At 37.3% G+C, this 57,671-nt stretch carries 59 protein-coding genes, 1 tRNA gene, 1 pseudogene and 1 other annotated feature (1 of these 62 running past the window's edge); of the genes and pseudogenes, 17 read left to right on the top strand and 44 right to left on the bottom strand.

Translation table 11 applies throughout. The features are described from left to right. Window positions 1-658, top strand: partial view of an alpha/beta fold hydrolase gene (locus BTR25_RS00310; protein WP_083652208.1) — the 3' portion only. It extends 146 nt beyond the left edge of the window; only the last 658 of its 804 coding nucleotides appear in the window; its start codon lies off the left edge, out of view; its stop codon occupies window positions 656-658. 57 nt (window positions 659-715) lie between these two features. Here the strand turns inward: BTR25_RS00310 and BTR25_RS00305 are convergent, their stop codons facing one another. From BTR25_RS00305 to trpB, 3 genes and pseudogenes are all read right to left on the bottom strand, one after another. Beyond that, window positions 716-1,639, bottom strand: a complete 924-nt coding sequence (locus BTR25_RS00305) for an oxidoreductase (protein ID WP_254842604.1) — start codon at window positions 1,637-1,639, stop codon at window positions 716-718. Between the two features lie 39 nt (window positions 1,640-1,678). Beyond that, a pseudogene (locus BTR25_RS00300) lies at window positions 1,679-3,351 on the bottom strand (ABC1 kinase family protein). 133 nt (window positions 3,352-3,484) lie between these two features. After that, complete coding sequence (gene trpB, locus BTR25_RS00295; RefSeq protein ID WP_075684985.1) at window positions 3,485-4,651, bottom strand: tryptophan synthase subunit beta; 1,167 nt, start codon at window positions 4,649-4,651, stop codon at window positions 3,485-3,487. 371 nt (window positions 4,652-5,022) lie between these two features. Between trpB and BTR25_RS00290 the strand changes: the two genes are divergently transcribed. Continuing rightward, window positions 5,023-5,325, top strand: coding sequence for an EthD family reductase (locus BTR25_RS00290; protein WP_075684983.1), 303 nt, complete (start codon window positions 5,023-5,025; stop codon window positions 5,323-5,325). A 39-nt stretch (window positions 5,326-5,364) separates the two neighbouring features. Here BTR25_RS00290 and BTR25_RS00285 read toward each other — a convergent pair whose 3' ends face one another. The 3 genes from BTR25_RS00285 to BTR25_RS00275 all read right to left on the bottom strand — a co-directional run bounded on the left by BTR25_RS00285 (window position 5,365) and on the right by BTR25_RS00275 (window position 6,960). Next, a complete protein-coding gene (locus BTR25_RS00285) occupies window positions 5,365-6,291 on the bottom strand; it encodes an aldo/keto reductase (protein ID WP_075684981.1) in 927 nt (308 codons plus the stop codon). A gap of 96 nt (window positions 6,292-6,387) precedes the next feature. After that, a complete protein-coding gene (locus BTR25_RS00280; protein WP_075684979.1) occupies window positions 6,388-6,732 on the bottom strand; it encodes a lmo0954 family membrane protein in 345 nt (114 codons plus the stop codon). A 155-nt stretch (window positions 6,733-6,887) separates the two neighbouring features. Continuing rightward, window positions 6,888-6,960 (bottom strand) — tRNA-Val (locus tag BTR25_RS00275). A gap of 493 nt (window positions 6,961-7,453) precedes the next feature. Between BTR25_RS00275 and BTR25_RS00265 the strand changes: the two genes are divergently transcribed. The 4 genes from BTR25_RS00265 (at window position 7,454) to BTR25_RS00250 (ending at window position 11,647) form a co-directional block, all read left to right on the top strand. Further along, window positions 7,454-8,176 carry an alpha/beta hydrolase gene (locus tag BTR25_RS00265; protein WP_075684977.1) on the top strand — a complete coding sequence of 241 codons (723 nt, stop codon included), beginning with the start codon at window positions 7,454-7,456 and terminating at the stop codon, window positions 8,174-8,176. A 116-nt stretch (window positions 8,177-8,292) separates the two neighbouring features. Continuing rightward, window positions 8,293-8,805, top strand: coding sequence for a YjcG family protein (locus tag BTR25_RS00260; protein ID WP_075684975.1), 513 nt, complete (start codon window positions 8,293-8,295; stop codon window positions 8,803-8,805). Between the two features lie 6 nt (window positions 8,806-8,811). Continuing rightward, window positions 8,812-9,234, top strand: coding sequence for a GNAT family N-acetyltransferase (locus tag BTR25_RS00255; RefSeq protein WP_075684973.1), 423 nt, complete (start codon window positions 8,812-8,814; stop codon window positions 9,232-9,234). Window positions 9,235-9,352: 118 nt separating this feature from the next. Continuing rightward, window positions 9,353-11,647 carry an ATP-dependent helicase gene (locus tag BTR25_RS00250; RefSeq protein ID WP_075684971.1) on the top strand — a complete coding sequence of 765 codons (2,295 nt, stop codon included), beginning with the start codon at window positions 9,353-9,355 and terminating at the stop codon, window positions 11,645-11,647. Window positions 11,648-11,665: 18 nt separating this feature from the next. Here the strand turns inward: BTR25_RS00250 and spoVIF are convergent, their stop codons facing one another. From spoVIF to BTR25_RS00215, 7 genes are all read right to left on the bottom strand, one after another. Beyond that, window positions 11,666-11,920, bottom strand: coding sequence for a sporulation-specific transcription regulator SpoVIF (spoVIF, locus tag BTR25_RS00245; protein WP_075685694.1), 255 nt, complete (start codon window positions 11,918-11,920; stop codon window positions 11,666-11,668). Window positions 11,921-12,070: 150 nt separating this feature from the next. Beyond that, window positions 12,071-12,214 carry a YjcZ family sporulation protein gene (locus BTR25_RS00240; RefSeq protein WP_075684969.1) on the bottom strand — a complete coding sequence of 48 codons (144 nt, stop codon included), beginning with the start codon at window positions 12,212-12,214 and terminating at the stop codon, window positions 12,071-12,073. A 149-nt stretch (window positions 12,215-12,363) separates the two neighbouring features. Further along, the gene (gene spoVAE / locus BTR25_RS00235; RefSeq protein ID WP_075684968.1) at window positions 12,364-12,720 is read right to left on the bottom strand and encodes a stage V sporulation protein AE; all 357 of its coding nucleotides are present in this window, start codon (window positions 12,718-12,720) and stop codon (window positions 12,364-12,366) included. 13 nt (window positions 12,721-12,733) lie between these two features. Then, complete coding sequence (spoVAD, locus tag BTR25_RS00230) at window positions 12,734-13,750, bottom strand: stage V sporulation protein AD (RefSeq protein WP_075684966.1); 1,017 nt, start codon at window positions 13,748-13,750, stop codon at window positions 12,734-12,736. After that, window positions 13,751-14,227: a stage V sporulation protein AC gene (gene spoVAC / locus BTR25_RS00225; RefSeq protein ID WP_075684964.1), complete on the bottom strand. Its 477-nt coding sequence runs from the start codon at window positions 14,225-14,227 to the stop codon at window positions 13,751-13,753. Between the two features lie 15 nt (window positions 14,228-14,242). Then, a complete protein-coding gene (locus BTR25_RS00220; RefSeq protein WP_075684962.1) occupies window positions 14,243-14,710 on the bottom strand; it encodes a sporulation protein in 468 nt (155 codons plus the stop codon). Window positions 14,711-15,049: 339 nt separating this feature from the next. Next, window positions 15,050-15,406 (bottom strand): DUF1360 domain-containing protein, encoded by a 357-nt coding sequence (locus BTR25_RS00215; RefSeq protein ID WP_075684961.1) that lies wholly within the window; start codon window positions 15,404-15,406, stop codon window positions 15,050-15,052. 133 nt (window positions 15,407-15,539) lie between these two features. Between BTR25_RS00215 and BTR25_RS00210 the strand changes: the two genes are divergently transcribed. Beyond that, a complete protein-coding gene (locus BTR25_RS00210; RefSeq protein WP_075684959.1) occupies window positions 15,540-16,049 on the top strand; it encodes a CotY/CotZ family spore coat protein in 510 nt (169 codons plus the stop codon). 43 nt (window positions 16,050-16,092) lie between these two features. On the opposite strand, the gene BTR25_RS00205 is transcribed toward BTR25_RS00210, so the two are convergent. The 3 genes from BTR25_RS00205 to BTR25_RS00195 all read right to left on the bottom strand — a co-directional run bounded on the left by BTR25_RS00205 (window position 16,093) and on the right by BTR25_RS00195 (window position 19,431). Then, on the bottom strand, window positions 16,093-16,593 hold the full coding sequence (locus BTR25_RS00205; RefSeq protein ID WP_075684957.1) for a CotO family spore coat protein: 501 nt from the start codon (window positions 16,591-16,593) through the stop codon (window positions 16,093-16,095). A gap of 106 nt (window positions 16,594-16,699) precedes the next feature. After that, the gene (gene fabI / locus BTR25_RS00200; protein ID WP_075684955.1) at window positions 16,700-17,470 is read right to left on the bottom strand and encodes an enoyl-ACP reductase FabI; all 771 of its coding nucleotides are present in this window, start codon (window positions 17,468-17,470) and stop codon (window positions 16,700-16,702) included. A 101-nt stretch (window positions 17,471-17,571) separates the two neighbouring features. Then, window positions 17,572-19,431, bottom strand: a complete 1,860-nt coding sequence (locus BTR25_RS00195; protein ID WP_075684953.1) for a monovalent cation:proton antiporter family protein — start codon at window positions 19,429-19,431, stop codon at window positions 17,572-17,574. Window positions 19,432-19,513: 82 nt separating this feature from the next. Here BTR25_RS00195 and prpE point away from each other — a divergent pair, with 82 nt between their 5' ends. Then, complete coding sequence (prpE, locus tag BTR25_RS00190; RefSeq protein WP_075684951.1) at window positions 19,514-20,254, top strand: bis(5'-nucleosyl)-tetraphosphatase PrpE; 741 nt, start codon at window positions 19,514-19,516, stop codon at window positions 20,252-20,254. A 75-nt stretch (window positions 20,255-20,329) separates the two neighbouring features. On the opposite strand, the gene BTR25_RS00185 is transcribed toward prpE, so the two are convergent. Genes BTR25_RS00185 through BTR25_RS00170 form a run of 4 tightly spaced genes read right to left on the bottom strand, consistent with a single transcriptional unit; the run spans window position 20,330 to window position 23,110 of the window. Then, window positions 20,330-21,235: an RluA family pseudouridine synthase gene (locus BTR25_RS00185; RefSeq protein WP_075684949.1), complete on the bottom strand. Its 906-nt coding sequence runs from the start codon at window positions 21,233-21,235 to the stop codon at window positions 20,330-20,332. Between the two features lie 24 nt (window positions 21,236-21,259). Next, window positions 21,260-22,060: an NAD kinase gene (locus BTR25_RS00180; RefSeq protein ID WP_075684947.1), complete on the bottom strand. Its 801-nt coding sequence runs from the start codon at window positions 22,058-22,060 to the stop codon at window positions 21,260-21,262. 25 nt (window positions 22,061-22,085) lie between these two features. Next, a complete protein-coding gene (gene yjbM / locus BTR25_RS00175) occupies window positions 22,086-22,724 on the bottom strand; it encodes a GTP diphosphokinase (protein WP_075684945.1) in 639 nt (212 codons plus the stop codon). A 26-nt stretch (window positions 22,725-22,750) separates the two neighbouring features. Then, a complete protein-coding gene (locus tag BTR25_RS00170; protein WP_075684943.1) occupies window positions 22,751-23,110 on the bottom strand; it encodes a UPF0738 family protein in 360 nt (119 codons plus the stop codon). Between the two features lie 115 nt (window positions 23,111-23,225). Here BTR25_RS00170 and BTR25_RS00165 point away from each other — a divergent pair, with 115 nt between their 5' ends. The 3 genes from BTR25_RS00165 to BTR25_RS00155 all read left to right on the top strand — a co-directional run bounded on the left by BTR25_RS00165 (window position 23,226) and on the right by BTR25_RS00155 (window position 25,200). Next, complete coding sequence (locus BTR25_RS00165; protein ID WP_075684941.1) at window positions 23,226-23,810, top strand: CYTH domain-containing protein; 585 nt, start codon at window positions 23,226-23,228, stop codon at window positions 23,808-23,810. 113 nt (window positions 23,811-23,923) lie between these two features. Then, window positions 23,924-24,331, top strand: coding sequence for a globin domain-containing protein (locus BTR25_RS00160; protein WP_075684939.1), 408 nt, complete (start codon window positions 23,924-23,926; stop codon window positions 24,329-24,331). After that, window positions 24,328-25,200, top strand: a complete 873-nt coding sequence (locus BTR25_RS00155; RefSeq protein WP_075684937.1) for a ClpXP adapter SpxH family protein — start codon at window positions 24,328-24,330, stop codon at window positions 25,198-25,200. Before BTR25_RS00160 ends, BTR25_RS00155 begins: the two co-directional genes overlap by 4 nt. A 469-nt stretch (window positions 25,201-25,669) precedes the next feature. Here the strand turns inward: BTR25_RS00155 and pepF are convergent, their stop codons facing one another. The 5 genes from pepF to spxA all read right to left on the bottom strand — a co-directional run bounded on the left by pepF (window position 25,670) and on the right by spxA (window position 31,866). Then, window positions 25,670-27,487: an oligoendopeptidase F gene (gene pepF / locus BTR25_RS00150; RefSeq protein WP_075684935.1), complete on the bottom strand. Its 1,818-nt coding sequence runs from the start codon at window positions 27,485-27,487 to the stop codon at window positions 25,670-25,672. Between the two features lie 137 nt (window positions 27,488-27,624). After that, window positions 27,625-28,818: a competence protein CoiA gene (locus tag BTR25_RS00145; RefSeq protein ID WP_075684933.1), complete on the bottom strand. Its 1,194-nt coding sequence runs from the start codon at window positions 28,816-28,818 to the stop codon at window positions 27,625-27,627. A 101-nt stretch (window positions 28,819-28,919) separates the two neighbouring features. After that, complete coding sequence (cls, locus tag BTR25_RS00140; protein ID WP_075685692.1) at window positions 28,920-30,431, bottom strand: cardiolipin synthase; 1,512 nt, start codon at window positions 30,429-30,431, stop codon at window positions 28,920-28,922. A 76-nt stretch (window positions 30,432-30,507) separates the two neighbouring features. Further along, window positions 30,508-31,182, bottom strand: a complete 675-nt coding sequence (gene mecA / locus BTR25_RS00135; protein ID WP_075684931.1) for an adaptor protein MecA — start codon at window positions 31,180-31,182, stop codon at window positions 30,508-30,510. A 288-nt stretch (window positions 31,183-31,470) separates the two neighbouring features. Beyond that, a complete protein-coding gene (spxA, locus tag BTR25_RS00130) occupies window positions 31,471-31,866 on the bottom strand; it encodes a transcriptional regulator SpxA (RefSeq protein WP_045519743.1) in 396 nt (131 codons plus the stop codon). Window positions 31,867-32,428: 562 nt separating this feature from the next. On the opposite strand from spxA, the gene BTR25_RS00125 reads away from it, so the two are divergent. Next, window positions 32,429-32,617 (top strand): hypothetical protein, encoded by a 189-nt coding sequence (locus tag BTR25_RS00125; protein ID WP_075684929.1) that lies wholly within the window; start codon window positions 32,429-32,431, stop codon window positions 32,615-32,617. A 28-nt stretch (window positions 32,618-32,645) separates the two neighbouring features. On the opposite strand, the gene BTR25_RS00120 is transcribed toward BTR25_RS00125, so the two are convergent. The 5 genes from BTR25_RS00120 to BTR25_RS00100 form a co-directional block, all read right to left on the bottom strand. Next, window positions 32,646-33,587 carry an ABC transporter ATP-binding protein gene (locus BTR25_RS00120; protein WP_075684927.1) on the bottom strand — a complete coding sequence of 314 codons (942 nt, stop codon included), beginning with the start codon at window positions 33,585-33,587 and terminating at the stop codon, window positions 32,646-32,648. Continuing rightward, window positions 33,588-34,631 (bottom strand): ABC transporter ATP-binding protein, encoded by a 1,044-nt coding sequence (locus BTR25_RS00115; RefSeq protein ID WP_075684925.1) that lies wholly within the window; start codon window positions 34,629-34,631, stop codon window positions 33,588-33,590. It abuts the gene before it with no gap. A gap of 17 nt (window positions 34,632-34,648) precedes the next feature. After that, on the bottom strand, window positions 34,649-35,677 hold the full coding sequence (gene opp3C, locus BTR25_RS00110) for an oligopeptide ABC transporter permease (RefSeq protein ID WP_075684923.1): 1,029 nt from the start codon (window positions 35,675-35,677) through the stop codon (window positions 34,649-34,651). Then, a complete protein-coding gene (gene opp3b / locus BTR25_RS00105; RefSeq protein ID WP_075684921.1) occupies window positions 35,678-36,607 on the bottom strand; it encodes an oligopeptide ABC transporter permease in 930 nt (309 codons plus the stop codon). Window positions 36,608-36,716: 109 nt separating this feature from the next. After that, on the bottom strand, window positions 36,717-38,393 hold the full coding sequence (locus tag BTR25_RS00100; RefSeq protein WP_075684919.1) for a peptide ABC transporter substrate-binding protein: 1,677 nt from the start codon (window positions 38,391-38,393) through the stop codon (window positions 36,717-36,719). Window positions 38,394-38,612: 219 nt separating this feature from the next. Between BTR25_RS00100 and BTR25_RS00095 the strand changes: the two genes are divergently transcribed. Both BTR25_RS00095 and trpS read left to right on the top strand, forming a co-directional pair. Next, window positions 38,613-38,978 (top strand): DUF3899 domain-containing protein, encoded by a 366-nt coding sequence (locus BTR25_RS00095; protein WP_075684917.1) that lies wholly within the window; start codon window positions 38,613-38,615, stop codon window positions 38,976-38,978. Window positions 38,979-39,022: 44 nt separating this feature from the next. Then, window positions 39,023-39,264: a binding site (T-box leader), on the top strand. Window positions 39,265-39,318: 54 nt separating this feature from the next. Then, on the top strand, window positions 39,319-40,308 hold the full coding sequence (gene trpS, locus BTR25_RS00090) for a tryptophan--tRNA ligase (RefSeq protein ID WP_075684915.1): 990 nt from the start codon (window positions 39,319-39,321) through the stop codon (window positions 40,306-40,308). Between the two features lie 80 nt (window positions 40,309-40,388). Here the strand turns inward: trpS and BTR25_RS00085 are convergent, their stop codons facing one another. From BTR25_RS00085 to BTR25_RS00045, 9 genes are all read right to left on the bottom strand, one after another. Beyond that, window positions 40,389-41,135: a YjbA family protein gene (locus BTR25_RS00085; RefSeq protein WP_075684913.1), complete on the bottom strand. Its 747-nt coding sequence runs from the start codon at window positions 41,133-41,135 to the stop codon at window positions 40,389-40,391. A gap of 165 nt (window positions 41,136-41,300) precedes the next feature. Continuing rightward, window positions 41,301-42,212 carry an oligopeptide ABC transporter permease gene (gene opp4C / locus BTR25_RS00080; protein ID WP_075684911.1) on the bottom strand — a complete coding sequence of 304 codons (912 nt, stop codon included), beginning with the start codon at window positions 42,210-42,212 and terminating at the stop codon, window positions 41,301-41,303. 13 nt (window positions 42,213-42,225) lie between these two features. After that, the gene (gene opp4B, locus BTR25_RS00075; protein ID WP_075684909.1) at window positions 42,226-43,191 is read right to left on the bottom strand and encodes an oligopeptide ABC transporter permease; all 966 of its coding nucleotides are present in this window, start codon (window positions 43,189-43,191) and stop codon (window positions 42,226-42,228) included. Window positions 43,192-43,370: 179 nt separating this feature from the next. Continuing rightward, on the bottom strand, window positions 43,371-45,089 hold the full coding sequence (gene opp4A / locus BTR25_RS00070; RefSeq protein WP_075684907.1) for an oligopeptide ABC transporter substrate-binding protein: 1,719 nt from the start codon (window positions 45,087-45,089) through the stop codon (window positions 43,371-43,373). A gap of 31 nt (window positions 45,090-45,120) precedes the next feature. Next, complete coding sequence (locus BTR25_RS00065; protein ID WP_075684905.1) at window positions 45,121-46,128, bottom strand: ABC transporter ATP-binding protein; 1,008 nt, start codon at window positions 46,126-46,128, stop codon at window positions 45,121-45,123. Further along, window positions 46,125-47,150, bottom strand: a complete 1,026-nt coding sequence (locus tag BTR25_RS00060; RefSeq protein ID WP_075684903.1) for an ABC transporter ATP-binding protein — start codon at window positions 47,148-47,150, stop codon at window positions 46,125-46,127. Before BTR25_RS00060 ends, BTR25_RS00065 begins: the two co-directional genes overlap by 4 nt. 138 nt (window positions 47,151-47,288) lie before the next feature. Continuing rightward, window positions 47,289-48,092: a DUF2268 domain-containing putative Zn-dependent protease gene (locus BTR25_RS00055; RefSeq protein ID WP_075684901.1), complete on the bottom strand. Its 804-nt coding sequence runs from the start codon at window positions 48,090-48,092 to the stop codon at window positions 47,289-47,291. Between the two features lie 102 nt (window positions 48,093-48,194). Beyond that, window positions 48,195-49,436, bottom strand: a complete 1,242-nt coding sequence (fabF, locus tag BTR25_RS00050) for a beta-ketoacyl-ACP synthase II (RefSeq protein ID WP_075684899.1) — start codon at window positions 49,434-49,436, stop codon at window positions 48,195-48,197. Window positions 49,437-49,501: 65 nt separating this feature from the next. Further along, window positions 49,502-50,434: a beta-ketoacyl-ACP synthase III gene (locus BTR25_RS00045; protein ID WP_075684897.1), complete on the bottom strand. Its 933-nt coding sequence runs from the start codon at window positions 50,432-50,434 to the stop codon at window positions 49,502-49,504. A 171-nt stretch (window positions 50,435-50,605) separates the two neighbouring features. Here BTR25_RS00045 and BTR25_RS00040 point away from each other — a divergent pair, with 171 nt between their 5' ends. Continuing rightward, complete coding sequence (locus BTR25_RS00040) at window positions 50,606-50,926, top strand: hypothetical protein (RefSeq protein WP_075684895.1); 321 nt, start codon at window positions 50,606-50,608, stop codon at window positions 50,924-50,926. A gap of 43 nt (window positions 50,927-50,969) precedes the next feature. Here the strand turns inward: BTR25_RS00040 and BTR25_RS00035 are convergent, their stop codons facing one another. From BTR25_RS00035 to BTR25_RS00025, 3 genes are all read right to left on the bottom strand, one after another. Next, a complete protein-coding gene (locus tag BTR25_RS00035; protein WP_075684893.1) occupies window positions 50,970-51,167 on the bottom strand; it encodes a ComZ family protein in 198 nt (65 codons plus the stop codon). Between the two features lie 64 nt (window positions 51,168-51,231). Further along, the gene (locus BTR25_RS00030) at window positions 51,232-52,068 is read right to left on the bottom strand and encodes a hypothetical protein (RefSeq protein ID WP_075684891.1); all 837 of its coding nucleotides are present in this window, start codon (window positions 52,066-52,068) and stop codon (window positions 51,232-51,234) included. Window positions 52,069-52,152: 84 nt separating this feature from the next. Continuing rightward, window positions 52,153-52,875: a hydrolase gene (locus BTR25_RS00025; protein WP_075684889.1), complete on the bottom strand. Its 723-nt coding sequence runs from the start codon at window positions 52,873-52,875 to the stop codon at window positions 52,153-52,155. Window positions 52,876-53,082: 207 nt separating this feature from the next. On the opposite strand from BTR25_RS00025, the gene BTR25_RS00020 reads away from it, so the two are divergent. After that, the gene (locus BTR25_RS00020; RefSeq protein ID WP_075684887.1) at window positions 53,083-53,268 is read left to right on the top strand and encodes a YjzD family protein; all 186 of its coding nucleotides are present in this window, start codon (window positions 53,083-53,085) and stop codon (window positions 53,266-53,268) included. Window positions 53,269-53,320: 52 nt separating this feature from the next. Here the strand turns inward: BTR25_RS00020 and clpB are convergent, their stop codons facing one another. Beyond that, the gene (gene clpB, locus BTR25_RS00015; protein ID WP_075684885.1) at window positions 53,321-55,918 is read right to left on the bottom strand and encodes an ATP-dependent chaperone ClpB; all 2,598 of its coding nucleotides are present in this window, start codon (window positions 55,916-55,918) and stop codon (window positions 53,321-53,323) included. A 199-nt stretch (window positions 55,919-56,117) separates the two neighbouring features. After that, window positions 56,118-56,303, bottom strand: a complete 186-nt coding sequence (locus BTR25_RS00010) for a YjzC family protein (RefSeq protein WP_075684883.1) — start codon at window positions 56,301-56,303, stop codon at window positions 56,118-56,120. Window positions 56,304-56,583: 280 nt separating this feature from the next. Between BTR25_RS00010 and BTR25_RS00005 the strand changes: the two genes are divergently transcribed. Beyond that, window positions 56,584-57,276, top strand: a complete 693-nt coding sequence (locus BTR25_RS00005) for a Crp/Fnr family transcriptional regulator (RefSeq protein ID WP_075684881.1) — start codon at window positions 56,584-56,586, stop codon at window positions 57,274-57,276. Window positions 57,277-57,671: the final 395 nt, after the last annotated feature.

The following is a 57,671-nucleotide window of genomic DNA, read 5'->3' as shown; positions in this document are numbered from 1 at the left end:
TGTTTTTGATAATCGCGGTGTTGGTCAGAGCGGGAAACCAAATACTCCCTATTCCATTGGTCTTATGGCAGAGGATGCTCGTGCGGTCTTAGATGCGGCAGGGGTTGAGTCTGCCCATGTGTATGGTATTTCAATGGGAGGTATGATTGCCCAAAGATTAACTTTAAAGTATCCAGAACGTGTTAAGTCTCTTATTTTAGGCTGTACAACTTCAGGCGGACAGAATCATGTTCAACCAGATGCTGAAGTTTCGATGCTAATGCTTTCACGTGCCTCTTCAACTGCTACTCCAGAAGAAATGGCATGGGCAACGGCACCAATATTGTACAGCCATGCATTTCTAGAAAATAACAGAGCGATTGTTGCCGAGGACATTCAGGCGAGAATCGAGACGCCTATTTTGCCATATGCATATATGCTGCAGCTTCAAGCATGTTTAGCACATGATACGTATAATGAGATCAATCAAATTAAAGTATCAACTCTAGTCATACACGGTGATGAAGACAGGCTAGTTCCTTATGATAATGGGGTAACTTTGGCTGAAAGAATTCCTGGAGCAGAATTTGTTAGTATATCAGGTGCTGGACACATCTACGTAACCGAGGCCAATGATTTTGTTAATACTAAAGTTCTAGAGTTTTTAAAAAAACAATAAAACATAAAAAAAATGCCTGTCAGCACGTACAGGCATTTTATACTTATACTATATGAATTATAGTTTAGAAAACTCATGAAAATCGTACTTCACCTTGGTTAAAGCTTCTGAGACTTCCCAAAGTTTTTTCATAGTCTCCCTATCATAGACACCTGCAGCCGGAGTCTCAATGGCAGGATATCCCTTCCTATTACCACTTCCATCAGGTCCAATATATTCCCCGCCTGTTAAACTCTCATTCGTTGCCGCATAGACAGTGGGCAAGGCACCCCTCTCAGCTGTCTGAAAAAATAGAGTCGATAACTTCTTAAGGAAATTAGGTGCATCCTTTCCTCCTAGTTTAAATAAGTTTGTCGCTGATATACCAGGGTGGCAGGCTAAACTTATAACATTTAATCCATGTTCCTTTAACCTGTTATCCAGTTCCTTGGCAAATAATAATGTTGCCAGCTTACTTTGCCGATAAAACGCCATTGGCTTATAGCCATTAGAACCATCGAGGTTATCGAAAAGGATGGATGCTCCCCTATGTGCAATACTGCTAAGGGAAACTACCCGAGAGGTAGGGGTTCTTTTAAGTAAGGGCAGTAGCAATCCTGTTAAGGCAAAATGCCCTAAATGGTTACTTCCGAACTGTAACTCAAAACCATCCTTTGTATATTGATGAGGCGGTACCATTACACCGGCATTATTGATTAATATATCCAAAGTGTCATAACGATGACTAAATTGAGTAGAAAAATCCCTAACGCTTTCTAAATCTGAAAGATCAAGAAGCATCACCTCCATACTAGCTGATTCATGATCCTTAAGGATGGTTTGTTTGGCCCCTCTTCCTTTTTCTACATTTCGCACTGCCAAAATTATTTCTGCTCCTCGCCCTGCTAGCAGCTTTGCGGCTTCTAATCCTATGCCGCTATTTGCCCCTGTTATAATAATTCTTTTTCCACTAAGATCATGACTTAACAATATACATTTCACTTCCAATCTTCTTTTTAAAAATATGGTCATTAACCTGCTTTAGAATCTCCCTGATTTAAAGATTGAAAAGATCAGCCAGACAAACATAATAGTAGCAATCCCGAAGCTAATCTCTACAGCAGGAATACTAGAAAGTAAAATAGATGGCTGACCTGATAGTGAAGCACCTACAATGATACCTACCATGATAATACTAAACGATAGTAAAACAATACTAAAGGATAACCTATTGCTGATTTGATTTAGCTTTCTTGTAAACGAATCAAGTTCCGGTGCAGAAATTTCAATTTGCATCTTCCCTTTTTTCATAACAGAAGTGAACTCTTTCATCGTTCTTGGAAATTCATTCAGAATATTTCCATATTCAGTAAAGTTGTTCAACGCCTTCCCCATCATATTCTTGGGATTGAAGCGTTCTAATAATAATTGTCTTCCGAATGGTTCCGCAACTGCTATAATACTAATCTCTTGATTAAGCTTTTCTACTGTGCCCTCAAGCGTCAATAACGTCTTCCCCAATATCGTTAAGTCTGTTGGCATTTGGATATTGTGCCGATAAGCAACTGAAAAAAGCTCATTAACTGCTGTCCCAACGCTCATTTGACTAAAAGGAATATTTAAATACTTCTCCCTAAGCAGATCAACATCTGCTCTTAGCTTTGAAAGATCAACATCCTCAGGCACCAAACCCATGTTAGAAATCGATTTAACCACCTCAATTGTATTTTGACGCATTAACGCAATCACAAAGGAAGCAATGTGATTTCTCATTTCTGGAGTTAAACGCCCAACCATTCCAAAGTCCATAAATACGATGGTTTCTTCTGGTAAAGCTAATATATTACCCGGGTGAGGGTCACCATGGAAAAACCCAGCTAGCAGGATTTGTTGAAAAATAGAATTGACAACCCTCTCAGCAATGATTTTACTATCGTATCCTTGTTCCGTCAGCTTATCTATTTCATTCAATTTAATTCCCTCAAAATACTCTGTCGTTAACACTTTAGGTGTAGTAAATTCCCAGTAAACCTTTGGAATGAGAATTTTGGGATCATTTTTAAACTGATTAGCGATCTTTTCCGAGTTACGAGCTTCCGTTTCATAGTCGAGTTCCTCTCGGAGAGACCTCGCTAATTCTTCGACAACATCACGGATATGATATCTCTCCCCCAATCAAGCCGAGATTCAGCTAATCTAGCTAAATCTTGAAGAATTTCTAAGTCAGTTTCAATTAATTTTCTGATATTAGGACGTTGGATTTTAACGGCTACTCGTTCACCCGATCTAAGAACGGCATAATGGACTTGTCCAATCGATGCGGCAGCAAGTGGCACTTCTGAGAATTCAGCAAAGGAGTGCTCCATCGATTCTGCAAATTCTTCTTCTATGATGTTTTTTACCTCTTTGAAAGAAAAAAGTGGTACACGATCTTGAAGTTTTTCTAATTCTTGTATAACTTCTGCAGGAATTACATCTGGACGAGTACTGGCAATTTGTCCTATTTTAATAAACGTAGGCCCTAGATCTTCTAAAAACATTCGAATCCGTTCACCAGTTGATCTACTATGAAGTGAGTGATTACCGTCGGCGAGATCCTTTTTAGGAAGGTCTAGTAATCCCAATTCTTTCATTAAAAATCCAAACCCATAGCGGCTAAAAGCATAGACAATATCTCGATAGCGCTGGATATGACGAATTCTTCTTTTTATCATTTCCTGATTTCTCCTATATGAAGGATTTTTATATTTTCTCCACCTTCTCATTTTTTTCCGATATTTTCAAGCATGTTCAAATAAAAGTCAGAATAAAAAAAGACGGGTCGTTTTCGACTCGTCCATCACACATTTATTGTTTTAGCATTTTAAATACTTGTTCAACATCTTTATCTCCACGTCCGGATAGATTGACAATAATGATTTCATCTTGAGGTAATTCTTTCGCCAGTTTGACTGCATACGCTACAGCGTGTGAACTTTCCAAGGCAGGGATTATTCCCTCCGTTTTACTTAATAGCTGAAATGCATTTAATGCTTCTTCACCTGTAACAGTCACATAATCCGCTCTTCCGATTGTCTTTAAATGGCTGTGTTCCGGTCCAACTCCTGGATAATCCAATCCTGCTGCAATCGAGTACGTTGGCTTTGGTTCACCGTTCTCGTCTAATAAAGTTAAACATTTGAAACCATGAATGACAGCCGGTATTCCCTCTGTAAGAGTAGGTGCTTCTTTTGGTTCCACTCCAATTAATTGTACACTCGGTTCATCAATATAATGGGCAAACGCCCCAATAGCATTACTTCCGCCACCTGCACATGCAATAACAGCTGAAGGGAGTCTGCCCTCTTTTTCAAGCACTTGGCGTTTGGACTCCTCACTGATAATCGCCTGAAAGTGCTTGACCATTGTTGGATATGGGTGCGGCCCAACGGCTGAACCTAATAAATAAAAGGTATTTTGATAGTTTTGAACTAAGTCTCCTAATGCTTCATCCACTGCATCCTTTAAACGGCCCTGCCCCTTCTCAACTGGAACGACTTTTGCACCTAAGAGCTCCATCCTAAATACATTTAATGCTTGGCGTTCTGTATCTAGCTTACCCATATAAATAATACATTCCATCCCAAACATCGCACAGGCAGTAGCTGTAGCCACACCATGCTGTCCAGCACCTGTCTCGGCAATGATTCTTTTAGCTCCCATTCTTTTTGCTAACAGAATCTGGCCGATCGCATTATTAATTTTATGTGCCCCTGTATGATTTAAATCTTCTCGTTTCAAATAAATTTTGGCACCGCCGATTTTCTTTGTTAAATTCTCAGCTAATGTTAAAGGATTTTCACGTCCTACGTATTCCTTAAGGTAATATTTGAATTCTTCAATAAACTCAGGGTCATCTTTGTAACGTATGAATTGGGCTTCTAATTCATTCATTACTAGTTGTAGTTCTTCCGGTATGTAGCTTCCACCAAACTCACCAAAATAACCCTTGCTCTCTACGCTCACTTTTTCCATGCTCTGCTCGACTCCTTCTATACTATACTGATTCGACTCAGCTTTTTGAGTTGACATTATTATAGAATAGAATAACAGAATATTCAATCAACAAAACCGAAATTATGCTTGGGCAGTAATTTTCGGATGAAAATCCAATAGGCAAACAAGTAGAATAAATCAATATGTTTATACTCTTCTAATTTGTAACAAAGATTTCTTCCAATTGAAACATCTCCTTTTCTATCAAATCGATCGACAACTTCAATTATGAAACTCTTTGATTGACCAGTTTATTGTCGAATACTTCTCATACTATTTTACTAGTAAGGAACTTATACTAATCTTAGGGGTACAAGATTTGTAGAATTATCTTTTAAGGAGGAATACTAGTGGCAAAACTAATCGTTATGTATAATCAACCGAGTAATCAAGCGGGATTTGAAGAGTATTATCACAATGTACATATCCCATTGGTACAAAAATTACCCCATCTAACTGGTGCAGAGGTTCACCGAGTATCACAAGCACTAAACACTAGTGAAAGTTTATTTCTCATAGCAGAACTCCATTTTGAAAGTCCGGAAACATTGAATCTTGCCTTATCTTCACCAGAAGGCATGGAAGTGCAGGGAGATGTTAAAAATCTCATGCCATACCTAACAAAACCGCCAGTCATTGCTATTGTAGATTAAAGAATGGTCGAGGAGGAAAATCTCCTCGACCAGTTTCATTTAAGGTACCATGTTCCCTGCCGCTTTGTAGATTTTGTACCATTCTTCTCTTGTTAGTTTGATATCGCTACCTTTACACGCATCCTTCAGACGCTCACTGTTGGTAGTTCCTAACACTACTTGAATATTGGCTGGATGCCTGGTAATCCAAGCTGTCGCAATGGCCGTGTTTGTTACATTATATTTTAAAGATATCTCATCAATCACCTGATTTAGTTCAGGAAATTTTTTGGTATCACCTAGAAATGTTCCCTCAAAAAAGCCATGCTGATATGGTGACCAAGCCTGTATGGTAATATCATGAAGACGGCAATATTCCAAAGTACTGCTGTCACGGTTAATCGCTTGATCAACCTTCATGTTTAATGTAATACCTGAATCAATTAACGGCGTGTGCGCCACACTTAACTGCATCTGGTTTACTACTAATTTATAGGGTATGTACTTTTGCAGCAGTTCTATTTGCATTGGATTATGATTCGAGACACCAAAATACTTTACTTTCCCGCTGTTATAAAGCTCATCAAATGCCTCTGCCACTTCTGCTGGGTCCATTAACGGATCTGGGCGATGGAGTAAAAGAATATCAAGGTACTCCGTTTTCAGCCGCTTTAAGATTCCCTCCACTGAGCTAAGGATATGCTCTTTTGAAAAATCAAAATAACCTTCAGGTGTGCGAATTCCACATTTGCTTTGCAAAATCATATTGTCGCGGATGGTTGGCGTCATTGAAATGGCTTCTGAGAAAATTTCCTCACTTTTTCCTTTTCCATAAATATCTGCATGGTCAAAAAAGTTAATTCCCTCGTCCATCGCTGTACGGATTAACTTCTCAGCTTCTTGTATTGAAAGCTGCGGCAGGCGCATATTTCCCATAATCAGATTCGAAGCTTTTAACTCAGTGTTTGCTATGCTAATGTACTTCAAAGTTTTTTCCTCCTCAATAAATAAAGTCAGATTTATTATAGCACTGTCATTAACAACAGAAAAAACACCAACTTTAGAAAATTGGTGTTTTTTCTGTTATTTGTTAAGTTCCATCCATTGTTTTTCAAAATTAACAAATGGATCTGATTCTTTTTTTGCGATTCCCTGTTTTTTGCTATTCCAATTTTTATACACAAGATAAAGAACGTATGCTGCAACGACACCAATAATGGCTGGTGCATTTGAAATGGAAGCCATTAAGACAAAAAAACCGAGAATTACTAATGCAATTTTTCCTCCAGTTGTGTTTGTTTTTAAAAACTGCTTATAAATGTAATAAAGAATTAATAAACTTATCGCCAGCCCCACCATCGGAATGATTGAAGACAATAGAATCACGGCAGCAATACCACCTGCTAGAAGTAAACCAATTTTTTTCATATTATTTTCCTCCCTCGTTATCATGATTTCATTTTACCTGTTTTCCTTCATTCTCAAAATTGCGCTTGAGCTTGATTTTTCACTAGGTCCCAAGTCGTAGAAGGTGCATTTAAGCGTAAAAAAAATCCTAACATTATTAATGTTAGGATTTGTTATGACCTGTGAGGGGTTCGAACCCCCGACCTCAACCCTGTCAAGGTTGCGCTCTCCCAGCTGAGCTAACAGATCTCTTATTAAGCTACAAATCTAATTATAGTAAAAAAGCTAAAAATGTCAATACTGTTTTCAATAAAAATTAAACATCCATAATCTAACAAGAACATCCATTCGTGAAATAATTGAATAAAGAACAAATGTTCGAATATAATAATACTATAAACAAAAAGGATGGTGAACCAAAATGGATGGGCTTTTGTTTCGATCAATTGAAGAAAATTTGCCTTTAGAGATGATCTACTTATCAGAAAGTAAGGAGATTTCTCAACGGAAGCTGCTAATTAAGGAAATAAATGACGAATATTCTCGCCTATTGTCTGCTTCGAAAACAAATACGAACGTTCAGACGTGAAAATATTTTGTCCATATTGCCATCTTCACATAAAAAGAACCGATATCTTCATTAACCACATCTTTAAAAAGCCCCTGCCCTCCCCCAAAAGCTTTTCCTCCACAATTATGATAAAATGCATTTGTATCTATGAAACATTGGGGGATTTTTCACATGGACTTTCCAAGAGGAACAATAAAAGAAGTGATGTTCAATAGCTCAGAGTTAGCTGAACAAATAGAATTACTCATCTACTTGCCAGCAAACTTTTCACCATTATATAAATACTCATTGCTAATTGCCCAGGACGGCAGGGATTATTTTCAACTTGGTAAAATTGGACGTCTAGCGGATGAGTACCTTAGTAAACGAAAAATTGAAAATTTAATCATAGTTGGTATTCCCTATAAGGATGTCCAAGACCGCCGTAGGAAATATCATCCTGAAGGAGAGCGGAACGAAAAATATATCCGTTTCCTAGCTCATGAATTAGTACCGTACCTAGATCATGAATTTCCAACCTATCAAATGGGTTCTACCAGAGCACTTATAGGCGACTCACTAGGTGCTACTGTCTCACTTTTAACTGCTTTATATTACCCATACACCTTTGGGAAAGTTCTGCTGCAATCACCTTATGTAGACCATAACGTGTTAGATATGGTGGAAGCCTATACAAATCCATCACTTCTAGAGATTTATCATATTATTGGCACCAGAGAAACAGAAGTCCAAACAACAAATGGATTGGTGAGCGACTTTTTAACACCTAATCGAGAGCTCTCAAAGATGTTTACTGAAAAGCAATTTACCTATTTTTATGAAGAATTTGCTGGGAACCATACATGGACGTACTGGCAGCTTGATTTAAGACGAGCCCTGAAGATAATGTTTTAACTCTCTTTGACTCGTTTCTTATTTTTTGAAAATTTGATATAATAATCAGAAGACTTTCTTAAACTTGAATCACTCAAATTGTATAGAAAAATCTAGGTAAACGGAGGAAAAAAACTATGAAATTTGGGGTTGTCATTTTTCCATCTAAAAAACTGCAAGATTTAGCGAATTCATACCGTAAACGATACGACCCGAATTATGCCCTCATTACACCGCATTTAACATTAAAGACTGCCTTTGAAGCATCTGAAGAAGATGCCGTCCTATATGCTGAAAAACTAAGGCAAATTGCCCGCAGCACAAATGCTTTTACTTTAAGAACTACCAAAATAAGTTCATTCCAGCCCGTTAATAATGTAATCTATTTTAAGGTTGAGCCGACAGATGAGCTAAGTACACTACACAATGAAATTAACCAAGAATTCAAAGAACAAAACTTAGAATACGCTTTCGTCCCGCATATCACCATTGGGCAGAAACTGTCAAATGATGAGCACTCAGATGTATATGGCTCTTTACGTATGACAAGACTAAACCACGAGGAAACAGTCGATCGCTACCACCTTCTATACCAGTTAGATAATGGATCTTGGACTGTTTATGAAACATTTCGCCTTGGAAAGGAATAACCAATAGTGACAGTTAAAGTTGTAGAAAATGAAAAAGAATTAGAGGATGCGTTCTCTGTAAGAAGAACGGTTTTTATCGATGAGCAAAACGTCCCTGCTGAGGAGGAAATTGATCAGTTCGAGGATGAGTCCACTCATTTTGTCTACTACCATGATGGCGCTCCCATTGGCGCTGGCCGTTTTCGTGTTGTTGACGGGTATGGGAAGGTTGAACGGATTTGTGTGCTAAGTACCGTAAGAAATACGGGAGCTGGGAAGGCAATTATGAATGCCATTCAGGACCATGCAAATGATAAGGGTATACACAAACTAAAGCTTAATGCACAAACGCATGCCATTCCTTTTTACGAAGGTCTAGAGTATAGAGTGGTATCTGAAGAATTTCTAGATGCCGGGATACCACATAAGACGATGATAAAGGAAATTTAAATTGTTGTACAACACTTGCCGTTATCCAAGGCAGGTGTTTTTTATTCCCCCCCCTTTTAGAAACAGCTCCGTTTTGTTATCATAGAGTTTGTCTTATTTTTTGAAAGAGGATAACAAAATGAAAATAGCTATGTACCTAGAAAAAACAATTTCTTTAGACATTTTAGCTCGAGATCAATTCCAAAAAATATATTTAGCAGGAAAAGACAATCACTTGTCTTGCCCGGTATGCAAAAGAAGCGTTCGCTTATATTTAGGAATACAGGAAGAACCACGATTTTATCATGTTCATTCACCAGAAACTGAATGTTCTATCGATGTCATAGTTTCCAACGAATCTTCTTATACAGAGCAGAACGGATTTCGCATCCCAAAAGGAAGAACCATTCTTGATACATCGGAAGGTAGGAAATTATTTCGTGTTGCTAAATCACTCCCGTGCAGCGTTCCCTTTAAAAAAACAGATAATAGTAACCATGTTGCCCCAACTAGTTATCTAGAACAACTAGCAAACAACGGTGTGATATTAGATGTTAATCAAGCCAAAGCTGTCATTGAAACAGAAGGTTCCTTTCTTGTCCTGGCTGGTGCCGGCAGTGGCAAAACGAGGGTTTTAACTGCAAGAACAGCCTATATGCTTAATTCAAAGAGCATTGAACCAAACACAATTATGCTTGTTACCTTCACTTCAAAAGCTGCTGGAGAAATGAAGAACCGTCTGCTAACCTATCCACATATGAATAGAGATTTAATCAATAAAGTAGTTACTGGTACCTTTCATAGCATATTCTATCGGATCCTTATGTTTCATGAAGGCAATAACTGGTCTTTAGAACGCTTGCTTAAAAAAGAATGGCAGCGTGATAAGATATTAAAGGACGCAGGTAAAGAAATAGAATTATCTGAGAAGGAATTTGCTTATGATTTAGCACTTCAACAAATTGGCTTTTGGAAAAACTCACTCTTACAGCCAGATCAAGTTAGACCAGAATCTGAGTGGGAAGAAAAGGTTGTTTTTCTTTATAAAAGATACGAGGAGTTCAAGACAAAAGAAAAACTGTTCGACTTCGACGATATGCTAGTTGGGTGTTTTCAGCTATTAAGCACAAATTCCTCCCTTCTAGCACAATATCAAAATCGGTTTAAATATTTCCTAATTGATGAATTTCAGGATGTTAATAAGGTACAGTACGAATTAATTAAACTACTTTCAGCTAAATATAAAAATGTTTGTGCTGTTGGTGATGACGATCAGGCCATCTATTCCTTTAGAGGCAGCGACCCAAGTTATTTGCTCGAATTTGAAAAGGATTTTCCTTCAGCTAAATTGGTAACGCTAGACCAAAACTATCGTTCTTCCCATGAAATTGTTTCTACGGCAAATGAAATGATTGCCATTAATAAGATAAGAAGACAAAAAAAGATGAAGGCACAGTTTACAGGCAGTACACCTCCAATGCTTTTCTTTCCTTATGATGAGGAGGAGGAGGCTACAATGATTGTGACAGACATACAAGAAAAAATAGCAAAGGGCGAAAATCCCTCTGACTTCGCCATCCTATATCGAACAAATGTCGGGTCTCGTGCGATATTTGAACGATTAGCAGGCTCAAACCTTCCATTTAAAATTGATCTAGACACAGAGGCCTTTTACGATAGAAGGATTGTTAAAAGTGTTCTTTCATTTCTTAAATTAGGATTTGATGAAGAGAATCTCCAAGCTATAACCGAAATCTTACCTTACTTATTTTTAAAGCAAACCGTAATGAAGGATATAAAAGCGGAGAGTATCCTTCAAGACTGCACGATTCTCGAAGCACTTTCACATTTAAAAACGAAACATCAGTTTCAAGAAAAGAAATTAAAGAAGGCCGTTCAGGTGATTCGGTCGTTAAAATTCAAGACTCCACTTAATGCAATTGAATCGATTGAGAAAGAAATTGGATTCTTGGAATTTCTTAAGAAAAAAGGCACCGAGTCCAATCAGCTCGAAAAGGGTTCTGATGACCTAAAGGATCTAAAGGTGGCGGCAAAAAACTTTGATACCATTCAAAGTCTGCTTGCACATGCTGACCATATGGCTGCAATGAACAAAGAAATAAAGAATTTAAGCAAACATTTTAAAGAGACAATCACCCTTAGCACCATACATCGTTCCAAAGGATTGGAGTATGAATCAGTTTATATTCTTGGTGCTGTTGATGGAAGCCTTCCACATGACTATGCTCTAGATCGTTACCGCAATGGTGATCCTACTGAATTAGAGGAAGAAAGAAGGCTATTTTATGTTGCTATGACAAGAGCGAAGCAACAATTATTCATCTCTGTTCAACAAACTCGAAGAGGTAAAAAAAGTAACCCTTCACGATTTTTAAAGCCGCTAATAAGAAGCAAAAGACCTCTCTCAAAATAGTTGAAAGAGGTCTTTTGCTTATTTTTTGTTAATCATTTTAGAGATTGTATTGAAGTCCAACTGCTTCCCATCATTAACAATTGATTTGACGATTTTATCTTCAGTCTCTTTATTAACTGGTTTGTTAGCAATTTGCGAAACTCGGCGGATGACATTTCGCACGGTTTTTTCATCTTTAAAGTTGGCATTTTGTAAGGAATTCGCTAAATCTAAAATATCCTTCATATTGACGCCAGTTTTCTTTTCAACGTTTTTAAAAAACCCGTTATCCATATTCAATTTCACGCTCCTTCGTAAACTACTTTATTGTATGAAGAAACGCAGAAAACGTGAAAAGAAAAACAAGCTTCTTCCGATATATGTATAAGAAAGGGCTGGCCAATATTTCGGCCAACCCTACCCTTTTATGCAAGCTAATTTTGATTAATAAAAGCTTGCACCTACAATAATTAACAAGATGAATAATACGACGATTAACACAAATGTTGAACCGCCACCGTAGCCGCCAGCGAAGCCAGCGCCGCCGTAACCGGCACCACCGTAACCACCAAATCCACCACAGAACATAGAGAGTCACCTCACTTTGTTAGTCTTACTAATAACATATGAGATGACTAATTGAAGTGTATAGGCACATTCATAGTATTATTTTACTCAATATTTTCACTTTTTCCCGCATTAACGGGCAGTAAAACCCCCATTGATGGAGTTTCACTTTATCCCTTAGGTTTAAAGATTAACGCACCAATAAAACCAAAAACAATGGCTGCAGAGATACCTGAGCTGGTTACTTGGAACATCCCTGTCAGTACTCCGATGAGCCCATGCTTCTCTGCATCCTGCAAAGCACCATGAACTAAAGAGTTCCCAAAGCTAGTAATCGGGATTGTTGCCCCAGCACCTGCAAAATCTATAAGCGGTTCGTATAGACCAAAACCATCTAAGACGGCTCCTATAACAACTAATAAACTTAAGGTATGTCCTGGTGTTAGCTTGCCAACATCAAGCAATAGTTGACCAAATACACAGAATAAACCACCCACAACAAAAGCCCAGAAAAACATTGGTAACAACAGAATTGCCTCCTCATTGATTCATTTCAATTGCCACAGCATGAGCAATACATGGAATTGTCTCTTTTTGCTGAAAGCTTAGTGGTGATAACAAAGCACCGGTTGCTACGACTAGCACCCTCGTATACATACCTTTTTTCATTTGATTGAGGATATGCCCGTATAAAACAGACGCAGAACAACCTGCTCCACTTGCTCCCGATTGAACTGGCTGGTCTTCGTTATAAATTAATAACCCGCAATCTTGAAATTGGTTCCTTTCCAGTTTGAGTCCACTTTTATTTATTAACTCAAAAGCGGTTTCATGTCCAATTCTGCCAAGGTCCCCCGTGATGATTAAGTCATAGTAGGAAGGGTCTAGCTGTAAATCTCGAAAATGGGCGGTGATTGTGTCAGCTGCTGCAGGTGCCATTGCACCGCCCATATTAAACGGATCAGATAATCCCATATCAATCACTTTTCCGATTGTAGCTGAAATGGTCACCGGTTGCTGCTTTGTTGGGTCATTTGACGTAACTAGAGCGACTCCTGCACCAGTAACTGTCCATTGTGCAGTTGGCGGCTTTTGACCTCCATATTCAGTTGGATAACGGAATTGTTTTTCAACTGCTGAATTATGACTTGATGCACCGGTTAAGACATGGCTAGCTCCTTGATAATTAACTACAAATGAAGCCAGTGCTAGTCCCTCCATTGAGGTAGAGCAAGCACCGAAAAGACCAAAGTAGGGAATTTGTTTCGTCCTAGCCGCAAAACTGGTTGGTGTGATTTGATTGATTAAATCACCAGCAAATAAAAACTGTACCTGATCCTTTTCAATTTCTGCCTTTTGCAATGCTGTATCAACAGCCTCTTCAATCAAAATTCGATGTGCCTGTTCATAACTTTCCTGTCCCATCCATAAATCGTCATGTAAAATATCAAAATCGGCTGCTAACTTTCCATTAGCTTCAAAGGGACCTCCGGAAACACCAGTTGCAGAGATCATTGGTCTGTTAGAAAACACCCAGGATTGCTGCCCTTTTAACAATTACAAAACCCCCCACATTACCAATAAAGTCTTGATTAAAGCGACAACAAATGCTGAAAACACTCCAAAAAGGATGACCGACCCTGCAAGTTTAAACATATTACCTCCTACACCTAATACAAACCCTTCTGTCCGATGTTCAATAGCTGCAGAGATAACTGCGTTTCCAAAACCGGTAACAGGCACTGCACTTCCCGCTCCAGCAAATTGACCAAGATGATCGTAAATACCAAAGCCTGTAAGTAACATTGATAAAAAGACCATTGTCGCAACCGTTGGATTCCCTACATTTTGCTCAGTAAAATTAAAGAAATAAATATAAAAATAACTGATGGCTTGGCCAACTACACAAATTAAACCACCCACCCAGAAGGCCCTGATGCAATTTTTTATCACTGGCCGCTTTAGCTCATGTTTTTGCTGCAGCTGCTGATACTTCTGCTGCTGTTGAGTCATACCTTTTTGCTTACTTGCCATCATGAACCTCCATTCTTATTTCATATCTTTGGTTTTTTTGATAATTTCATTTAACCGCTTTTCAGCCTGCTTATCTGAGATTTCCCTTGCATCAATCTTCTCATCAAGCCGCACCGCTTCTAAAAATATCTTATAGTCACTAGATACTGTAAAGTTTTCCTTTGGATATTTTTCTTCGAGCATTGCGTTAAGTTCTTTTTCAATCTGTTTCATTCTAAAACGCTGCATATGTCTTACTTTATAGACAACCAATGCCTCCTTCTTTCCCTGCAGGACAGCAACGTCATAAAGCTCTTCAATATCACTGACATCCTTTTCTATTTTCTTAACCTGGTCATGACCATTATTCATCTGTGTCACTTCAGGATCAGGATTAGTCGTTCTTATCAGTGCTAATTGACTATCCTTAATTGGTTGACCTTGATTACACGAAGCTAAAAGGAATACACATACTAGTAAAAGAAATCGATTGATGTAATCCATTATCTACCCTTCCCTTGTTAGATTTTAAAAGTATTATCACTACTTGGTAGTTTTTTCGTCTTTCACGGATTTTATGTCAATGATTATTAATAAAGAAATCTCCACAAAAAAAACTGCTGGTTCTCCAGCAGTTCAGACACTCTTATTTTTTGGTTTTCTTACCGCAGCCACAGCCCTTTTTCTTAGACGATTTTTTAGTTTTCACCTCAGGTTGTGTTTTGGTTTGTTTCTTGTTTTTATTCGTATTCATCATGTCTTACCACTCCCACTCTAGATGTTAAACTACTTATAGAGTATGTTCGTGGAATTAATCTTGTCTCAACATAAGACTTATTTTTTTTAATTATTAATCCAGAACTGTATGAAAGTTTCGATTAAGGCAGCAAGGCCGGCCACCGCCAAAAAAAGCAGTATCCATTCAAAATAACTTGGCAGGAAAATAAAGCCTACAATCAGGAATGCTGAAGTCCATATCCCAGTACACCAATAACAGCTCAGCAGTTCACCAAAAAACTTTTTGATTGGAGTTGACTTAGGTACATAATACACTTCGATTGTTCCATCTTCATTTGTCTCTTCCACTTCATCAAAAAAAGGAGTACGTATAAATTCAGTGATTTTATCAAAAACGAAAAGCCTTGTTAAGCGAAAACTCGCTAATGAAAGAATAATCAATTCAAAAAGAGTAATGTCCATCCAACATTTGTCCTTCCGTTAAATCTGCCTAATTTTCTTAAATAAGGCGATTGTCCGTAACCCAAAAGGGCCTTCTGAAATATGTTAGTAATGTAAGATATCTATTACAGATAAAATTAAGGAGGAGTATTTAATGGGTTGTGGTAAAAAGAGTGATGTACTCGGCACTAGTGATAACTGTGTATGCCAAGTAGTTCGTGCAATAGCTGATATCCAAGATAATGCTGTAGATGAAGAGTGTTTAGATTGTCCCAGCTGTTTTATGGAACCACTTGGTTCATTAGTATCACCAACTAGAGATCGCGTTGATACGCGAGTTTTTGTACTAAAGACGAAGGACGGTTCACCGTTTCATGCGTTCTTTAGTGGGGAAGGCAATGCATGCGTTTCAATATACTTCCGTGTAGAAGAGGTATTTGATAACTGCTGCGCAACACTTCGTGTATTAGTTCCAGGACGCAGAGAGGGTAACAACTTTGTTCCAGTGAATCTTGTTTCAGGTGGAAACCCTTGCTGCATTAACCTAGAAAGAGTTTGTCAAGTTGATCGTTTCCGTGCAAGCAATGACTGTATCACAGTAGATCTAAGCTGCTTCTGTGCAATACAATGTATTGCTGATGTAAACCTTGGAATATGTGACTAAAGCAAAGGAAATGAGCCAGTCGATCACCGGCTGGCTTTTTTATTTATCTTTTAATTCCAATCATGGCAACTTCCGTTATAGCGTTCCTTGCAATAATCTCTGTGGATTGATTGGGTAGTTTAATGGTAACTTCTTGTTCGTTATAATCGACTAAATATCCTTGATAGGGTTTTTCATCTGTTCTAAAAACGCATGGCACAGGGGGAAATGCTTTTGGAAAATTTCTTAGATATTCTAATCGTTCCCCAATATCCATTTCCTTAAAGCTTTTCACTCTTTTAAACGAACGGTTTTCTTCTTCTTTAGTCTGTGAAGCCTGCTCTGGGAGTTCCTCAATGATGTCTTTCTCCAGTAAGTCATCAGACTTAGCTAATGAAACTTTAAAAATATTCTTTTTCTTAACGCTCTCCTCCCTTGGTACTTCTAAGGGCATTTCTTGTTGCACGTACCGATTTGTGTATACTTCCTGCATATTATTTTTTGGTACACCCGAAAAAGGCTTGGTAATATAAAGCAGGGGTCCACGCTTTTTTTTCCTCTTCATACAGTAACCTCCAATCATTGCATTACAGTTTATATGTATGCAAATTGCCCATAGTCGTTCATAAAATCCAACAAAAAAGACCTGCTACTTCTAGCAGGTCTTTTCATTATAAGATGTGATAACCAGAGTCTACATGGATATTTTCACCAGTGATTCCACGTGATAATTCACTGAAAAGGAATAATGCAGTGTCGCCAACTTCTTCAGTTGTTGTTGCCCTTCTTAAAGGTGCTCTTTCTTCAACAACCTTTGTAATGGCATTGAAATCGCCAACGCCTTTTGCTGATAAAGTACGGATTGGGCCAGCAGAAATGGAGTTAACTCTGATTCCTTCTTGCCCTAAGTCAGCAGCTAAATAACGAACACTTGCATCGAGTGAAGCTTTGGCAACCCCCATAACATTGTAATTTGGAAGGGCACGCTCTCCCCCAAGGTATGTTAGTGTAACAATGCTTCCGCCTTCAGTCATTAGTCCTCTTGCTTCTTTTGCTACAGCAGTTAATGAATAGGAACTGATATTATGTGCCAATAAAAATCCATCTCTTGTTGTATTCATATATTCGCCTTTTAACTCTTCTTTGTTTGCAAATGCAATACAATGAGCAACCCCGTGGATGATTCCTACTGCCTGTTTAATTTCTGTAAAGCACTGCTCAACCGCTTCGTCTTTTGTGACATCACAAGGTAACACAAGGGTCCCTTCAGACTCAAGAGACTCAGCCAATTCACGCACACTGCTTTCAAGTCTTTCACCAGCATAGGTAAAAATTAAGCGTGCTCCAGCATTGTGTAATGAACGAGCTATCCCCCATGCAATACTGCGTTTATTTGCTACACCCATTACGACAAATGTTTTTCCGTTCAAAGAAAGATTCATATTATGTTAGTCCTCCCATTATTACAACTATTAGTACTTGGTACTAATTTTACACTATTCCTTTATAAAAGAAAAGTATGTAATGTCGGAGGTGTATTTCTTTAACAGGTTTCGCAAAATTCAAGCTCCCTTTTTAGCTCATCAACATACTCCTTTGATCCCGTCACGATTAATCGGTCATTGACTAATAGTTCAGTGTCCCCGTGTGGAACGAGCGAATCCTTACCACGGAAGATCCGTACAAAAATGACATCCCCCGTAAAAGGAAATCTTCTTAAGGTCATTCCATCAAATTGTTCATTTTGCATCTTTATCTCAAACAAGGCGGTTTCTTGATTTGTTAAGATGTTAATCACACTCGGAGACTCAATTAATGCTCGAAGTAATGCTTTTGCTGAATTAAAGGTAGAGAATACTTCGACGTTATGTTCTCGTAAGCTTTCTTCTAGCTCAGGGCTTTCTATACGCGTAATAACTCGATTAACTCCTTTTTCTTTGAAAGCAACTGAGAGGGTAGCATTTAATTCCTGGTCCCCTGTTGAGATCACCACTATATCAGATTGTAGTGCCTCTGTGTTTGACAATGAATCCATTGAGTAATCACGAATCTCGACAATATCAAATAAAGAGTTAGAAATTTGTTTATCCGATTTTTCCATTTTGGTATGATACAGCACTGGTTCATAAAGTCCAGATTTAAGCTCCCTAGAAACTGGGAGTGTGATTTGGTTTGCTCCTAGGAAGGAAACTCTAAGTTTCCGTTCACTTACAGCCTCCTTTGGAAACCATTTCTTAAAGGCAATCGGAGTAAAGATGGAAGTAATGACCGCAACTAAAATCAGGGTTCCGCTCATTTCAGCCGTAATTACACCCAAACGCTCTCCAATGGTTGCAGCGGCAATAACCAATGATAAGGTCGATGTCAGTAAAAAGCCAGATGCTATAACTGTTTTTGTATTGTACCAAAACTTAAGCAAATAAACAGGAATCAACTTTGATAGGAGAAGTCCTATTAACAAAAGCGGTATTAATAGCAACAGCTTTTTGTCTGCAAATAAAGACCAGACATTAAGTTCAACCCCTACCATCACAAAGAATATTGGAATCAAAAATCCATATCCAAAGGAATCCAGCTTATGGACGAGTTCTTGATTAGGTGATAATAAGGAAACAAGAACACCCGCAAGAAACGCACCGAGAATATTTTCAGCTCCTACCGATTCCGACAACCCCACTAATACGATAATTAGCGTAAAAACAGCTCTGGTTCCGATTTGGATCGTTCCCTTGGACATAGTTTCGAGCAAAGGTCGGCTCTTAAACCGTTTTCCGATAAAATAAAGACCAATGCCTGCTGCAAATAAAATTAATAATAACCATGTATTTCCTGAGTCTGATTCATACACAGAAACAAAAACCGCTAACAAGATCATGGTAACCAAGTCAGCAATAACAGCTACAAGCAAAATGATTTGCCCTATATTCGTTTTCATTAAGTGTGCTTCTTTTAATGTTGGAACAACAACACCGAGAGAGATTGTAGATATTATCAGCGTCATTAAAAATGCATTATCAATAAAGCCAGCAAATACAAATAAGTATGATAATCCTAGTGAAAAAATAAAGATTCCGGCAAAAACTAAGGAAGCAGCTAAAAATGTATTCGGCTCTAGTTTCCCATTTGGAAGAGTCCTCTGTTTTTTTCTGCCAGAAAATGCAGTGAAATCAATTTCAAGACCGCTTAAAAACATTAAGAATATAAAACCAAGGGTGGATAGGGTTGAAAGCCACATGTCCTCATGAACAATGTTAAAACCACTCTTCCCAATAACTAGCCCCATAATAATCTCCGCAACCACGACCGGAATATAGTTTAATTTTAACCGATGGAGTATTAATGGTGTTACGAAGGCCACCGTTACTACAATTAATAAAGAGATAACTGACGCATGATTTTCCATATCGTCCTCCTAGAACTAAGACTTTTTGATAATAAAAATTAAATAATATACAGAGACTAAATGCATAAGGGGGTACCGTCCAATGAAAATTGACATCATCGGAGATATACATGGCTGTTTATCCGAATTTGAAGCACTCACAAAAGAATGCGGCTATCACTGGGAAAACGGGATCCCAATTCATCCTGAAAATAGGATTTTGGGCTTTGTTGGTGATTTAACTGACCGTGGCCCTGCCTCACTAAAGGTTGCAGATATTGTTTGGAGGCTTGTCATTGAGCAGAAAAGGGCTGTTTATACACCGGGAAATCATTGCAATAAATTGTATCGCTATTTTCTCGGAAACAACGTACAAGAAACTCATGGCCTTGAGACAACTGTTGCCGAGTATAAATCATTATACAAAAAAGATCAGCAAACCATTCGTAAAAAATTTATCGAACTGTATGAAAAATCTCCATTGCATTTAGTATTAGATAAAAATAAGCTTGTTATTGCACATGCTGGAATTAAGCAGGAGTTTATCGGAAAAAGCAATTCAAAGGTAAAAACCTTTGTCCTTTATGGAGATATTACAGGAGAAAAACACCCTGATGGATCTCCTGTTCGAAGAGATTGGGCCAAGGAATACAAAGGAGATTCACTTATTGTCTATGGTCATACACCTGTAAAAGAGCCTAGAATAATAAATAATACATATAATATTGACACTGGTGCTGTTTTTGGAGGAAAGCTCACAGCACTACGCTATCCTGAGATGGAACTAGTCTCTGTAGACTCTACTATGCCATATGTTGCGGAAAAATTTAAAGATTTTGCTTAAACTATCGTATTTCGTTCTATAAATCGACAAATTTCCCAGGAAATCATTAGAATTTATAATAAGTAAAGGCTGAACCTATGATAATGGTTCAGCCTTTACTAGTTCAATCATATCTTCAGGAAGTGGTACACAAAAACCCATTTCCTGGCCATTGATGGGATGGATAAAGTTAATCTCTTTACAATGCAGCGCCTGCCTCTTAATAAGTGCTGTACTTCCTCCATATAAATCATCACCTAATAACGGATGACCTAAATAGGACATATGGACACGAATTTGATGAGTCCTTCCTGTTTCTAAACGTAATCTTAAATGGGTGAATGCAATATTTCGCTCAATTATAGAATAATAAGTGCAAGCGTATTGTCCATCACTGCGGACTTCCCTCTCAATTATACTATCGGTTTTCCTGCCGATAGGCTCATCAATTATTCCAGTATCCTCCTCAAGGTTCCCACCAGCAAACGCTTCATATGTTCGCCTAACAAAACCATTTTGCTGTTGCTTACTGAGAAGGTGATGAATATGGCGATGTTTAGCTATTAGGACTATTCCAGATGTGTCTCGGTCCAACCTGGTTACAATATGGGTGGTAGCTTTAAGGTTAATTTTGTCGTAATAGCCAACGAGTGCATTGGCCAGACTTCCAGAAGGATGTTCTCGTGAAGGAATGGTGTTAATCCCAGCAGGCTTATTGACAACAAGGACATGTTCATCCTCATAAATAATTTCAATGGAGATATCTTCTCCCCGTAACCCCTCACTAGGATGTTCCATGGGAAAAATTACGGTTAGCTTTTCCCCTTCTATTAAACGATACCTTACTGTTACATCTTGATTATTCACACGGATAGATCCACCGTTAAACTTAATATCTGTTAATGCAGTCTTAGATACCCCCGCTTCCTTAAGAAAGTCCTTAATTAGCATCCCACTATCTATCTCACTGACTATCCATTGAAGGTGAAACTGAGAAGTCATAGCATAGCCTCCGCTCTCAATTAATTAGTCAGAATCAGAAATAAATGAATCATGTACTCGTTTCCAGAATGGAAATGGACGAAAACGCGCGAATCGGATTTTTTCTTCAGGGACTCTAAATTGGATAGACTTTACGTCTTTATGGAGTAACGTAAGGTGATCAATGGTGACTTGAAAATCTACTCTATTCACTGGCTTCAGCATACACGTATGGTGTGAGGGCAGGATGAGTGGTGAGCCCACTGTCCGAAACACTCGATTATTAATGGAAGCCATTTCTGCAACCTGAAGCGCAGAGATGGATGGATGAATAATTGCTCCACCTAAAGCTTTATTATAAGCGGTACTCCCAGAAGGTGTTGACACACAAAGTCCATCACCACGAAATCTTTCGAAATGCTGGCCGCGAATTTCCACATCCATCACGAGAGTTCCTTCTACGCTTTTTACAGTAGATTCGTTTAAAGCCAAATATCTTGATTCCTTACCTGCATGCTGATACCGGATGATTACCTCTAGCAGAGGATATTCAACGACCTGATAGGGAGTTTTGGCAATAGCAATGACAAGTTTCTCAATTTCTTCTGGCGTCCAATCAGCATAAAATCCCAAATGTCCAGTATGGATACCAACAAATGCAGTTTTATTGAGCCGGCTGCTATAGCGATGAAAGGCATAAAGGAGCGTACCATCTCCGCCAATCGAAACAACAATATCTGGTTGGTCTTCATCATATACCAAATCAAAATCGAGTAGGTACGTCCTCATCTTATGCATCAGAATATTTGATTTTTGATCACCTTTAGATGTAATCGCAAATTTCATAACAGTTTCTCCTTCTAATGAACTCCTAGCTATTCTCCTCTTGTTTAAACTCCTTATTCCTCGTGAAAAAAGCTTGGGCTTCTTGTATCTCCCCTCGTATTAAAGACATCTCCTCATCAAGTCTAAAAGCTGCTTCTGCGGCTCGTTTTAATCTCATTTGTATATCGTCAGGAAAATCCCCTTTGTATTTATAATTCAGAGAATGCTCAATTGTAGCCCAGAAATTCATAGCCAAGGTCCTAATTTGTATTTCAGTAAGAATCTTTTTCTCACCATGAATAGTTTGGACTGGATAGCGGACGACAACATGATGTGAACGATAGCCACTGGTCTTTTTATGAGATATATAGTCCCTTTCTTCCACAACTTTTAAGTCATTTCGACTTCTCAGTAAATGAACCACATGTGGAATATCATCTACAAATTGACACATAATTCGGATACCAGCAATATCTTGCAGTTCCTCCTCCAATTTGTCTAATGGTATTCCTTTTTGATTGGCCTTATCAAGGATACTCGCAATGGGTTTGACCCTGCCTGTTACAAATTCAATAGGTGAATGGGTCGAATTAAGTTCAAATTGTCCCCTCATCCCTTTAAGTTTTACTTTTAGCTCTCCAACCGCTTGTTTGTATGGGGCTAAAAACTGGTCCCAATGTTTCATTATTCCCCCCCTGTACACAATTGTATCTAAAATATCTTCTCCACTTTTGCTAACATTTCCTCACCATAGTTACTGTTTCCACGGATATTATTCAAAATATCTTCTAATTCTCCAAGGAAATTTTTTAACTCCTGCCGTTCCTCTTTAAAGAAAAGTATTACAGAAGACTTTACTTCTATTGCCTCTCTTAAAGAGGGCCAGATATTTTCTGGTATTACGATATATGTATAATCAATCTTGTCCTCCATTAAGTAGATAAACGAAAATTGCTCCGAATCAACCAGTATTTGTTCTAAAGGGAGCAGGCCACTAAATGACTCATTTGTTTGTAACAATAGTACACCCTCTGTTAAACTTGCCATAGTAATATTTATTTTTCTTTTCATATCTCTACCTCCAGCTTTCACTCCCTTATTTTAGCATAATCTATCATTTCTCCCAAGATTCAGTTTTAAGAACAGGTTAGTCTGAATTCTGGATTTGAAGAAAGGAAGAAATAAGATGTCAGAACAGATTGAAATTGAATTTAAAAACATACTCACTAAAAGTGAATATGAAATGTTTTTAAAGGAATTTAATATTAGTGGTGATCAAATTTTTACACAGGTTAACTATTACTTTGATACACCTTATTTTGATTTAAAGAATGCATCTGCTGCACTTAGAATCAGAAAAAAGGCAAAGGGCTATGAACTAACACTTAAACAGCCGCAACAGCTCGGAATCTTAGAAACAACTCAGGCACTAAAAGAAGGAGAATTTATCAGTGCAATCGAATCAAATAAACTTCCGATTGGAATTGTTCATAGTAAAATAACGAAATTAGGGATAACTTATTCCCATATTGAACATTTTGGTTCCTTGACTACCAAAAGGGTTGAAATTCCATATAGAAATGGTCTTCTTGTCTTTGACCATAGCTATTACTTAGGTAAGGAAGATTATGAAGTTGAGTATGAAGTTGAAAACTACGAAGATGGATATAATTACTTTTTAGAGTTACTAACGAGAAAGAACATTCCTAACCGTAAGACTGACAATAAAATACACCGTTTTTATCAGCAAAAATATGCAAGTAATAAGTAAAAATACTAACTTAAATAATGGTAACGACTCGTACTCTTAAAGCTATTTATTTGAGATATCAAAAAGGCATTGATAAAATATATAAAACAATACAATTTAAAGGGGTTGTCAACATGATGGAGAAGATGCCTACACCATATGAGGCCATTGGGGAAGACACATTACACCGCCTAGTGGATACCTTTTATGGGCTGGTTGCACAACATCCTGATCTTGCTCCAATTTTCCCAAATGAATTTTCTGAGATTGCACGTAAACAAAAGCAATTTCTAACTCAATACTTAGGAGGTCCGCCCGTTTATACTGAAGAACATGGTCACCCAATGATGCGCGCACGCCATTTACCATTTCCTGTTACACCGACACGTGCAAAGGCATGGCTTTCCTGCATGACTCTGGCAATGGACATAACGGGTTTAGAAGGGCCAGTAAGGGATCATTTTTATTCACGTCTTCACTTAACTGCTCAGCATATGATTAACACACCGGATACCGATGACATCCTAGGAGAAAATTCGTGAGCAATCTCGATCAACAAGGACCAAAAAATAAATGCTACAACAGTGATAAAAAGCCAATTGAAATATACACATTCATCGATCCTTTATGTCCTGAGTGCTGGGCTCTTGAACCAATTTTCAAGAAATTGCAGATAGAATATGGAAAGTACTTCTCTATTAAGCATGTACTTAGCGGTCGAATCACCAATTTAAATATGAGTAAGAAAAAAAATTATGATAATATTGCTGAGCTCTGGGAAAAGACTGCTAGCAGGTCTGGGATGTCCTGTGATGGGACCTTATGGCTGGAAAACCCTATCGATTCTCCATATATAGTCTCTATTGCTATTAAGGCTGCCGAGTTACAGGGGAGAAGAGCGGGGCTTCGTTTTTTAAGGAAGCTTCAAGAGCTTTTATTCTTAGAGAAACAAAACATCTCAAATCTTGTTGTATTACAGGACTGTGCTGAGAATGTGGGATTAGATGTTCAAGAATTTATCTCTGATATCCATTCCGATAGTGCAGCAAAAGCTTTTCAATGTGACTTAAAGATCACATCAGAAATGGATGTAAACGAAATTCCAACTTTAGTATTTTTTAACGAAAACACTGAGGATGAGGGTATAAAAATAACTGGAACCTATCCTTATGAAGTTTACGAGCAAATACTTGAAGAAATGCTAATTGATCCTCCTTCTAAATCTCAGCCGCCTTCAATTGAATCTTTTATGGAATTCTTTAAACTAGTAGCTTCGAAAGAAATAGCGGTTGTATATAATTTATCCATTTCTCAAGTAGAAAAAGAAATGAAAAAACTACTTTTATTACAAAAAGTAGAGCAGCTTCCCGCCAAATACGGAACATTTTGGAGGTATCTTGGCGAAAAGTAGTACAATACGTGAAAAGGCCTTACAGCAAGCTGTAAGGCCTTTCTCTATTTATACGAACAAAGGGGATGGGAGAAATTTTTCACGGTCAAACAAAGGGGTATATGTTTGTAGTGATCAACTTCACGTATAAAATATACCATGTGGATGAACTCATTGACAATGTGATTGTGTATTATTTCACATTATTGTCAAAAAATCATAATATCAGGTTCTGATTAATAAAATAATAATAATAATTAATGGTGGTGATAGACTTGTTGAAAGCTCCTCTTTTACTTCTAGTCGTATTTTTCTTGATATCTTTTATCCTGCATTTGCTTGCACTATTAAAAGTTTTCCCGCTACTTTTGAGTACTCCGCTATTATTTGTATCTATTTTCATGCTAATATTTCATATGAATGATCGAAAAAGATTTAAAGGCTTCTAATAACAAAATGAGGAAGTGTCATGGTGACACTTCCTCTCTTTTTATGACAATAATTGTTCTAATTCATTAAGTTTTTCCTCAAAGACCTTACAAGCATCCCTAATTGGATCAGCACTTGTCATATCAACTCCTGCCTTTTTAAGGACTTCGATAGGATAATCAGAACTTCCGGCGCTTAGGAATTCGATATAGCGTTTTACTGCCGGCTCGCCTTCCTCTAAGATCTGTTTACTTAGCGCGGTTGCTGCACTGAATCCTGTCGCATATTGATATACATAATAATTGTAATAGAAGTGTGGAATCCTTGCCCATTCTAATCCAATTTCTTCATCAATTATGATGTCTTCTTCCCCAAAGTACTTCTTATTCAAGGCATAATATTCGGTGGTTAAGGACTCTGCTGTTAAGGCTTCATTATTTTGAGCCTTCTGGTGGATTAAATGTTCATACTCCGCGAACATGGTCTGGCGGAACACAGTTCCTCTAAAGCCTTCCAGATAGTGATTTAAAAGATAGATTCGTTTTTGTTCATCATCAATTGTTTTTAACAAGTAATCATTTAATAAAGCTTCATTACAGGTAGAAGCTACTTCTGCAACAAATATAGAATAGTTACCGTATGGGTATGGCTGTGATTTACGTGTATAGTAGCTATGCACTGAGTGGCCAAATTCATGAGCTAGTGTAAATAAATTATTTACGTTATCCTGCCAGTTCATCAAGATATATGGGTTCGTTCCATATGAGCCGCTAGAATATGCTCCGCTGCGTTTACCTTTATTTTCGTGGACATCCACCCACCGATTCTCAAAACCTTCTTTTAGGATACCCGCATACTCTTCACCCAATGGAGCCAATCCATCAATAACTAGTTTCTCGGCTTCTTTATAGGGAATTTCCATCTTCACGTCTTTTACCAATGGTGTATACAAATCGTACATATGGAGCTCAGATACTCCTAACACTTTTTTACGAAGCTTTACATAGCGGTGTAGTAAATGTAGATTTTCGTTTACCGTATTTACCAGATTATCATAAACACTTTCAGGAATGTTATTCGCAGCCAGAGCAGCATGTCTTGCTGAATTATATTTTCTGATCCGAGCATTAAAGTTATCTTTTTTTACATTACCACTAATCGTGCTCGCAAAGGTATTGCGGAAATTTCCATACGTCTCATAGACAGCTTTAAAAGCATCGTGACGTACACGCTGATCAGAACTTTCTAAAAAACGGATATAGCGGCCATGGGTGATTTCTACCTCCTCACTGTTTTCGTCCTTAATTGAAGGGAATTTTATGTCTGCATTATTTAACATCCCAAAGGTGTTACTAGATGCATTCATTACCTCTCCGGCTTCCGCAAGCAAAGCTTCCTGTTCAGCCGATAGAACATGTGGACGTTGAAGATTGATCTCTTCTAAGGCATGCTCATAAAGTTTTAGCTCTGCTTTCTCATTTAAAAACCCTAACACTTGGTTTTCATCAATAGCAAGAATCTCTGGTACTATAAATGCTAACTGACTAGCAGCCTGTGAGTAGAGGTTCTTCATCCGGTCATCTAAACCTTGATAGAAAGAATTTGTTGTGTCTTGATCATAGCGCATGTGGGCATATGTATATAACTTACCAATTCTTTCAAGCAGTTTATCTTGAAATTGCAATGCTTGAAATAATATTTCTGCGCTATCGCCAAGTTTTCCTTCATACTCTTTTATTCCTGAAATTTGATTCTTAACTTCCTGAAATTCACTTTCCCATTCCTGATCACTAGTAAATATATCTTCTAAACGCCATGTATCTTCTACAGGAATTTCACTTCTTGCCGGCAGCTTTTTTACCGCAGTATCACTTGCCATTACTTTTCCTCCAATCAATTATTAATTCACTGAAAATATTACTCATCTTTACTATTCGCTCTTAAGCAATCAAATCCTTTTAAAATGAATAGAACATATAACACTTTATATTATGCCCTATTGTCTGTTTTCATTTATCACTTCAGCAGGAATGTACGATTTTTTTGTAGAAAATTACGCTTTAATTCCTCCTTTTCCTGATTTGATCGCGGAATCATTAAATTAGTAGTTAGCTGAATAGCTGTATCGCCATGTCTTGAGATAATTCCCAAACTTTCTAACTGTAGTATATACTCTTTAACAACTATAAATGGATTGATTTGCTCGAACTGGGGTATCTTTCGAATGATAATATCTTTTTTTCGAACTCTCCTGACAAAGCTTTTTTCAAACTCAAAGAGAGGGATGTATTCACCAGGTGTTTTTGTCAAAAGAACATCCAAAAAAAGATATGTTTGCCAAATGGTTGAGGGGGTAGAGAGTAACGATGAGTGACTCACCGGCAAGCCAATCTCAGGTGGAAGCAAAAATAAATTCAAATTATTTCGGTAAATTTCCTGAAGAAATTGTTTTTGTTGTGGAGTTGGGTGAAGAAAACAATTAAAATTTATTTTCTCCATTTCCCTATTCCAGTGCCCTGCACTCATTTTAGTAGTAAGATTGGGCTCAAACAAGGCCTTTATAGGTACTTCATCAATAGAACTAGTAAGATTGTCCGCATACGCATTATTAGGTGAAAGTGTTAGAAGTGGACCTGTAAAGTGCAGCAGCCTGTGTTCGGGGCAATAGGAGGGTATAAAAAACTGATGGTCCATGTTTTTTTGTAAAAAGAAGGATGTGAAACATGAAAGTGTATAGATGTTTTTTCTTTTTGATTTAATTAGTTTATTACCGGCAATCCAAAGCGGGATATAGCCATAGTGATAATAATTTTTTGTTCTGTTAATGAACTGATCTTCAGGGATTGGACTGCACTGATATTCTAAGGCATATTTGTTCCCGTTATACTCGAACATAATATCAGGACGTTGTTGGATATCCGAATCATAATATTCTAAAATTGCCCGGATCCCTTGTCCAATAAGCCACTGATAAAGCTGAAGTTTACCATTCATATGATATTCAGTTTCCCTTTCATAAACCTCCCTGCAGTTTCCCTTTCTCTGATGAGCAAAGTGGTATATACGGTGTTCACCTAATTTTAATGTTACCTCCTCACCACATACTGGACAGATAAATTCCTCTCTCTTTCTAAGAACTAACAGCGTCTCCTTATTGTATTGATATCCTAGTGAAATTCTTTTACCTGTTCTTGTATTCGCTGTCAACAAATTCCTTCACCTCCTACCTGCATTAATTCGAGTCGAATATATATAAATCCTTTTAGAAAAAATAAAAAACTCATCCACGTGAGTTTTTTATGACTAAAAAATTATAGTAACGGTGAAAGCAATCTTGATGTAGACTCTAGGAGTCGTAATCCTATATGCCGCTTACTAAAAGTACTTAATTCTAGCTGCTTTGAATCCTTCAAATCTTTTAAATATTCTGTAACCAACTTCTGTGTACTATTGGTCCTATATAAGAATGCATTAACTTCAAAATTCAAATGAAAACTTCTCATATCCATGTTAGATGTACCTATCGAAGCAAGCTCGTGATCGACAATTACAATTTTGCTATGCATGAACCCTTTTTCATACTCGTACACTTTTACCCCTGCTTCGAGCAGCTCTGGAAAATATGACCTTGAAGCATGGAAAACAATCCTTTTATCCGGTCGGTTTGGAACTAATAATCTTACATCAATACCACTTAATGACGCCACCTTGAGTGCTGAAAAAATATCCTCATCAGGTATGAAGTACGGTGATGCAATCCAGACAGATTCCTTTGCCGAAGTAATCATGGAAAAAAAAATGTTTTTTATTACACTCCATTCATTATCAGGACCGCCAGCAATTAGATGTACCCCTCCATGGGATTGATCATCTATCTGAGGTGACAAGTATTCTGCAGTTAAGAAACTATAATTTGTCATGTAATACCAATCTTGCAAAAAGATTAGCTGCAATGACCTAACGGCTTCCCCTCTAAGCATTAAATGGGTATCTCGCCAAAAGCCAATATTTTTATTTCTTCCTAGATACTCATCTCCAATATTAAGACCACCAACAAAGCCAACAGTTCCATCAATCACAATGATTTTACGATGGTTTCTAAAATTAAATTTATTGTTTAGAAACGGCAATTTAACAGGTCCAAAGGGTACTACCTCTACACCGCCCATTTTCAATTCAATAATAAACTTCTTTGATAATTGCCAAGACCCTACAGCATCATAAAGAAACCGCACCATTACACCTTGACTAGCCTTTTCAATTAATACCTCTTTAATTTCCTGACCAATTTGATCATGACGGACAATATAATACTCCATATGTATATGATGACGTGCTTTTTTCAGCTGTTGGATAATGTTTTCAAAGGTTTCAGTACCGTTTGTTAAAACTTCCGTTGCGGTGTCGAAGGATATTGGACTATTCCCTAACTTTTGTGCCAAAGCAAACAATCTAGCTTGATGTTCCCCCATTAATTTGAGCTTCTCCTCACTTCGCGGGTCATCTTCACCTTCAATCGAGAGGAAGGCCTGCTTGTCGAGGAAATACTTTTTTCGATACATTTTCTCTTTTCGGTAATTGCGTCCAAATAGCAAATAAAAAATAAATCCAACTAGAGGAAAACTGCCTAATACAATTAACCATGTAAGAGTTTGGGTTGGATGCCTATTTTCGAGGAATATGACAAATCCAATAAAAACAACTGACAGCGTAATGATAAGGCTCAAAAACCCAAAAACTCCACCACTAATAAAATCCCTGAAATAAAACAAGATAACCGATAGACCTGAGAAAAAAAAGATAACTCTAACCATATTTTTCAGTTTAATCACCCGCCACTATTTTTACCAATAAATAATGTAAAAAATACCGATTTCAATAATAGAAATCGGCATTTTTTCATTTAAAGTGCTTTCTTATTTCAGTGAAAACATCATTCATTATTATTTCCTTACCATATTCCTGAATCCGATGGATAGTTAACTGTGTTTCATATCCATACTCGAGAAGAATACTTAATATATCATCCACTTCATCCTCTTCAAACTGATCCTCAGGAAACTCTGTAAATAAATAATACTTACCCTCATAGAAATACAGCATTGTATTTAGATTATCAAGTCCTCCACGGTTTGCAAGCATGATGAGATCCTCAAAATCTTTGAATGCAATTAAGAATTCTAATGTTTCTTCTTCTTCGAGTAGTATTTCTTCAACATCTTTATGTCTCGAATGAAAATGTTGGTCTAAAATATCTTCAATATTATCATCCACTGGCAGATCTTTTAGTTTTTCATTTGGAATTGGGAGTTCAAACTTCTGGCCATCCTTTGAAACTTGTGCCTTGGTTACTAGAATTTCAAGGCCTTTTTCTAGCGCCTGGACTTGAATCCAAAGCGGACCTTCGACTACAAACTCTTCTTCCTGATGAACTTCATCCATCATTTCCCAAAAAAGCTCTTCACTTCGTTCTCGGTTGTACCAAATTTCTTCACGGTCGAAGCCTCGTTCTTCAATATCACCATATGAAATATAAAACTTTACAGTATTTTCATTAATACGTTCGATCTCCATCTTCAACTCTCCCTTCCCTATTCATATTGAAGGGACTAAATACCCCCGGCAGATAAAGCCTGTAACGAATTATTATTGTAATCGACCCTCTGGAAGCTAAAAAGGGGAAAAATCCTTGTACTTACATTTTATGAAAAACAAATTAATATGGGAATTAAAATAACAATTATAATAAAAATCATTATTAGCCTATTTAATAGATATTCATTTAATTGTAACAAAATGATGATAAAATCTCAAATATAACAAGATAGAAAAAAGACCCTCAGTAATAAGGGCCTAATACAATTAGTTTACCATCCGTTGTGCTTCACGCAATTGGAATGTCCGAACTCGTCTTGGAAGGAAGCGCCGAATTTCATCCTCATTGTAACCTACTTGTAAGCGCTTTTCATCAATAATAATAGGACGTCGTAACAAACCAGGATTCGCTTTAATTAATTCAAACAAATCTTGAAGAGGCATTGTATCAAGATTAACATCTAACTTTTGAAATGTTTTAGAGCGCGTAGATATAATTTCATCTGTACCATCCTCAGTCATGCGAAGAATTTCTTTTATTTCCTCGATGCTCAGAGGTTCAGAGAAAATATTACGCTCTGTATATGGAATCTCATGTTCTTCTAGCCATGATTTAGCTTTTCTGCATGATGTACAACTTGGTGAAGTGTATAATGTAACCATTGTCTCCACACTCCTCTTTTTTTTTACGTCCATTATAAGTATTTAAGTAATATATCGTGAATCCTCGTGATCGCATTAAATTAATTAAAATAATTACAAATAAGTAATTTATATCATTAATTATACACCACTAACTGAAAAAAAGGTACGATTTTTTAAAAAATTATTAAATGTCAAATGTTTTGTATATATAAAAAATATTTCTTTATATTAGACGAATAAATACCAAAAAAGTTTCAAAATCATAGGATTATTGGACTTAATTTTTAAATATAATTTAGAAATGATAGTATACTATTCGAAAATGATTTCACTTTTTTGGAAGTGATTTTTTAAAATTATATAATCTTTTTTGGAAATACTAATTAATTACGAATATTATATACCCCATTCTCATTTAGTTCAACCTTAATGAAAACGCATACATTATTATTGAGAATGATATTTCTTTATTTTCACATTTATCCCTTTCTTTATGCTCAGACTTCTTTTAGAATAATAGTAGAGGTAGGAAATTTAAATAATTAAATTCATTATGTAATAAAATATCGGGGGTATTTTCATGGTTGGTTACATAGCAGATTTAACCATCGTTGCCTTACTTATTATTGGTATTACTGCGCTGATGGGTGTTTTGACAAATGGATTTGGAGAAAAGGTACTCGGAGGTAAAAACCGCTCAGAATTCGTAGATCAAAGTGCAAAGTTTCAAACAGGCTGGAAAAATGTCGGCGGTAAAAAGGGCAAATAAAAACGATCTCAAAACGAGATCGTTTTTTTTAATACTTATATTGCGCCTGATATTGAACAAATTCTTTCTCAGAACAGAGAACAAAATGCCCTGGTGCAACTTCTCTAAATTCGATAGACTCATTACCTTCGTAATTATGGTTTGCAGGATCATAAGTCTTTCGTTTACGAGTACGCTCACTAATTGGATCAGGGGCAGGAATTGCTGATAATAATGATTGAGTATATGGGTGAAGTGGATTTTTATATAATTCATCCGCTGGAGCTAACTCAACCATTCTCCCAAAATACATAACGCCAATTCGATCACTAATGTATTTTACCATTGAGAGATCATGGGCAATAAATAAATAGGTTAAACCCTTATCCTTTTGAAGTTTCTTCATCAAATTTACCACCTGGGCTTGAATAGAAACATCAAGTGCAGAAATAGGCTCATCTGCAATAATAAATTCAGGCTGCACAGCAAGTGCACGCGCAATTCCAATACGCTGACGCTGCCCGCCGCTAAATTCATGTGGATAGCGGTTTGCGTGTTCTTTATTTAAACCAACGGTCTCTAGAAGCTCATAAACCTGTTCCATGCGATCTTGATTATTTTTCGCAAGTCCATGGATATCAATTCCCTCAGCAATTACATCAGCTATCTTTAATCTTGGATTCAAGGATGCGTATGGATCTTGAAAGATCATTTGCATTTTACGGTTAAAGTCTTTTAATTCTTTTTTTGATTTCTTACCGTGAACATTTACACCATCATAAATGACTTCACCGTCAGTTGCATCGTATAGGCGTATAATTGTTCGTCCAGTTGTCGATTTACCACATCCAGACTCACCAACTAGCCCCATTACTTCACCCTTGTAAATATCAAAAGAAACATTATCTACTGCTTTAACTTCGTTTTTCTTACCAACATTAAAGTATTGCTTTAAGTTTTTAATCTCGAGCAGTTTCTCTCTTTGTGCCATTTATTTCCCCTCCTTATAACCAGGGAATTGGTGTTGTCGTCTCTTCACGGCCTCAGGCGGTTCAACTTTCGGTGCGTCCGGATGCAGGAGCCATGTAGCAGCATAATGGGTATCAGAGACTTTAAAAAATGGAGGCTCTTGCTCCAAATCAATTTTCATCACATATGGATTTCTCGGAGCAAAAGCATCTCCTTTTGGTGGATCTAATAAGTCAGGCGGTGTACCCGGAATAGAGAATAATTCTTCATCCTCAGTCTCCATATCAGGCATAGAGCTAATTAAACCCCATGTATATGGATGCTTTGGGTTATAGAAAATTTCATCAGCAGTTCCGATTTCAACAATCTTTCCACCATACATTACCGCTACACGATCGGCTACATTTGCTACGACACCAAGATCATGTGTAATAAAGATAATCGATGTGTCTATTTTCTTTTGTAAATCCTTCATCAATTCCAGGATTTGAGCTTGGATTGTAACATCAAGAGCAGTTGTCGGCTCATCGGCAATTAATACTTTCGGATTGCAAGCAAGTGCAATCGCAATAACAACCCTTTGTCTCATACCGCCTGAGAATTGATGCGGATATTGTTCAACGCGTATTTCGGGTTTAGGTATGCCTACGAGTTTCAATAACTCAACCGCTCTTTCTTTCGCAGCAGCCTTCGTCATATTCTGATGCTTTAAAAGCGGCTCCATTATTTGCTTTCCAATTTTCATTGTCGGATTTAATGAAGTCATCGGATCTTGAAAAATCATTGAAATGTCTTTTCCACGAATTTTTTGCATTTGTCTGTCATTTAGCTTTGTTAAATCTTTTCCGTCAAAAAGAATTTGTCCATTTTTAATTTCTGAATTATTTTCAGGAAGCAAACGCATGATTGATTTAGTTGTTACAGATTTTCCGGACCCTGATTCTCCTACAATCGCTAACGTTTCTCCCTTTAATAAATCAAAGCTTACACCCCTAATAGCCTTAACTTCACCACCAAAGGTGTGAAATGAAATATTTAAATCTTTCACCTCTAAAATCTTTTCCACTTCAATTCACCTGCCTTCTAATCACGCATTTTAGGATCTAGCGCATCACGCAGACCATCTGCAATTAAGTTAAATGCTACCATTGTCACGGAAATCACAATAGCTGGAATAATCATTTGATAAGGAAAAGCTATCATAGAAGTAAATCCTTCATTGATTAATGTACCAAGAGACGCATGCGGTTCTTGAAGACCTAGACCAATAAAACTTAAGAAGGCTTCAAAGAAGATCGCATTTGGTATTGAAAACATCGTATTAATGATAATTACCCCAAACATATTTGGAATCATATGTTTGAAAATAATAGAAGAGTCTGAAGCACCTAGAGTTTTTGCCGCTAATACAAACTCCTGATTTTTAAACTTCAAAACTTGTGCACGAACAACACGAGCCATACTAGTCCAGCCTGTTATAGTTAGAGCGATAATAATTGGAATAATACCTGGTTTTAATACAAGAATCATTAAAACTACAACAATTAAGTTTGGAATTCCAACAATAATCTCAATGAATCTCTGCATGAAACTATCAACTCTACCGCCTAAATAACCGGAAATGGCACCGTAGGATACCCCAATTACCATATCAATTGCTGCAGCTAGAAAAGCAATAAGCAAGGACACTTGAGCACCCTTCCAAATACGGGCAAAAATATCCCTGCCAAGATTATCAGTTCCAAACCAGTAATAATTATCAATTTTGCGAAGCTCATAAGGATAGTACTCTGTACCGTCCTTCCTTTTCAATGAACCGTCAAAAGGAAGCCAGCTGATATTTTCTAACGCTTCAATTTTAGGCGGCAAGTTATTATGCTTGGTGTTTTGCGTGTCATATTTGTAAGGTGACAGCAAAGGACCGATAATAGACATAATTACAAGGAGAACAATGATGACTAAACTGACAACTGCACCTTTATTCTTCCTTACTCGAAGCCAAGAATCCTGCCAAAAATTAAGACTCGGTTTAGAAATTTTTTCACTTCTAGCTAAATCTACCTGGGCGGGTGAAAACATATCTTTACTTATATTTGTATCTTTGTTAAGCATTTAGTTTTTCCCTCCCGATAAACGAATACGTGGGTCGATAATTCCATATAGAATGTCGACAACTAGTATAATTCCTACAAATAAAAATGCAAATAGAACTGATGTCCCCATAATAACTGGATAATCGCTAACCATAATTGATTTAACAAACTGCTCACCTAATCCTGGAATAGCAAAAATCTTTTCGATTACAAGAGAACCTGTCATTAAACTAACAGCTAATGGCCCCATTACAGTTACTACTGGAATTAATGCATTACGAAGAGCATGCTTTACACTAATCTGCCAGAAACTAGCACCTTTTGCTCTAGCCAAGGTAATATAATCAGATCCAAGTACTTCAATCATTTCAGTCCGCATAAATCGGGCACAAATGGAAATGGAGAACATCGATAATGCTATAGTTGGCAATACTGTATATTCGGGACCTCTAAAGAACATTACTGGAAACCAGCCTAATTTCACAGCTACGTAATATTGAAGTAAACCAGCAAAAACAAACGAAGGAACCGATTTACCTACAACTGCAATAAAGGTTGATCCATAATCAATCCACGTATTTTGCCTAAGTGCAGCGATTACTCCTAAAAATATACCAATTAGAGTACCGACAATCAGAGATTGCGCCCCTAGTATTGCGGAAGCTTCAATCCGGTGTGATATCAATTCTGAAACTGGGGTATTGTTGAATTGGAAGGAGACGCCAAGATCACCTTTAACCATGTTCATCATGTATGTAACATATTGAACAGGAACAGGGTCATTTAAACCATACTTTTCTTGCATGATTACAAGCTGCGCTGCTGAGAGTTTTTCAGCCGATTTAAAGGGACTACCGGGAATTAGTTTCATGAGGAAAAAAGTTGCTGAAACGACAATAAACAACGTAATAACCATGTAGATAACCCGTTGCAGGATATATTTCGCCATGCCTACACCTCCTAATTGATGAAATTATCGACATTTTTCGACAATTCTATTACAGGTAAAAAGAGAGTATATCTTTTAATATACTCTCTTTCTATTTGATTATTTATAGTTACTCAGTAATTTTAATCCACTGGTAGCTATAGTCTGGACCAAATGCATGGTGAACGAAACCGTCAACCTTAGGATTCATTAATAGGTTAACTGAACGTTGATACATTGGAGCAAGTGCAGCATCTTGTTCTAACAGAATTTCTTCTGCATCGATAAGTGCTTGCCAACGCTCTTCTGGCTTAGCAGATAGTTCTTCGTTAGCTGCTTTGATAAGTGCATCAAATTCAGGGTTACCATATTCCATGTTGTTTTGTTCGCCGCCAGTTACCCATAGATCCATAAATGTCATTGGGTCAGCATAGTCTGGTCCCCAACCACCGAATAATAAATCATAGTCAAGTTTATTTTCACGCTCAATCTTGATTCCGAAAGGAACAGCTTGAACTTCAAGTGTTAAACCAGTTAATGTAGTTTCTAACTGATTCTTAATGAAAGCATCAGTAGTCTTTGAAGTTTCAGTGTCTTGACCAACATAAGTGAACTTAACTTCTGTTTGGCCAATTTCTGCTAGACCTTCTTCCCAAAGCTTTTTAGCTTCTTCTTTGTTTGTTGCTAAGTAGGTACCAGCAGTATCACGGAAATCTTTTCCATCTAAGAAAGTAAATCCTTTTGGAACGATGAAGTTAGCAGGAATAGATCCATTCGCTAATACATCTTCAACAAGTGCTTCTTTATCAATTGCAATTGCAATTGCTTTACGGATTTTTGCATTTTTTAATGCAGCGTTAGTTTCGTTCATTTTTATCCAGAAAACAGATGGTTCTTGATAACGTAGTAAATCTTCAGACCCTTCATACTGTGAAAGGATTGCAGCTTGTGCAAGCTTTGGTGTGATATCCGCTTCACCAGCTGAGAATGCATTAGCTGAAGCTTGTGGATCTTTTGATACGTTAAAGTTAATTTTTGCTAGACTAACATCTTTTGCATTCCAATATGTTTCATTCTTCTCTAATACCCATTCAGTAGCTTGTGGACCATCCCACTTTGTCATCTTAAATGGACCATTGTAAAGTAAGTGTTCAGCATTTTTCGCATAATCAGCGCCTTGTGCCTCAACAAACTTTTGGTTTTGCGGATAGAATAATGGGAATGTAATAAATGAATCGATATATGGAAGTGCTCTTACTAGAGTAATTTCCAAAGTATGATCATCTAACGCTTTGATTCCCAAAGTTGAAACTTCTGCTTCACCAGCATAAATTTCAGATGCATTAGCAATCTTGCCCATCATGAAATATGGACCGTATGGTGATGCAGTTTCAGGATCGATTGCACGTTGCCATGCATATACAAAATCATGTGCAGTTACTGGGTCACCATTTGACCACTCCGTATCCTGCTTTAATTTAATCGTTAATACTGTGTTGTCTTCGTTGTATTCAGGCATACCGTCAGCTACACCAGGAATTACATTTTGATCTGGATCTAAACGATATAACCCTTCGTTTACTGCTCCAATCATTGTAAATCCTAGTACGTCTTCAGCCATAACGCTATCCATACCCGGAATTTCAGCAGATTCTAAGACATTAAGTACTTGTTCAACTGCTGGCTTGTCTGTATCTCCGCCATTGTCAGTATCTTTGCCTTTATCATTTCCACCTGAACATGCTGCTAAGAACATGCTTAGAACTAATGATAAAGCTAATAGTAGTGAAAGTTTTGTTTTCTTCACTAGTAGACCTCCCTTTTCTATTATTCTGAAAAATTACTACATTCCCTATTATACATACTTTTGATAAAATGTACATTATTTTTAAAAATTATTTTAGAAGTTGGCAACTATCATTAAGTATCACATACAAATTTTATGATATAATTTAGACTTGTCCTATATTTTCATGTATAATCACCTATTAGAGTCCTATAATATCAACATTTCAGAGGTGTTTAGATGAGTTTGCGCTTAAAGAAAAGACTCCTAATTCTGGCAGTATTTCAGCTTTTAATTTTACTTTTATCATATATGATTTATCAGAAAATTTCTTTAATTAGCTATATCAATATATCTTTTTATTTTGCATCAGCCTTCCTCCTATCTGGTTTACTAATTTACACTGTTTATACTGGATTTTTTGATGTCATTTCAAAATCGTTTAACTTGGCTTTTACCCGCGGGAAAGATGAACGAAAATTCAATGATGTTCCTGGATTGTCTGAGCTTATTAACATCGACCAAAAACCACTTTTCTTTTATGGATTTTGGATGGGGTTCCTTATGCTGATTGCTCTAACTGTTTTTTATATTTTGCAAACTTGATTAAGAATATGCATTTCATTTATAATGAAACTAATTAGATATTAACTTTAGTGATGATAAAGAATAGTAAGTATTTTAAACCGTTATAGAGAGTTTGTGGCTGGTGAAAACAAACACGGAAAAATACCGAATGGACTTTTGAGCTTCTATCTGAACTTCTTTGTAATAGTAGGAATAGACGTATCCCTGCGTTAAAGGGAATCCAAATATATTGGCCGCAGTAATTTGGAACTGAGTGACTCTTTGGAGTAATGTAGGGTGGTACCGCGAACCATTCGTCCCTAGTAATAGGGATGAGTGGTTTTTTTATATTTACATTTATTTTAGGAGGAAACAGAGAATGAAAACAATCTTTTCGGGTATTCAACCTAGTGGAACCATAACACTTGGAAATTATATAGGTGCCCTAAAACAATTTGTAGAATTGCAAAATGAATATAACTGCTATTTTTGCATCGTTGATCAACATGCAATTACGGTTCCACAGGATCGTTTAGAACTGAGAAAAAACATTAGAAGCCTCGCTGCACTATACATAGCCGTTGGGCTCAACCCTGAAAAAGCAACCTTGTTCATCCAATCTGAGGTTCCGGCACATGCTCAAGCTGGATGGATGATGCAGTGTATTGCCTATATTGGAGAACTAGAAAGAATGACTCAATTTAAAGATAAATCAAGTGGAAAGGAAGCGGTCTCCGCCAGTTTACTGACCTATCCGCCACTAATGGCAGCAGATATTTTACTTTATAATACCGACCTTGTTCCAGTTGGCGAGGATCAAAAACAACACATGGAGTTAACACGGGACTTAGCTGAAAGATTCAACAATAAATATGGTGATATTTTAACCATCCCTGGGGTACGCATTCCAGAAGTGGGTGCTCGAATTATGTCACTGCAAGAACCAACAAAAAAAATGAGTAAATCTGATCCAAATAAAAAGTCGTTTATTACTCCACTTGATGACCCTAAACAAATTGAGAAAAAAGTTAAGAGTGCAGTCACAGATTCTGAGGGAATTGTAAAGTTTGATAAGGTAAATAAACCTGGTATTTCAAATCTACTTTCAATCTATTCCATCTTAGGAAATAAAACTATATCCGAACTTGAAGAAATGTATAATGGTAAAGGTTACGGTGCATTTAAAGGTGATCTAGCTGAGGTTGTTGTCAATGTATTCAAACCAATTCAGGAAAGATATTATCATTTAATGGAATCAACCGAGCTTGATCGAATCCTAGATGAAGGTGCTGAAAAGGCAAATCTTGTAGCAAGTAAAACACTTAAAAAGATGGAAAATGCCATGGGTTTAGGTCGTAAACGGAGATAATAAGAAAGCGGAAGGCACCTTGAGCTGGACAAGAAAAAAACCTGAGTAGGAGTTTTTTATACTCCTAAACTCAGGCTTTTTTAGTTCACCTTAGAACCATGTTCTATTTCCCATAGTTTCTCAAAAAACGGCTGTCCCTTTATAAGATTTTCACAAAAGTTTTCATGTCTTTTTGACCATCCATATTTCGTTTCCTCGAATAGCTGCTGCCACGCATTTTCAAAGTTCAACTCTTGTATGTCAGAATACCTTTCAGGACACCATTCTGTAAACCAATAACGAACTTCTGCCTCATTACTTGAGGAATGCAATTGGTCTAGAGCCATGAAGAGCAACTGCTTGAGCTGTCTTTCCTTCCGAGTTAAACCTGACATTAAGATGGGCTCAGGTGATAAAATATGAAAATCCTTTAAATCAGAGTTTTGCTGGAAATGAAATTTCTTTTCGTCATGTCCAGTAATCATTTCGTATACAAGTTGTTCTTGTCTTGGAATAAGTCTGCTTTTTCGGATTGGTATCGAATATCCAATGGTATCAACTGCCAAAATTCCGACTCCGTCAGTAACTACAAAACAATACTCTAGCTGAACACGCTCATGGTTCTTTCTTAAATACGCTTTTTGAAAAATTTCATCTAGAAGTTGTTGAGGTAATTCCGATAAATCATTTTCAATATAATTGAAGAGGACTGTTTCAACCTTTAACAAAGGGACTTGGTCTAATAATTCGACACCGTCATCTTTTCGCCATTCATGAAAGTGACATACATTATATCCGTTTTCTTCACCTTCAAACCAATTTACCCATACATCATGAAGATACAACATTGTACAACCCCTCACTTCAAGAAACTGTTTGTCAATCAGTATGGGCAGACGAAAGTTAATTTATTCCTTAAACTATATTTTGCTCCACATTCTATTATCAATGGCAGTTTTATCATATTTAAACCTAAAAAAAATAAAAAGTCTACCATTTTTTAGGTAGACTTTTTATCTTCTCGATTTTGGGTTGAAGGCATCTTTTAACCCTTCACCGATGAAGTTTATTGATAAGATGGTCATGGTAATGATTAAAGCTGGCGGTACCCAGATCCATAGTTTAAATTGAAGGACATCTGGCTCATTTGCTGAATTCAACATGTTCCCCCAACTAGGTATTTCTTGTGGTACACCGAACCCTAAATAACTTAATGCTGCTTCTACAACTATCATGGAAGCAAATGTTATGGTAGCCTGAACAATAATGGTTGAAAGTACATTTGGTAATAGGTGCTTTACGATTACTTTAGCTGGTGAGCAGCCAATTGATACCGCAGCAATTATATATTCATTTTCCTTCTCTGCGAGAATTTTACTTCGAACAATCCGGGCGATTCCCCCCCAGCTGAGCAAGCTGATTACGCCAATTAGTACCCATACACCTGAAACAATTCCAAAAAGAATCGCATTGATTACGATAACAAATACTAGAAAAGGAAAGTTTAATACAAAGTCAGTAAATCTCATTAATATATTGTCGACTGTTCCCCCAAAATACCCTGCAATTGAACCGACAATTGTTCCAAGTACGATTACAAAGAATGTACAGGACAATCCAACCAAAAGCGATATTCTGCCACCATAAAGGAGTCTTGTGAACACATCCCGACCACTTTTATCAGTTCCCAGCCAATGGTCAGCTGATGGCTTTAATCCCATTTCACTAATGTTAATTCTTGTAATATCTGCGGTAGTTATATATGGAGCTAGTAGTGATATGATCCCTACAATTGTTAAGAAGGTAAGACTTATCATTCCTAGCTTATTTTTCAAGAACTTCTTACGAGCTATTGCCCAAGGCGATAGACTTTTTTTCGGGGGCGTTGCCTTTAAATTTGTATTCTTCTGAGTTACAACTTCCATCGTATTTCCCCCCTTAATCCAACCTAATTCTCGGATCTACAACACCGTATAATAAATCAGCAATTAAATTACCTATCAGTGTTATGAATGAAAACATCATTGTTAACGTCATTAAAACAGGATAATCCCTTGTACTTACGGATTGTAGGAATAGTTGTCCAATTCCTGGATAAGTAAAGATTGTTTCAGTAATAATTGCACCGCTGATGATTGCTACAATATCAAATCCTAAAAAGGTAATAAGCGGAATAATGGAATTTCGTAAAATGTGTACATTGTAGATTTTTTTCTCCCGAGTACCTTTTGCTCTTGCAGTCCGGACAAAGTCTTTTCTACTGTTCTCGATAATATCGTTACGTAAAAACTGTGTATAACTTGCTGTACTTAAAAGACCTAATACAATTGCTGGTAATATAACATGGTGCATTCTACTTAAGTACCATTGAAGTGTTCCATCTTCAATCTGTATATCGACTGAACCATTTGATGGGAACCAGCCTAAGGTAAACGAAAAGAAATATATGGCAAAAACCCCTGCAATGAATGATGGAATAGCCAAACCGATATAGTTAAAACCAGCTATTAAATTATCACCAAGTGTATATGGCTTTCGGCCAGCAAATGTGCCCATTAGAAATGCGAGAATATAAGTAATTGTTATAGAGGTAAAACCTAACAAAAGTGTATTTGGAATTTTTTCCATAATTACATCTGCTACCGGAATTTTAAAGCGAGTTGACTTTCCAAAATCCCCTTCAACGAAGCCAGTGATCCAACGAAAATACTGTTGCGGTAATGGGTCATTATATCCCAATTTTTCACGCATTTCAGCAATATATTCGGGACTTGTATTTCTTGGATCGATTTCTCCACTGATACCATCCCCTGGCATTAACTTTGCTAAGGAAAACACTACAATGGAGATAAGGAATAACATTGGAACCATGGCCAATATTCTTCGAAATGCATACTTCAACATGTGCATTCTCCTTATCTATAAACTATGTTAAACTAGGTGTTTTTCTCATCTTGCGTTCAAATGGGAGAGACCTAGCAGAGATTGCCCTCTCTGAAAAGCCTCATCCCATTTGATTCACAAGATTAAGTTAAAATTAGTTATGCATTTAACATAGCCTAATGCCTGTTAGTCTGCTTTGATTATTTCTTAATCCACCATTCATTTGGACGGTTTGCTCCAGAAACATCATACTTAACACCTTGTACGCGCTTGTTAATTGCCATTGTTTCTTCTAGCTCAGCAATTGGTAGGATCGGAAGCTCATCCATGAAATGCTTCTGCCAATCAATGTAAAGGTTTTTACGCTTATCAGCATCTGTTCCAACTACACTCATATCAATCGCTTGATCAAGTAATTCGTCACTCTTTTCACTTACCCAGCGAGGGTAGTTCCAAAGTGCGTCAGATCTCCAAAGTGGTGATGGATCTGGATCAGAACCAGTTGACCAGCCACCGAAGAATACTTCCATTGACTTATCAGACTTTTCAAGCATATCATAGTAAAGGTTTGCATCAGTCATAGTAAGAGTTGATCTTAATCCAACTTCTTCCCAATATTGAGTCATTGCTTTAGCACGTGCTTCAAATGTTGGGTTTGATGTAGCATAGTGAGCAAAGTTTACAACGAATTCTTTTCCATTTGGATCTTCACGGAAACCATCTCCGTCAGTATCTTTGTAACCAGCTTCATCTAAGATTTCTTTCGCTTTTTCTGGGTTATACTCATAAGCTTCTAGGTCACTATCTGGAGCAGCAATCCAGTGATTTGTTGGAACTGGACGGTTTACTGGCTTACCTACACCATAGAAGAACGCTTTAACCCATTCTTCACGATTAATTGCATAGAACATTGCTTCACGAAGCTTTTTGTCCTGATATTTTGGTTCATCCATTACGTTTTTGCTTCCATCCCAGTTACCTAACTTAAATGCTACATAGTAGTAGCTTACGCCAGGGTATTGAATAGCTTCTACGTTATCAAGTGCAGAAACTTCATTGATAATACTTGGGTGGAAAGAAGTCATATCAAGTGTACCGTTTTTAAGTTCTCCAACTGTTAAAGTAGGATCAATCACTTTTAAGATTACTTTATCAAGATGCGGCTTACCACCAAAGTAATCATCAAAGCGCTCCATTTCTACAGACTCACCTGCAACAACTTTAGATACTTTAAATGGTCCTAAACCAACTGGCTTAGTACGAACTTGCTCAGAAGACATCATATCTTTAACCGCGACACCTTCGAATTCCTTACGTGACATAGCGTATGTCCAAAGGTTTTCTAAGTTGTTTACACGAGCTTTGTCAAAAGTGATTTGGATGTTGTAATCATCTACAACTTTAATACCAGAAATTGTATCATTTGTACCTTCTTTATAAGCTGGTACACCCTCTATGTTTTGTACGTTTGCATATCGCGGACCTTCATAGTCCTTATCAGCAAGTACCTTTAAAGCGAATTCCCAGTCTTGTACTGTTAATTCTTCACCATTGTGCCATTTAACACCTTGCTTGATTGTGAAGTCATAGACTTTGTTGTCTTCTGTCTTCCAAGAAGCGATATACGGTTGCGGCTGTAATTTTTCGTCAAAATCAATTAGGTTTTCGTCAAAGAAATCGATTACTTCAGCATCAGTTGCAGTTCCGTAGAAATTGATGTTGAATTTACCTTCAGGAGCTGAGTCTAGTGAATATATTAGAGTCCCGCCATCCTGTGGTTCATTTGTTGCTTGTTCTTCTCCTTTGTTACCTTCTTCTTCCTTTTCTGTACCTGCTTTTTCTCCACCGCTACATGCAGCTAAAAATGCAGATAGTACTAACATTAGTGCAGCTAGCCAGAGCATACTTCTCTTCTTCATTTGTTTTCCCCCCTATGAGAATTTTTTTTTTTTAATAAAGGTGGCAAGCGACTCTGTGAGAGGGCTTCACCTCCTTTAAAACCGGCTTTGACTTCGAACATTCGTCCATCGCCACTGGGCACCGCGGATGAAACGGGCATCCAATTGGCGGATTCATTGGACTAGGCACATCACCTTTTAAGATGATCCGCTCCTTCTTTTTTCTTGGGTCTGGAGAAGGAATCGCAGAAATTAACGCCTGTGTATATGGGTGGAGAGGTTCGGCATACATACTATCTTTATCCGCAACCTCTACCATGTTTCCTAAATACATTACACCGATTCGGTCACTCATGTGTTTAACAACACTTAAGTCGTGAGCGATGAAAAGGAATGTTAAATCAAATTCGCCTTGTAAATCTTTTAAAAGATTCAACACTTGAGATTGAACCGATACATCTAGTGCAGAAACTGGTTCATCAGCTATGATTAACTTTGGTCTTAACGCAAGGGCTCTTGCAATACCAATCCTCTGACGTTGACCACCTGAGAATTCATGTGCATATTTATAATAGACATCCTCTGGAAGTCCTACTTTTCCTAGCAAATCCATAACTTCTATCTTTAATTCAGCTTTACTCTTTTTCTCAAAGTTATAGATAGGTTCAGCAATGATATCACCTACCATTTGCATTGGATTAAGGGAGGCATAAGGATCCTGGAATACCATTTGCAAGTCTCTCCGAATCTCGCGGAGTGATTTTCCTGTCACTTTCGTGATATCTTTACCATCAAAGATGATTTTTCCTTCAGTAGGTTTTAATAGTCGCAGAATAGTTCTGCCAGCAGTTGATTTACCGCAGCCAGACTCTCCAACAAGTCCAAGAGTTTCCCCTTTTTTTATTTCAAAGGATATATTATCAACCGCTTTCACATTTCCAATCGTCCGTCTAAAGAATCCACCCTTAACGGGATAATAGGTTTTTAAATTCTTTATTTCTAGTAGATTTTCCACCTGTGAGGTTGGCGGCGTATTCTTATGTAATGTTTTCGTGCTCATTTCCTCACTCCTTCTCTCTGTCTACTAGTCTCAAAAAGTAAACAGGCTACCTCATGCCCCTGTTCTACTTCTCTTAGCAAAGGGGTTTCAGTTAGACATTCTGGCATTGAGCTAGGACAGCGGTGAGCAAAACGACAGCCCACCGTTGGCATATTTGTAAGAGATGGTACGATTCCTTGTATGGTGCTTAGTCTTTCCTCTTCTTCATCCATTTTTGGAATGGCACCTAATAGAAGAGTTGTATACGGATGCTTTGGATTATAAAAGAGCGTATCAACATCTGTCCGTTCTACTATTCTACCAGCATACATTACGATTACTTCATCACACATTTCAGCTACAACACCAAGGTCGTGAGTAATGAGAATAACAGACATATCATTTACTTCTTGTATTTCCTTTAACAACTCTAGTATTTGGGCTTGGACCGTAACATCCAGTGCAGTTGTTGGCTCGTCAGCGATTAGCAGCTTCGGCTGATTTGCAATTGCCATAGCGATCATAACCCTTTGCCTCATGCCGCCCGATAATTGGTGTGGATACTCATCGACAATTTTCTCCGGCCTAGAAATACCTACACTTTTTAATAAAGCTACACTCTTTAAGCGGGCTTCACTCTTTGAAATTTTTGTGTGATTAAAAAGAACTTCTTGTAGTTGATAGCCAATAGAAAATACTGGGTTTAATGATGTCATCGGCTCTTGGAAAATCATAGAAATATCTTTACCACGAATACTATTAATCTGATTTTCAGACATTTTTTCGAGATTAATTCCATCGAAAATGATTTCACCTGATTTTATTTTCCCTATTCCTTTAGGTAACAATTGCATAATTGATAGGCTCATAACAGATTTACCACAACCTGATTCACCGACAACACCAACAATTTGGCGTGGTTTAACTTTAAAGGAAACTTTATCAACTGCATTATAATCGTTACCATCTATATCAAACGCGGTTTCTAAGTTTCTCACCTCGAGCAATGGTGCCTCTTTGAGTAATGACTTTTTTGTGCTCATTGTACACCTTCTTACTTTTTAAATTATTCTGTAAATTCCTTATATTTAAATAGAATTTTATTACAGGATTATTACATTTGCAATACTTTTTTAAAAACTTAGAATATTTCGTTTTCAAAATATAAAGAAAAACCCTTACTAATCAGGGTTTTCCCTTGAAAATTCAATAAGTTCTACAATATATTTTTTTGAAGGAGTAGTAAAAGATAGTTTTGTGGAATAACTATTTGTTTGATAGTATCTCTCAACAATCTTATAACCTGCTGAATATCCAAGCATGTTGGGGATACCCCCGCCGCCATACAGAAGTTCATCATGTTCTCTTTCCATTTTCTTCTTTCCTAAATTGTCTTTCAAATATTTCTCCATGAAGTACTGAATGTCAGATTCACTGTACATCGTGCACCAATTTGCGAGATACTGCCTTCCACAGTTTACCAATACAGCATATTCAGCCAGGCCTTCTATTATGATTGAATCGAGCAAAGTATAGTCTTCAAAACTTTTATTCTGCATATTTAATCTGCAAACATGATGATATTCATGAACAAACAGCGACTCAACATCTTGAGGTGCCACCTTGTCTGATAGGAAAAGAAACAACTTATCAGGAAATGATACCCCTCCTTTTAATCTTTCACCTCGTGAAAATAAACCACTTGACTGGTAAGTCGGGAAAATATAAATTGGAATATTAGGACCATCCCATTTTTTTTTATAATTTTGATATATTTTCTCTACACACTCCCATGTATCCTTTTCCTTCAAACCCTCATAAACTCCTCTTGTTCCCTTTGTTGGTTTATACATGCCAAACTTTGTTAAAATTCGATAAATGCCAACAGCATCATGCCCTTTAAAATTTGGCTCAAGTTTCTCACAAATTTTTACTGGATGGTCGATATCCTCCTCTAGCCACCTATCTGTCCGAATTACACTCATACTCTCACTCCATATTCTTTTCCATATTTTATGAAGGAAGGAAGGAGATGTTCATATATATACAGCCATAAAAAAACTGACCAGGAAACCTGGTCAGTTTTTTTAATTCTGATATTTTCTAAATACGATGGTTGCATTATGACCGCCAAATCCTAATGAATTACTCAAGGCCGCTTTGATTTCTTTGGAACGGGCTTTATTCGGTACATAATCTAAATCACATTCAGGGTCTGGTGTTTCATAATTGATGGTTGGAGGAAGAATGCTATCTCTGATTGCCAATACGGTAAAGATTGCTTCTACACCGCCAGCCGCTCCAAGAAGGTGGCCTGTCATCGATTTAGTCGAACTTATCGCCAGTTTGTAAGCATAATCTCCAAAGACTTCTTTTACAGCTAATGTTTCAAATTTATCGTTATACTCAGTACTTGTTCCATGCGCATTAATATAATCAATTTCTTCAGGAGTTAAACTTCCATCTTGTATAGCCATTTTCATTGCTCGGGCTCCGCCTTCACCTGCAGGAGCAGGAGCTGTTATGTGGTAGGCATCGCCCGTAGCACCATAACCAACTATTTCTGCATAAATCTTAGCACCACGTGCTAAAGCATGTTCTAATTCTTCAAGAACCACAATACCTGCACCTTCTCCCATGACAAAGCCATCGCGATTTTTATCGAATGGTCTACTGGCTGTTGCTGGGTCTGGATTAGAGGAAAGAGCAGTATTTGCACAGAAACCTGCAACAGACATTTTTGTTATTGGCGCTTCTGCTCCACCTGTTATCATGGCATCAGCATCTCCGCGCTGGATCACTTTGAACGCATCACCAATTGAATTGGTTCCGGTTGCACAAGCCGTTACTGTACAAGAATTGAAGCCCTTAGCCCCTAGCGTTATAGAAACTTGCCCGGTCGCCATATCTGGAATCAACATTGGAACAAAGAAAGGACTCACTCGTCGGTAGCCTCTTTTTTGAAAAATCTCATACTGTTGTTCAAATGTCTCCATGCCACCAATACCAGAGCCAATCCAAACACCAATGCGCTCTGCGTTCTCTTCGTTTATCGTTAATTCAGCATCCTTTACTGCCATTAATGCACCCGCAACGGCATATTGAGTAAAACGATCCATCTTCCTAGCTTCTTTTTTTTCTATGAACACTTCAGGATCAAAATCGTTTATCTGTGCAGCAACCTTCGCTGGGTACTCATCTGCATTTACTCTTGTTAAAGGTCCAACTCCCGACTTACCCTCAAGAATGGATCTCCAAGTCGTTTCAACATCATTCCCAAGCGGTGTTACTGCCCCGAGGCCAGTCACCACAACCCTGCGCTTTTCCATATGAGACATCTCCTTTATTCTTTACCAGATAACTTATCAATAATCTATGGTGGGTCTCTTATTAATTATTTTCCCCATCTCATCGCGATTGCACCCCAGGTTAAGCCTCCACCAAATCCTACCATTACAATAACATCATCATCCTTAATTTTTCCGGCCTCTAATTCTTCTACAATTGAAATTGGTATCGAGGCAGCAGATGTATTGCCATATTTGTGGACGGTTTTCGACATTTTTTCTTCAGGCAATTCCAGCCTTTGCCTTGATGCTTCCATAATCCGAATATTAGCTTGATGTGGAATGAGGAAATCAACATCTTCTTTCGTTAACCCCGCCTTTTCTAGCACATTGATACAACTTTCACCCATTTGTCTCACTGCAAATTTAAATACCTCGCGGCCGTTCATAATAATAAATTCTTCCTGATAGAGATGTTTTGCTCCAGTACCGTCTGCTCCTAGTTCAAAGGAGAGTATACCTCTATTTTCAGAAACTGGACCTAAGACGACTGCGCCTGCACCATCACCAAATAAAACAGCGGTATTTCTGTCCTCCCAGTTGGTAATTTTCGAGAGTTTTTCCACTCCTACTATTAGTACATGCTTATAAGCATTGGTTTCAATAAATTGCTTACCCGTAATAATCCCATACATAAAGCCCGCACATGCGGCGCTAACATCCATTGCAGCAGCCTTTTTTGCCCCAAGGCGTTCTTGAAGCATACAAGCCACTGATGGAAATGGCTGATCAGGTGTTACTGTGGCTACCAGAATTAAATCAATTTCATCTGCTGAAACACCAGCATCCTCTATTGCCTTTTTAGCTGCAGCAAATCCCATATCGGAAGTACTAGTATTTTCATCCGCTATCCGTCTTTCCTCAATACCTGTTCTGGTTCTTATCCATTCATCTGAAGTATCCATTATTTTCTCTAAATCTGCGTTAGTCACGATTTTTTCTGGTAGGTACCTGCCAATTCCAATAATACCAGCTTGCATGGAGCCATCTCCTTATATATTCCTTTTTTATTATCAATTATTATGACTTGGTACTAATATTATCAAATAACTGCTAATTTTAGCAACTATTAAATACAGCCATATCCCAAACCAAATTGACATGATTTACATACCTTATACAAAGAAAAGGATATTTAGGAGGATAGCTTTATGGATGAAGACAAGCAAGAAGACCTGCAAAATAACGAGGATAGTTTTATAAATGAAGACCTGCAAAATAACGAGGATAGCTTTATGGATGAAGGCCTGCAAAATAACGAGGTTCTTCCTGAAGATCGTTTTGCGCGGTTCATGTTTGGAGAAAAAAGAGAGCACCGCTCCCAACAACAAACACCAACACACAATCAGTCATCTATAGATTATGGGACTTTACTAGAAAATATAGACATACTTATGGAATCTGCCCAAAATTTAAAGCCCGTATTTAAAAAAATATACCCTTTTATAGAACAATTTTGGAAAAAGAAATGAGCTGTAACCTTGGCAGCTCATTTCTTTTGTTTCATTCATTCCTTTAGCTTTGAGTAGTTGCCTTTTTAGCGTCTTCAAATCCAAGTTCATAAGCTTCTTGCATAACCTTCGTAAAAAGATTCATAAATGGCTCTATTGCTTCCATTGATAATTCCATTCCTGATTTTTCAAACTGCTCTTTAGCTTCAGGTAAATATTTCATAGCTATTTGTAAGAATTGCAACGACTTATCTTGATTCATATGTAACTCCTTTAAGAAATAAATTTGCCTAGCTGGTAGTATTGTCTTTTTAGCATATCCAATATTATACACGATATATGCGATTTGTATGATTTACTTGTTCTAAGAGTGCATCAGAATACAGAGTTTCTTGCTTTACTATTATTCTGGTATGTGATTTCGTGAAATCTTGACTTTTTTGGACGTTTAGAAAACGACCTTCGATCTTTAAGAACTCTGCACACAAGGTCCATTGGTTTTCTTTACCGCTTTCAAGTAGGTAGCTCCCCTGCTTTTTACTTTCCAATATCTCCATAATTGAGTCTACTGTATCATTAACAAACAGAGCATCTCTGGTTTCTTCTCTAATTCCACCAAAATCTGTATTCCTATTCAATTTTGATATGATTGAATGTTGAAAAACAAAGGTTGAAGGCTGCCATGGGCCATAAACAGTTGGCAAATATATATATTGTATGTTCGAATTCAGTCCCTTTAAGATATTTAGGAAATTTCGCATCTCAACTTCCACTGGTGAAGAAAGTTCGGTTGAAAGTAATTGGCTTGGAATGAGTAATGCAAGCATTCCAGACATATCTTTACTCTTTTTAAGATGTTTCATAATTGGTTCCATTACTGAATTCTCTTGGATTATTCTTTCGTTGTTAGTCATATAAAGATCGTATAAAGACATTAATGTAATTGCTCCGTACTCTGGGGGATTATTCACCCAAGCTTCTAAGGAACACTCCTTAAAATTCGCATTACGCCCTATCTCCAATTTCATATCTTCTGTATAATCACTTTTATTTTCTCCATTTTCTATTTTAATCCCTCTTACTTCTATACCTTTGTTTAGCATTGTTTTACAGACATGAAAGCTAACAAAACCAAAAACATTTATGATGACAACCTTGTCCATTAATGAATAAACCTCCCCTATCGTCCTATAGTGCATCCTATGCGGTATTAGGAAGAATTATTAGTTTTAAGGGAAGGCTCTTACTTAAAGGTCGTGTTCATTATTCTTAAAAAATTGATTAATCATATATCCCAGTTGAGGCTTTTTTTCCGAGACAATAAAGGTTGGGCTTAGATTTGTGGTGCCCAATAATTGCTGTAGCTGTTTAGATTGTTTGTATGATTTACCCCCGGATAAAACATGGATAATTTTTATTGGAATCTCAGAATCAAGCTTAATATTATTGTCAGCCTGAACAAGCTGGTTTTCAAGCTTTTCCTGATCCATTTTATATGCTGACGTAAGTTCTCTAATCAGCTTCTTATAAAAGAATTTATGTTCCTTTTCTTGTTCGATATGCTTCTTTAAGGATAGCACCGGGTTTACTAAGACGACTGACCTTAGCTGGCCATTCATTTTTTCAAGAAGTTTTACCGCTACAAGCGCCCCCATCCCTTCAGCTAATATATGGATTTTATTATTTAAGATTTCACTTCTGATTACTCTCTGATATAACCTTTGTGCCAATTCTACAGCATTTTCACTACCCCAATTTCTCCCATATAAGTTCGAGGAAAAAGTTATATACCCTGCATCTTTAAATTGGTTGATAATGGCCAGCTTCCCTTCATTTTGTGACCAAAAGCACTTATTTTCATCCACAAAATGTCGTTCATCTCCAATAATTAAGATTCCAAACCCGGTTGGTTTTTCTGGGTAATGAATGATATTCCATTGGGAATCCATCTGAAAATTACGGTTTTCCATCGCTAAATCTCCTTTTACATATTTCCTCAAACTATTGTATGTGAGTTCACATAAGTTGAAAGGGATTTAGCCTAGTTCATGGTTCACTATTTTTGCTTTAAGAAGTTTTCTATACAAAGAGCAATAAATGTCTAATTTTCTGTTTTTAAATTTGATAGCGTATGGTAATATGATAAGAGATGTAAAATAGGGTTAGAGGTGAATACGATGAGATATTTTTGGACTTTTTTCTGGACGTTCCTTTTAGTGCAGATGCTTTCATATGTTGTGAGTTCAATGACAGAAGGTGGAGTATTTAATTTTATGTCAGGTGCGATTGTTTCGATTGGTGTAACCGTTTTAATTATTATCGCTTCTGCTGTAATTCCTAATGAACCGGCTGAAAAACATTAAATTTATTTAAAAAGGTCATCCTTTTCCAAGGATGACCTTTTTTTGTTATAGCTTAATTAGATATTGTTAATGTTAATTCATCATTTTCAGTTGTTACATGAACTGTTGAATGCTCATGTACTTTACCTGCAATAATTTCCCTTGCAAGTTTTGTTTCGAGATTTCTTTGAATAAACCTTTTTAATGGTCTTGCTCCATAAATGGGATCAAAACCGTTAACTGCGATAAACTCTTTTGCTGTATTACTAATTTCTAAATTTATATGTTGTTCTTCAATTCTTTTCTGTAAATCACTCATCATTTTAACTACAATATTTTTAATTTCTGCCAGCGATAACGGTTTAAAAAGGATGGTTTCATCCACTCTGTTTAAGAATTCCGGACGAAAATGGGATTTTAGTTGACTTAAAACTCTTTCTCTAGTCGATTCCGAAATTTCATTTGCATTGTCACTTCGTTCGAGTAAATACTGAGAGCCAATGTTAGAAGTCATAATAATTACTGTGTTTTTGAAATCAACCACTCTACCCTGAGAATCAGTAATCCTTCCATCATCTAATGCTTGCAATAAAATATTGAATACTTCCGGATGGGCTTTTTCAATTTCATCCATTAGAATGACTGAATACGGTCTCCTTCGAACAGCCTCTGTTAGTTGTCCTCCTTCCTCATAGCCAACATAACCCGGCGGTGCGCCAATCAACCTTGAAACAGCATGCTTTTCCATATATTCAGACATATCGATACGGATAATATGCTCCTCGCTATCGAATAACGATTCTGCTAAGGCCTTGGCTAGTTCTGTTTTTCCTACACCAGTAGGTCCTAAAAAGAGGAATGAACCTATAGGTCTATTTGGGTCTTTAATACCCGCCCTTGCTCGCAAAACAGCATCTGCAACCAGTTGAACCGCCTCGTTTTGACCAATAACCCGTTCATGCAGCAACAATTCTAATCTTAACAGCTTTTCTCGCTCACCCTCTACAAGTTTTGACAGCGGAATCCCTGTCCACCTTGAGATAATATTAGAAATTTCATCTCCCGTAACCTCTTCTCGTAAAAGGCGTACGCTGTTTGCTGCTGTTAATTCCAGCTCCTTTAACTCTTTTTCAGCTATCGGGATTTGACCGTGGCGGAGCTCTGCAGCACGATTTAAATCATACTTATCCTCTGCTTGCTGTAGTTCCCTTTTCAGTCTTTCAATTAGTTCTCTTTTTTCCTGCAATCTTTGGATATCCTGCTTTTCATTTAACCACTGGGCTTTCATTTTATTAGCTTGACTTTTGAGCTCCGCCAGTTCTTTAAGCAGCGAATCAAGCCGCTGTTTACTTGGATCATCCTGCTCTTTTCTTAAAGCAGCCTCTTCAATTTCAAGCTGCATTACTCTCCTCGATACCTCGTCTAGTTCAGTAGGCATTGAATCAATTTCAGTTCGGATAAGGGCACATGCTTCATCAATTAAATCGATTGCCTTATCTGGTAAAAACCGATCGGTTATATATCGGTCAGATAAAGTCGCAGCCGCTACAAGAGCATGATCATGTATTTTTACACCATGATGCACTTCAAACCTTTCTTTTAAGCCACGTAATATCGAAACTGTATCCTCAACATTAGGCTCTTGGACAAGTACTTGTTGAAATCTCCGTTCAAGTGCTGGATCCTTTTCGATATATTTCCTGTGCTCATCCAGCGTTGTGGCACCAATACAATGCAGCTCTCCCCGTGCTAGCATAGGTTTTAACATATTACCTGCATCCATTGCTCCCTCAGTCTTGCCAGCTCCCACAATGGTGTGTAATTCATCTATAAATAATAAAATTTGACCCTCGCTTTTTTTCACCTCATTTAAAACGGCTTTTAACCTTTCCTCAAACTCTCCCCTGAATTTGGCACCAGCTATTAAAGCACTCATATCCAGTGAGAAAATGGTCTTATCTTTTAATCCCTCAGGTACATCTCTTCTTACTATTCGTTGTGCAAGACCCTCAACAATTGCCGTTTTACCTACGCCTGGTTCCCCAATTAATACTGGATTATTTTTAGTCTTCCTCGATAAAATTCTAATTACGTGCCGTATTTCTGCATCTCTGCCAATGACAGGATCTAATTTATCTGACTTTGCGTCTTTCACTAAATCCCTTCCGTATTTATTTAGGGCATCGTAAACAGCTTCAGGATTCTGTGTCGTCACTCTTTGATTCCCCCTTATATCTTTAATTGCCTTCAATAGCTGTTCAGCCGTTATTCCACTATTTTTTAAAACTTTGCTTATTTCCGAATCTGCTGCGAATGAAGCAGCTAATAACATATGCTCTACAGATAGATAATCATCCGAAAATTTAGCCGCAAACTCTTCCGCACGAACAAAGAGCTGCTGAAGCTTTAAAGTAATATATAATTTTCCATGCTCAGCACCACTCCCAGTAACCTGGGGCTTTTTAGCTAATACATCTGATAAGACCTTTTCAACCTGATTGGCAGGTAACCCTGACCTTTCAAAGATGGCCCCTATTAGGCTATCCGATTGTTGAAGCAGTGTAACAAACAAATGTGATTCATCTACCTCTTGATGATTATGTTTTATCGCCAAAGACTGGGCATCTAGTATGCCCTGTTGCAGATGCTCTGTCATTCGATTTAAATCCATCTACATCACTCCATTTGACCTTTTTTGACCTATTATTTATTATTATAAACGAACTGAATCATTATGTAAAAAATGTTTAGAAAAACTAAGGCATTCGCCATGTCCTTAAGGTGAATGCCTTAGTTTTTTTATGCATAAGGAAAGTATAATTTTGAACATTGTTAGCCAAATAAAAAGCCATCCAAATGGATGACTTTTCCTATTCTTGGTCTTTGTGTTTGTAGCTCCAAATACGGTTATGGTTTGAATTTTCCGGAAAAGGATCTCCAGCTTTTAACCTTATCCTCTTAGGGTGCATGACATTGGAACCTGTCTCACCTATTTCTACATAAACACCGTTATTTGGTGCCTTTTGCCCTGCTTTAAACTGTTTATTTTGCCCCATATCTTTTCCTCCTTTTCAAAGTACAGTAGTATTATTTCCTTAACAACTAACTACATGATAGGAATTTCCTGCAAACTTTTTGTTGGTAAATAAATTCAACAATTTTTCCAATCCTACTGTATTTATTTTTTGACGATTGTATGAACTTATTACACAAATATTGATTTATAATCTTTGTAAACAATATAATTATAGTAATATCTAGTAAATGAAACCTTTGACTGTCATTTATTAAATCAAATCTGCGATTGATTTCGCCCCTTTAAAGGTGGTTATTAGCATGCAGTCAGTTAAGGAAATACCTGCAAAATTAACACAACTATTTGAAACTGTTCACCATATTAAGAAGGTCGAAAAAGGGACCTTTCTATTTCAAGAAGGTTCGGCAGCAGAAGAACTATTTATCGTCCAAAGCGGAATCATTCAAATCAGTAAAATTATTCCTGATGGACGCGAGCTTACCTTAAGAATGTGTTCAAAAGGTGACTTTATTGGGGAATTAGATTTATTTTCTCCTAATCCTCGTTACTTATTAAGTGCTCGTTTGGTTGAAAGTGGAGAAGTTGCTGTAATAATGAGAGATGTCTTAGAGGAAAAACTGGCGCAAAACCTTGCGATCTCTTTAGAATTTATAAAATGGATGAGTCAGCAATATCGAAAAACCCAAACAAAATTCCGCGACTTGGTACTTCATGGAAAAAAAGGCGCTTTATATTCCACTCTTATTAGAATTACAAACAGTTATGGAATTAAAACCAATCAGGGAGTCCTGATTGAATTACCCTTAACAAACCAAGAGCTGGCGAATTTCTGTGGAACTTCACGTGAGGTAGTCAATCGATTATTAAGTGATTTGCGAAAAAACGGTATTATTTCAATTGATAAAGGTTCCATTACCATCCATGACCTAGAGTATTTAAAGATGGAAATTGATTGTGAAGAATGCCCAACAGAAATATGCAAAATTGACTAACAGCATTGATCATACAACAAAAAAATCGGTCGAGTACGACCGACAGATTGTCGAGAAAGGGTAGTTTTCTCGGCAATTTTTCATTTTGTTTGATTTAAAAAATTGATTGTTTTTGATTTAATTGCCTATGCACCAAGGCCTGTTGATTTCCCCTCCAGGTGCTTCGCTTTCCGCGGGCGTGCCGGGGAGCCTCCTCGTCGCTACGCTGAGGGCACTGAAAAAGTCCTTTGTTTTGAGGCAGTTGAAGGTTGATTTTATCAACCCTTCAACTGCTTTTTATTTTATAATTAAGGTAACAAGACTTTAAAGGTGGTACCGAAATGATTTCCTTTCAAGATTCATTCAATCTTAGCCCATATATAGGAATTTATGATCTCATTGTTCCAAAAGATAAT

It is taken from the genome of Bacillus sp. MRMR6, assembly GCF_001940785.1.
In the GTDB taxonomy this organism is placed as follows: domain Bacteria; phylum Bacillota; class Bacilli; order Bacillales; family Cytobacillaceae; genus Neobacillus.
The sequence above is the reverse complement of the archived record's forward strand: the minus strand, read 5'-3'. Positions and strand labels throughout refer to the sequence as shown.

Coding starts and splice junctions, on each gene's coding strand:
- trpB (WP_075684985.1), bottom strand. CDS start 4,651: ATGGAAAAAGTGAGCGTAGAGAGCAAGGGTTATTTTGGTGAGTTTGGT.
- BTR25_RS00280 (WP_075684979.1), bottom strand. CDS start 6,732: ATGAAAAAAATTGGTTTACTTCTAGCAGGTGGTATTGCTGCCGTGATT.
- BTR25_RS00265 (WP_075684977.1), top strand. CDS start 7,454: ATGGACTTTCCAAGAGGAACAATAAAAGAAGTGATGTTCAATAGCTCA.
- BTR25_RS00260 (WP_075684975.1), top strand. CDS start 8,293: ATGAAATTTGGGGTTGTCATTTTTCCATCTAAAAAACTGCAAGATTTA.
- BTR25_RS00250 (WP_075684971.1), top strand. CDS start 9,353: ATGAAAATAGCTATGTACCTAGAAAAAACAATTTCTTTAGACATTTTA.
- spoVIF (WP_075685694.1), bottom strand. CDS start 11,920: ATGGATAACGGGTTTTTTAAAAACGTTGAAAAGAAAACTGGCGTCAAT.
- BTR25_RS00240 (WP_075684969.1), bottom strand. CDS start 12,214: ATGTTCTGTGGTGGATTTGGTGGTTACGGTGGTGCCGGTTACGGCGGC.
- spoVAC (WP_075684964.1), bottom strand. CDS start 14,227: ATGGCAAGTAAGCAAAAAGGTATGACTCAACAGCAGCAGAAGTATCAG.
- BTR25_RS00220 (WP_075684962.1), bottom strand. CDS start 14,710: ATGGATTACATCAATCGATTTCTTTTACTAGTATGTGTATTCCTTTTA.
- BTR25_RS00215 (WP_075684961.1), bottom strand. CDS start 15,406: ATGGACATTACTCTTTTTGAATTGATTATTCTTTCATTAGCGAGTTTT.
- BTR25_RS00210 (WP_075684959.1), top strand. CDS start 15,540: ATGGGTTGTGGTAAAAAGAGTGATGTACTCGGCACTAGTGATAACTGT.
- BTR25_RS00205 (WP_075684957.1), bottom strand. CDS start 16,593: ATGAAGAGGAAAAAAAAGCGTGGACCCCTGCTTTATATTACCAAGCCT.
- fabI (WP_075684955.1), bottom strand. CDS start 17,470: ATGAATCTTTCTTTGAACGGAAAAACATTTGTCGTAATGGGTGTAGCA.
- BTR25_RS00195 (WP_075684953.1), bottom strand. CDS start 19,431: ATGGAAAATCATGCGTCAGTTATCTCTTTATTAATTGTAGTAACGGTG.
- prpE (WP_075684951.1), top strand. CDS start 19,514: ATGAAAATTGACATCATCGGAGATATACATGGCTGTTTATCCGAATTT.
- BTR25_RS00185 (WP_075684949.1), bottom strand. CDS start 21,235: ATGACTTCTCAGTTTCACCTTCAATGGATAGTCAGTGAGATAGATAGT.
- BTR25_RS00180 (WP_075684947.1), bottom strand. CDS start 22,060: ATGAAATTTGCGATTACATCTAAAGGTGATCAAAAATCAAATATTCTG.
- yjbM (WP_075684945.1), bottom strand. CDS start 22,724: ATGAAACATTGGGACCAGTTTTTAGCCCCATACAAACAAGCGGTTGGA.
- BTR25_RS00170 (WP_075684943.1), bottom strand. CDS start 23,110: ATGAAAAGAAAAATAAATATTACTATGGCAAGTTTAACAGAGGGTGTA.
- BTR25_RS00165 (WP_075684941.1), top strand. CDS start 23,226: ATGTCAGAACAGATTGAAATTGAATTTAAAAACATACTCACTAAAAGT.
- BTR25_RS00160 (WP_075684939.1), top strand. CDS start 23,924: ATGATGGAGAAGATGCCTACACCATATGAGGCCATTGGGGAAGACACA.
- pepF (WP_075684935.1), bottom strand. CDS start 27,487: ATGGCAAGTGATACTGCGGTAAAAAAGCTGCCGGCAAGAAGTGAAATT.
- mecA (WP_075684931.1), bottom strand. CDS start 31,182: ATGGAGATCGAACGTATTAATGAAAATACTGTAAAGTTTTATATTTCA.
- spxA (WP_045519743.1), bottom strand. CDS start 31,866: ATGGTTACATTATACACTTCACCAAGTTGTACATCATGCAGAAAAGCT.
- BTR25_RS00125 (WP_075684929.1), top strand. CDS start 32,429: ATGGTTGGTTACATAGCAGATTTAACCATCGTTGCCTTACTTATTATT.
- BTR25_RS00120 (WP_075684927.1), bottom strand. CDS start 33,587: ATGGCACAAAGAGAGAAACTGCTCGAGATTAAAAACTTAAAGCAATAC.
- opp3C (WP_075684923.1), bottom strand. CDS start 35,677: ATGCTTAACAAAGATACAAATATAAGTAAAGATATGTTTTCACCCGCC.
- opp3b (WP_075684921.1), bottom strand. CDS start 36,607: ATGGCGAAATATATCCTGCAACGGGTTATCTACATGGTTATTACGTTG.
- BTR25_RS00095 (WP_075684917.1), top strand. CDS start 38,613: ATGAGTTTGCGCTTAAAGAAAAGACTCCTAATTCTGGCAGTATTTCAG.
- trpS (WP_075684915.1), top strand. CDS start 39,319: ATGAAAACAATCTTTTCGGGTATTCAACCTAGTGGAACCATAACACTT.
- BTR25_RS00085 (WP_075684913.1), bottom strand. CDS start 41,135: ATGTTGTATCTTCATGATGTATGGGTAAATTGGTTTGAAGGTGAAGAA.
- opp4C (WP_075684911.1), bottom strand. CDS start 42,212: ATGGAAGTTGTAACTCAGAAGAATACAAATTTAAAGGCAACGCCCCCG.
- opp4B (WP_075684909.1), bottom strand. CDS start 43,191: ATGTTGAAGTATGCATTTCGAAGAATATTGGCCATGGTTCCAATGTTA.
- opp4A (WP_075684907.1), bottom strand. CDS start 45,089: ATGAAGAAGAGAAGTATGCTCTGGCTAGCTGCACTAATGTTAGTACTA.
- BTR25_RS00065 (WP_075684905.1), bottom strand. CDS start 46,128: ATGAGCACGAAAACATTACATAAGAATACGCCGCCAACCTCACAGGTG.
- BTR25_RS00060 (WP_075684903.1), bottom strand. CDS start 47,150: ATGAGCACAAAAAAGTCATTACTCAAAGAGGCACCATTGCTCGAGGTG.
- BTR25_RS00055 (WP_075684901.1), bottom strand. CDS start 48,092: ATGAGTGTAATTCGGACAGATAGGTGGCTAGAGGAGGATATCGACCAT.
- fabF (WP_075684899.1), bottom strand. CDS start 49,436: ATGGAAAAGCGCAGGGTTGTGGTGACTGGCCTCGGGGCAGTAACACCG.
- BTR25_RS00045 (WP_075684897.1), bottom strand. CDS start 50,434: ATGCAAGCTGGTATTATTGGAATTGGCAGGTACCTACCAGAAAAAATC.
- BTR25_RS00040 (WP_075684895.1), top strand. CDS start 50,606: ATGGATGAAGACAAGCAAGAAGACCTGCAAAATAACGAGGATAGTTTT.
- BTR25_RS00035 (WP_075684893.1), bottom strand. CDS start 51,167: ATGAATCAAGATAAGTCGTTGCAATTCTTACAAATAGCTATGAAATAT.
- BTR25_RS00030 (WP_075684891.1), bottom strand. CDS start 52,068: ATGGACAAGGTTGTCATCATAAATGTTTTTGGTTTTGTTAGCTTTCAT.
- BTR25_RS00025 (WP_075684889.1), bottom strand. CDS start 52,875: ATGGAAAACCGTAATTTTCAGATGGATTCCCAATGGAATATCATTCAT.
- BTR25_RS00020 (WP_075684887.1), top strand. CDS start 53,083: ATGAGATATTTTTGGACTTTTTTCTGGACGTTCCTTTTAGTGCAGATG.
- clpB (WP_075684885.1), bottom strand. CDS start 55,918: ATGGATTTAAATCGAATGACAGAGCATCTGCAACAGGGCATACTAGAT.
- BTR25_RS00010 (WP_075684883.1), bottom strand. CDS start 56,303: ATGGGGCAAAATAAACAGTTTAAAGCAGGGCAAAAGGCACCAAATAAC.
- BTR25_RS00005 (WP_075684881.1), top strand. CDS start 56,584: ATGCAGTCAGTTAAGGAAATACCTGCAAAATTAACACAACTATTTGAA.